Annotated in this window: 55 protein-coding genes and 2 pseudogenes; 27 read left to right on the top strand and 30 right to left on the bottom strand. The window is 60.8% G+C overall.

What is annotated here, in order from left to right; genetic code table 11:
- The 8 genes and pseudogenes from P0D80_RS38710 to P0D80_RS38675 all read right to left on the bottom strand — a co-directional run.
- The coding region (locus tag P0D80_RS38710; protein WP_408291680.1) for a sensor histidine kinase at nt 1-1,204 on the bottom strand (1,204 nt) is incomplete at its 3' end.
- Between the two features lie 452 nt (nt 1,205-1,656).
- A complete protein-coding gene (locus P0D80_RS38705; RefSeq protein ID WP_408291682.1) occupies nt 1,657-2,709 on the bottom strand; it encodes a hypothetical protein in 1,053 nt (350 codons plus the stop codon).
- A gap of 25 nt (nt 2,710-2,734) precedes the next feature.
- Nucleotides 2,735-3,187 carry a chromate resistance protein ChrB domain-containing protein gene (locus P0D80_RS38700; RefSeq protein ID WP_408179946.1) on the bottom strand — a complete coding sequence of 151 codons (453 nt, stop codon included), beginning with the start codon at nt 3,185-3,187 and terminating at the stop codon, nt 2,735-2,737.
- Nucleotides 3,184-3,918 (bottom strand): superoxide dismutase, encoded by a 735-nt coding sequence (locus P0D80_RS38695; protein ID WP_408291678.1) that lies wholly within the window; start codon nt 3,916-3,918, stop codon nt 3,184-3,186. Before P0D80_RS38695 ends, P0D80_RS38700 begins: the two co-directional genes overlap by 4 nt.
- A gap of 37 nt (nt 3,919-3,955) precedes the next feature.
- The gene (locus P0D80_RS38690; RefSeq protein ID WP_408179948.1) at nt 3,956-5,140 is read right to left on the bottom strand and encodes a chromate transporter; all 1,185 of its coding nucleotides are present in this window, start codon (nt 5,138-5,140) and stop codon (nt 3,956-3,958) included.
- A complete protein-coding gene (locus P0D80_RS38685; protein WP_408179949.1) occupies nt 5,137-6,114 on the bottom strand; it encodes a chromate resistance protein ChrB domain-containing protein in 978 nt (325 codons plus the stop codon). The genes P0D80_RS38690 and P0D80_RS38685 overlap by 4 nt, the downstream gene beginning before the upstream one ends.
- 213 nt (nt 6,115-6,327) lie before the next feature.
- Nucleotides 6,328-6,474, bottom strand: a pseudogene (locus P0D80_RS38680) (EamA family transporter); the annotation flags it as partial.
- Nucleotides 6,434-8,374 carry a sensor domain-containing diguanylate cyclase gene (locus tag P0D80_RS38675; protein WP_408179950.1) on the bottom strand — a complete coding sequence of 647 codons (1,941 nt, stop codon included), beginning with the start codon at nt 8,372-8,374 and terminating at the stop codon, nt 6,434-6,436. The pseudogene P0D80_RS38680 and the gene P0D80_RS38675, both read right to left, overlap by 41 nt.
- Nucleotides 8,375-8,636: 262 nt before the next feature.
- Between P0D80_RS38675 and P0D80_RS38670 the strand changes: the two genes are divergently transcribed.
- Nucleotides 8,637-8,921: an asparaginase domain-containing protein gene (locus tag P0D80_RS38670; RefSeq protein WP_408179951.1), complete on the top strand. Its 285-nt coding sequence runs from the start codon at nt 8,637-8,639 to the stop codon at nt 8,919-8,921.
- Nucleotides 8,922-9,028: 107 nt separating this feature from the next.
- Here P0D80_RS38670 and P0D80_RS38665 read toward each other — a convergent pair whose 3' ends face one another.
- The 5 genes from P0D80_RS38665 to P0D80_RS38645 all read right to left on the bottom strand — a co-directional run bounded on the left by P0D80_RS38665 (nt 9,029) and on the right by P0D80_RS38645 (nt 11,067).
- Nucleotides 9,029-9,238 (bottom strand): hypothetical protein, encoded by a 210-nt coding sequence (locus P0D80_RS38665; protein ID WP_408179952.1) that lies wholly within the window; start codon nt 9,236-9,238, stop codon nt 9,029-9,031.
- 241 nt (nt 9,239-9,479) lie between these two features.
- Nucleotides 9,480-9,974: a hypothetical protein gene (locus P0D80_RS38660; RefSeq protein ID WP_408291674.1), complete on the bottom strand. Its 495-nt coding sequence runs from the start codon at nt 9,972-9,974 to the stop codon at nt 9,480-9,482.
- Between the two features lie 128 nt (nt 9,975-10,102).
- Nucleotides 10,103-10,375 carry a hypothetical protein gene (locus P0D80_RS38655; protein ID WP_408179954.1) on the bottom strand — a complete coding sequence of 91 codons (273 nt, stop codon included), beginning with the start codon at nt 10,373-10,375 and terminating at the stop codon, nt 10,103-10,105.
- A gap of 190 nt (nt 10,376-10,565) precedes the next feature.
- Nucleotides 10,566-10,784, bottom strand: coding sequence for a hypothetical protein (locus P0D80_RS38650; RefSeq protein ID WP_408291672.1), 219 nt, complete (start codon nt 10,782-10,784; stop codon nt 10,566-10,568).
- A gap of 73 nt (nt 10,785-10,857) precedes the next feature.
- On the bottom strand, nt 10,858-11,067 hold the full coding sequence (locus P0D80_RS38645) for a hypothetical protein (RefSeq protein WP_408291670.1): 210 nt from the start codon (nt 11,065-11,067) through the stop codon (nt 10,858-10,860).
- Between the two features lie 188 nt (nt 11,068-11,255).
- Between P0D80_RS38645 and P0D80_RS38640 the strand changes: the two genes are divergently transcribed.
- On the top strand, nt 11,256-11,741 hold the full coding sequence (locus P0D80_RS38640) for a hypothetical protein (RefSeq protein ID WP_408291668.1): 486 nt from the start codon (nt 11,256-11,258) through the stop codon (nt 11,739-11,741).
- Nucleotides 11,742-12,288: 547 nt separating this feature from the next.
- Complete coding sequence (locus P0D80_RS38635; protein WP_408179958.1) at nt 12,289-12,561, top strand: hypothetical protein; 273 nt, start codon at nt 12,289-12,291, stop codon at nt 12,559-12,561.
- Nucleotides 12,562-12,761: 200 nt separating this feature from the next.
- On the opposite strand, the gene P0D80_RS38630 is transcribed toward P0D80_RS38635, so the two are convergent.
- From P0D80_RS38630 to P0D80_RS38605, 6 genes are all read right to left on the bottom strand, one after another.
- A complete protein-coding gene (locus P0D80_RS38630; protein WP_408179959.1) occupies nt 12,762-13,751 on the bottom strand; it encodes a D-2-hydroxyacid dehydrogenase in 990 nt (329 codons plus the stop codon).
- 292 nt (nt 13,752-14,043) lie between these two features.
- The gene (locus P0D80_RS38625) at nt 14,044-15,357 is read right to left on the bottom strand and encodes a dicarboxylate/amino acid:cation symporter (RefSeq protein WP_408179960.1); all 1,314 of its coding nucleotides are present in this window, start codon (nt 15,355-15,357) and stop codon (nt 14,044-14,046) included.
- 201 nt (nt 15,358-15,558) lie between these two features.
- Nucleotides 15,559-15,945, bottom strand: a complete 387-nt coding sequence (locus P0D80_RS38620; protein ID WP_408179961.1) for a VOC family protein — start codon at nt 15,943-15,945, stop codon at nt 15,559-15,561.
- Nucleotide 15,946: 1 nt separating this feature from the next.
- Complete coding sequence (locus P0D80_RS38615) at nt 15,947-16,912, bottom strand: hydroxymethylglutaryl-CoA lyase (protein ID WP_408291665.1); 966 nt, start codon at nt 16,910-16,912, stop codon at nt 15,947-15,949.
- Nucleotides 16,913-16,925: 13 nt separating this feature from the next.
- Entirely contained in the window at nt 16,926-18,116 is a 1,191-nt protein-coding gene (locus P0D80_RS38610) for a CaiB/BaiF CoA transferase family protein (RefSeq protein ID WP_408291663.1), read from the bottom strand.
- A 111-nt stretch (nt 18,117-18,227) separates the two neighbouring features.
- Nucleotides 18,228-19,133 carry a LysR substrate-binding domain-containing protein gene (locus P0D80_RS38605; RefSeq protein ID WP_408291661.1) on the bottom strand — a complete coding sequence of 302 codons (906 nt, stop codon included), beginning with the start codon at nt 19,131-19,133 and terminating at the stop codon, nt 18,228-18,230.
- A 427-nt stretch (nt 19,134-19,560) separates the two neighbouring features.
- Here P0D80_RS38605 and P0D80_RS38600 point away from each other — a divergent pair, with 427 nt between their 5' ends.
- Entirely contained in the window at nt 19,561-20,370 is an 810-nt protein-coding gene (locus P0D80_RS38600) for an alpha/beta fold hydrolase (protein WP_408179965.1), read from the top strand.
- A gap of 65 nt (nt 20,371-20,435) precedes the next feature.
- On the opposite strand, the gene P0D80_RS38595 is transcribed toward P0D80_RS38600, so the two are convergent.
- Entirely contained in the window at nt 20,436-21,356 is a 921-nt protein-coding gene (locus tag P0D80_RS38595; RefSeq protein WP_408179966.1) for a LysR substrate-binding domain-containing protein, read from the bottom strand.
- A 174-nt stretch (nt 21,357-21,530) separates the two neighbouring features.
- Between P0D80_RS38595 and P0D80_RS38590 the strand changes: the two genes are divergently transcribed.
- The 11 genes and pseudogenes from P0D80_RS38590 (at nt 21,531) to P0D80_RS38540 (ending at nt 30,904) form a co-directional block, all read left to right on the top strand.
- On the top strand, nt 21,531-22,190 hold the full coding sequence (locus P0D80_RS38590; protein ID WP_408291658.1) for an RraA family protein: 660 nt from the start codon (nt 21,531-21,533) through the stop codon (nt 22,188-22,190).
- Nucleotides 22,191-22,210: 20 nt separating this feature from the next.
- Nucleotides 22,211-22,894: an RraA family protein gene (locus P0D80_RS38585; RefSeq protein ID WP_408291656.1), complete on the top strand. Its 684-nt coding sequence runs from the start codon at nt 22,211-22,213 to the stop codon at nt 22,892-22,894.
- Nucleotides 22,895-23,043: 149 nt separating this feature from the next.
- Nucleotides 23,044-23,535, top strand: a pseudogene (locus P0D80_RS38580) (RraA family protein); the annotation flags it as partial.
- Nucleotides 23,535-24,752 (top strand): pyridoxal phosphate-dependent aminotransferase, encoded by a 1,218-nt coding sequence (locus P0D80_RS38575; protein ID WP_408291654.1) that lies wholly within the window; start codon nt 23,535-23,537, stop codon nt 24,750-24,752. The pseudogene P0D80_RS38580 and the gene P0D80_RS38575, both read left to right, overlap by 1 nt.
- Before the next feature lie 48 nt (nt 24,753-24,800).
- Nucleotides 24,801-25,376 (top strand): hypothetical protein, encoded by a 576-nt coding sequence (locus tag P0D80_RS38570; RefSeq protein WP_408179971.1) that lies wholly within the window; start codon nt 24,801-24,803, stop codon nt 25,374-25,376.
- Nucleotides 25,373-25,606 carry a hypothetical protein gene (locus P0D80_RS38565; protein WP_408179972.1) on the top strand — a complete coding sequence of 78 codons (234 nt, stop codon included), beginning with the start codon at nt 25,373-25,375 and terminating at the stop codon, nt 25,604-25,606. The genes P0D80_RS38570 and P0D80_RS38565 overlap by 4 nt, the downstream gene beginning before the upstream one ends.
- Before the next feature lie 368 nt (nt 25,607-25,974).
- A complete protein-coding gene (locus P0D80_RS38560; RefSeq protein WP_408179973.1) occupies nt 25,975-26,481 on the top strand; it encodes a gamma-glutamylcyclotransferase family protein in 507 nt (168 codons plus the stop codon).
- Nucleotides 26,482-26,905: 424 nt separating this feature from the next.
- Nucleotides 26,906-27,760 (top strand): MurR/RpiR family transcriptional regulator, encoded by an 855-nt coding sequence (locus P0D80_RS38555; protein ID WP_012427335.1) that lies wholly within the window; start codon nt 26,906-26,908, stop codon nt 27,758-27,760.
- Between the two features lie 129 nt (nt 27,761-27,889).
- Nucleotides 27,890-28,951, top strand: coding sequence for a C45 family autoproteolytic acyltransferase/hydrolase (locus tag P0D80_RS38550; protein ID WP_408291650.1), 1,062 nt, complete (start codon nt 27,890-27,892; stop codon nt 28,949-28,951).
- Between the two features lie 31 nt (nt 28,952-28,982).
- Nucleotides 28,983-30,314, top strand: coding sequence for an aspartate aminotransferase family protein (locus P0D80_RS38545; protein WP_408291648.1), 1,332 nt, complete (start codon nt 28,983-28,985; stop codon nt 30,312-30,314).
- Between the two features lie 35 nt (nt 30,315-30,349).
- Complete coding sequence (locus P0D80_RS38540; RefSeq protein WP_408291646.1) at nt 30,350-30,904, top strand: carboxymuconolactone decarboxylase family protein; 555 nt, start codon at nt 30,350-30,352, stop codon at nt 30,902-30,904.
- Nucleotides 30,905-31,194: 290 nt separating this feature from the next.
- Here P0D80_RS38540 and P0D80_RS38535 read toward each other — a convergent pair whose 3' ends face one another.
- Complete coding sequence (locus P0D80_RS38535) at nt 31,195-31,503, bottom strand: DUF4148 domain-containing protein (RefSeq protein ID WP_132377423.1); 309 nt, start codon at nt 31,501-31,503, stop codon at nt 31,195-31,197.
- A 348-nt stretch (nt 31,504-31,851) separates the two neighbouring features.
- Between P0D80_RS38535 and P0D80_RS38530 the strand changes: the two genes are divergently transcribed.
- Nucleotides 31,852-32,277: an OsmC family protein gene (locus P0D80_RS38530; protein WP_011492126.1), complete on the top strand. Its 426-nt coding sequence runs from the start codon at nt 31,852-31,854 to the stop codon at nt 32,275-32,277.
- Nucleotides 32,278-32,463: 186 nt separating this feature from the next.
- Here P0D80_RS38530 and P0D80_RS38525 read toward each other — a convergent pair whose 3' ends face one another.
- Nucleotides 32,464-33,579, bottom strand: coding sequence for a patatin-like phospholipase family protein (locus tag P0D80_RS38525; protein ID WP_408291643.1), 1,116 nt, complete (start codon nt 33,577-33,579; stop codon nt 32,464-32,466).
- Nucleotides 33,580-33,777: 198 nt separating this feature from the next.
- Here P0D80_RS38525 and P0D80_RS38520 point away from each other — a divergent pair, with 198 nt between their 5' ends.
- From P0D80_RS38520 to P0D80_RS38510, 3 genes are all read left to right on the top strand, one after another.
- Nucleotides 33,778-34,416 (top strand): TetR/AcrR family transcriptional regulator, encoded by a 639-nt coding sequence (locus P0D80_RS38520; protein ID WP_408291641.1) that lies wholly within the window; start codon nt 33,778-33,780, stop codon nt 34,414-34,416.
- 31 nt (nt 34,417-34,447) lie between these two features.
- Nucleotides 34,448-36,016, top strand: a complete 1,569-nt coding sequence (locus tag P0D80_RS38515) for an MFS transporter (protein ID WP_408291639.1) — start codon at nt 34,448-34,450, stop codon at nt 36,014-36,016.
- Between the two features lie 487 nt (nt 36,017-36,503).
- Nucleotides 36,504-36,776, top strand: a complete 273-nt coding sequence (locus P0D80_RS38510; RefSeq protein ID WP_132377418.1) for a YodC family protein — start codon at nt 36,504-36,506, stop codon at nt 36,774-36,776.
- A 70-nt stretch (nt 36,777-36,846) separates the two neighbouring features.
- On the opposite strand, the gene P0D80_RS38505 is transcribed toward P0D80_RS38510, so the two are convergent.
- Nucleotides 36,847-37,158 carry a superinfection immunity protein gene (locus P0D80_RS38505; protein WP_408179982.1) on the bottom strand — a complete coding sequence of 104 codons (312 nt, stop codon included), beginning with the start codon at nt 37,156-37,158 and terminating at the stop codon, nt 36,847-36,849.
- A 216-nt stretch (nt 37,159-37,374) separates the two neighbouring features.
- Between P0D80_RS38505 and P0D80_RS38500 the strand changes: the two genes are divergently transcribed.
- From P0D80_RS38500 to P0D80_RS38485, 4 genes are all read left to right on the top strand, one after another.
- A complete protein-coding gene (locus P0D80_RS38500; RefSeq protein ID WP_408179983.1) occupies nt 37,375-38,835 on the top strand; it encodes a M20 family metallopeptidase in 1,461 nt (486 codons plus the stop codon).
- Nucleotides 38,836-38,890: 55 nt separating this feature from the next.
- The gene (locus tag P0D80_RS38495; RefSeq protein ID WP_408291636.1) at nt 38,891-39,994 is read left to right on the top strand and encodes a malate/lactate/ureidoglycolate dehydrogenase; all 1,104 of its coding nucleotides are present in this window, start codon (nt 38,891-38,893) and stop codon (nt 39,992-39,994) included.
- A 119-nt stretch (nt 39,995-40,113) separates the two neighbouring features.
- Entirely contained in the window at nt 40,114-40,314 is a 201-nt protein-coding gene (locus tag P0D80_RS38490; protein WP_408179985.1) for a hypothetical protein, read from the top strand.
- Between the two features lie 105 nt (nt 40,315-40,419).
- Entirely contained in the window at nt 40,420-41,304 is an 885-nt protein-coding gene (locus tag P0D80_RS38485; protein WP_132377413.1) for a crotonase/enoyl-CoA hydratase family protein, read from the top strand.
- A 50-nt stretch (nt 41,305-41,354) separates the two neighbouring features.
- Here P0D80_RS38485 and pdeR read toward each other — a convergent pair whose 3' ends face one another.
- Nucleotides 41,355-43,358 (bottom strand): cyclic di-GMP phosphodiesterase, encoded by a 2,004-nt coding sequence (gene pdeR, locus P0D80_RS38480; RefSeq protein ID WP_408179986.1) that lies wholly within the window; start codon nt 43,356-43,358, stop codon nt 41,355-41,357.
- Nucleotides 43,359-43,597: 239 nt separating this feature from the next.
- A complete protein-coding gene (locus P0D80_RS38475; RefSeq protein ID WP_408291633.1) occupies nt 43,598-48,100 on the bottom strand; it encodes a DEAD/DEAH box helicase in 4,503 nt (1,500 codons plus the stop codon).
- A gap of 226 nt (nt 48,101-48,326) precedes the next feature.
- Here P0D80_RS38475 and P0D80_RS38470 point away from each other — a divergent pair, with 226 nt between their 5' ends.
- Complete coding sequence (locus tag P0D80_RS38470; RefSeq protein WP_408291631.1) at nt 48,327-49,379, top strand: aldo/keto reductase; 1,053 nt, start codon at nt 48,327-48,329, stop codon at nt 49,377-49,379.
- Between the two features lie 196 nt (nt 49,380-49,575).
- Here the strand turns inward: P0D80_RS38470 and P0D80_RS38465 are convergent, their stop codons facing one another.
- Entirely contained in the window at nt 49,576-49,947 is a 372-nt protein-coding gene (locus P0D80_RS38465; protein ID WP_408179989.1) for a carboxymuconolactone decarboxylase family protein, read from the bottom strand.
- Between the two features lie 116 nt (nt 49,948-50,063).
- Here P0D80_RS38465 and P0D80_RS38460 point away from each other — a divergent pair, with 116 nt between their 5' ends.
- Complete coding sequence (locus P0D80_RS38460; RefSeq protein WP_408179990.1) at nt 50,064-51,023, top strand: cupin domain-containing protein; 960 nt, start codon at nt 50,064-50,066, stop codon at nt 51,021-51,023.
- Here P0D80_RS38460 and P0D80_RS38455 read toward each other — a convergent pair whose 3' ends face one another.
- From P0D80_RS38455 to P0D80_RS38440, 4 genes are all read right to left on the bottom strand, one after another.
- Complete coding sequence (locus P0D80_RS38455) at nt 51,024-51,602, bottom strand: FUSC family protein (protein ID WP_408179991.1); 579 nt, start codon at nt 51,600-51,602, stop codon at nt 51,024-51,026. It lies immediately after the preceding gene.
- 228 nt (nt 51,603-51,830) lie between these two features.
- Nucleotides 51,831-53,150: a cation:proton antiporter gene (locus P0D80_RS38450; RefSeq protein WP_408179992.1), complete on the bottom strand. Its 1,320-nt coding sequence runs from the start codon at nt 53,148-53,150 to the stop codon at nt 51,831-51,833.
- Between the two features lie 91 nt (nt 53,151-53,241).
- Nucleotides 53,242-53,628, bottom strand: coding sequence for a DUF3175 domain-containing protein (locus tag P0D80_RS38445; RefSeq protein ID WP_132377406.1), 387 nt, complete (start codon nt 53,626-53,628; stop codon nt 53,242-53,244).
- A gap of 150 nt (nt 53,629-53,778) precedes the next feature.
- Nucleotides 53,779-54,306, bottom strand: a complete 528-nt coding sequence (locus tag P0D80_RS38440) for a PRC-barrel domain-containing protein (RefSeq protein ID WP_408179993.1) — start codon at nt 54,304-54,306, stop codon at nt 53,779-53,781.
- Between the two features lie 367 nt (nt 54,307-54,673).
- Between P0D80_RS38440 and P0D80_RS38435 the strand changes: the two genes are divergently transcribed.
- Nucleotides 54,674-54,967: a hypothetical protein gene (locus P0D80_RS38435; protein WP_408179994.1), complete on the top strand. Its 294-nt coding sequence runs from the start codon at nt 54,674-54,676 to the stop codon at nt 54,965-54,967.
- Between the two features lie 283 nt (nt 54,968-55,250).
- Nucleotides 55,251-55,547 (top strand): hypothetical protein, encoded by a 297-nt coding sequence (locus tag P0D80_RS38430; protein ID WP_408291627.1) that lies wholly within the window; start codon nt 55,251-55,253, stop codon nt 55,545-55,547.
- Nucleotides 55,548-55,740 lie beyond the last annotated feature (193 nt).

The following is a 55,740-nucleotide window of genomic DNA, read 5'->3' as shown; positions in this document are numbered from 1 at the left end:
TGAGCGCATCCTGATTGTCGTCAACAAGCAGGAGACGCGCCGGTTCGGGAGCCGCAGCGGTCGCTCCGGGGGCGCCTGCGTCTGTATTTGCTATGGTCCTGGCTATCGGCAAACGGAGTGTCACAACCGTGCCTTTGCCCACGCCTTCGCTCCTAATTGAGATTGTTCCATGGTGAAGTTCGACCATCCGCTTTGCCACCGCGAGCCCGATTCCCAAGCCTCCTTCGGAACGCGCCTGGCCACGGGCAGACTGCGCGAATAACTCGAAGACGTGCGGCAGGACGGCGCTATCGATGCCAATTCCGTTGTCAGTGACGTCAATAACAATCAGCCCGGGTGTCTCCTCGCTCGAGTTGTTTGGCTCGACACGAACATCGAGCTCGATGGTGCCTCCGACAGGTGTGTATTTCGCTGCGTTCGAAAGGAGATTGCCCAGCACCTGGCTCAGGCGGACGTGGTCAGCACGCACGGGGACGGGCTCGTCCAGCCCCGTGATTTTGAGTGTGTGCCTGCGGGATGCGATGTGATGTCTGATGGCTGTCACAGCATCAGACACAATGTCGCTGAGTGATGTGTCGCTGTGCTTGATAGCGAGCTTGCCATGTTTCAGACGGGCGGCGTCGAGCAGGTCATCGACCAGAGTCCGCAGATGCCTCATCTGGCGTTGCGCAATAGTCAGGACTTCGACGGCTCTTTCGTTTTCGGCGCAAAGTCGTTTTGCTGCACTTATGGCGCCATCGATTGGCGCCATTGGATTTCGCAACTCGTGGCTGAGCATGGCGATAAACTCGTTGTGTCGTCGGTCGCTCTCTTCACCGCTGTCGCGGGCATTGACGATGGTCAACGCCGAGCCGGCGAAAACGGCGAGGTTTGAGAGGAGTCTGACGTCTTCGAGGTCAAATCTGCATTCCTGTGTGTGTGACATCACCCATATCGCCCCCAGCTCCGCATTCTCAGCCTTGATTGGAACGACTATGCCTTCCGGTACTTCGACTCCCGGAAACGCGAGGCAATGGAACTGAGCCTGCGGATTGACGAATAGTTGTGGTGTCCCCGCCTCCAGGGTCACAGCGCACGGGCACTCGTCCCATGCTGTCGTATGGCCACGCAGGCCAGCGCAGAGCCCGGCGACCGCGAGCCACCTGAAGACCCGATTGTCATCCGGTCCTTCGGCAAGACTGATGCCTGCGCTCCCGCACGGCACAGTGTCAGAGCCGTGTCCGCGATGGCTTGCAGAAATGCGGAGCGCGGGCCGGCCTGAGTCCGGGCGAGCGCCACAAGCGCTCGGTTCTCGGCCGCGTAATCTGCGGTGCGGACCGGCCTGCGGGCAAGCTCATCCGTTTGACTGGGCGCGCGACTGCTTTGCATGGCTGACAGAGCGACTGGAAAAATAGAGGGGGCTCGGAGGTCGGGATGCCAGGATGCTGCAAGCTCGACCGACGGGCGCCAGAGCGACCTTGTTCACAGCGGCGAATTTCACATGACGGGAGGGGCGGCACAAAGTCAACGAGGGTTCGTACCTGCTTGCTTGCAAGGGCGGCCTCGCTCCACAAACGGTAGCATCTCGAAATTGCTTGTGGCGCATCGTCCTCGAACTGCAAGCGGTAGCTGAATTCAGAAGGCATATAACGCACAAAGCCATTCGCTACATATGTCTCAGCGCATCCCTTGGCTCCTAGGCTCCAGAATGCGAAGCATCGGCCGTCCACCCAAGTTCTTGAGCGGGAAGTAGGAGCGGTGTGTCTCGAGGTCTACCGCTACAACGTGCGCGTTTGGGCCGATATGACCGTCACCCAGTTTTGAGAGCGCACCTGTTTCCACACGAAACATTGAGACAACTCCTGCTTCGCCGGCGACGTACAACAAATGCAGTGGAGGGTCATACGCGAGGACATCCGGGTCCTTTCCGACTTCGAACGATGATGTCGCGCGCATGGTGCGCATGTCGAGAACGATGAGTCGGTCGTTCCCCTCGCACGCGATGATTGCGAGCCGCTGGTTAGCATCTATTAGCAGCCCGTGGTTTCCCTTCGCGCCGGGCACGTCAATCCGCGCAACAATCTGGTCACTGGCCGGGTCGATTTCAATCAGCTGATTGCGCGTTTGTACGTTGACAAAAATGTGCTTTGAGCTTGGGTCATACTGGGTGTTGCCCGCCTCACCGCCAAGCGAGATGGTTGCGACTCGCCGGTTTGATGTCACGTCAATGACCGTCTCCGAGCCACCGGTTTCATCCGAAACATAGAGCTTGTGCGCCTCTGGGGCATAGGCCATCCCGTCCGGGTAGGCGCCGGTCGGGATGCGAGCGGATATTCCAAGAGTCGTCATGTCGATGGCGACCGCTTCGTCTTCTCCGGTAGCCGACGCATATACGCGCCCCAGCTCAGGAATTGCCAGCACTCCATGAACCGAACTGACGCCGGCGATGCGTCCAACCACGCGAGACATATTAGTATTAAAGACGACGATTTCACTATCGCCCAGGTGTGCGATAAATAGCAGGTGTCGGGTTGGGTCGAAGCTTTCGTAATCGAAGCGTGTGGTCTTACCGCCAAGCGGAACGTCGGCGACTTTCCGCAGAGGTAGATTGGAGGCTTCGAACGCCTCCTCGGTGTTCGTCGGACCACTTGAAGCAGAGGCAAGTGTGGCAATCGCCAGAGCTGCAACAGCGAAGGTTCGAAGCGTCGATGACCGGCCAGACGGGACCATGTCTTTGTACCAATGCTCTCGCTTTCTACGCTGCGGGCGGCCAATCGTGTTTTTCACTTTGGAAATCGCGACACCACGCATAGAGCGCGTCATACATCACCATGCCATGCGAAAGCATCTCATGGTCGTTCTCAAATATCCGGGAGAGGCCCAAAGACAAGGCAAGCAGTCCCGCAGCCTGAGGGGCCAGGTCGAGGCGCGCCGTATCCGCGCCTCGTACGATTACTGCAAGCGCGGCCAAGGCTGGGTCCGACAATTGATATTCCGCCAGGAAAGTGTCGAAACTGCAGAGCTCGCCAACGTGAGTCAGCTTCACGCCAGGGATATCAAACGGTATCGCACCTTCGAGCTCGGCGACGGCCAGCACCTGGTCCGCCGGTACAAAGAGAAATTCCGGCGACTTATCGATGAACCGTTGGACCAGCCAGGGGCAGGCAATGCGGTCAATTTTCGGGCGCTCGCGAGTAATCCATTTCATGTCATCCTCCGCGCAGGTAGTGCGGCTTGCATTCTCTGGGCCGCATTATCCCAGTTGATGAGGCTAAACAGCTGATTGACGTAGTCGCCGCGCTTGTTCTGATACTTCAGGTAGTACGCGTGCTCAAACACGTCTAGCACGAGGACGGGCTGAATGCCCCAGGCTGTGAGCTTTTGATGGTTCTCACACTGCAGGACCATGAGCTTTGAGGTCGCTGCATGGTAGCCAACGATGCCCCAGCCAGACGCTTCCACAGCAACGGTTGCCGCAACTAGTTGCGCCTTGAACTTCGCGTAGGAGCCGAAATTTTTGTCTATTGCCTTTGCCAAGTCACCCTTCGGCTCGCCACCTTTGCCCGAGACACTGGTCCAATAAATGGTATGCAGGATGTGACTGGACAACTGAAACGCGAGTTCTTTCTCGTAGAATTTCACCAGCGAGAAGTCATTCGACTCGCGAGCTTTTGCCAATCCATCTTCAGCTTTGTTCGCTGCGACTGCCGCCGGCTTATGGTGAAAGTTGTAGTGCAGTTCAACGGTGCGCGCGTCGATGACTGGCTCAAGCGCATCGTAGGCGAATGGCAATGGCGCTGCGACGTATTTGCCGTCCGCGTCCGTGAGCTTGTCTGTGTAACCGGGCTCTTCTGCGGCACGTACAGTTTGTGCCTGGGCCAGCATGATTCCTGCACCAACAGCAGCCGAGTTATGCAGGAAGGTACGACGTGTTGCCATGATTGCTTTCCTTGCAGACTGCGCAAAACGCGCGTTGTTAGATACCGTGAGAATGAATGAGCGGATAAACGACAAGACCAAACAGGGCTGCCGCGACTACGATGAACGGCTCCTGCAATTTCTTGAAGCGCCACAAAAGCAGCACGGTCGCAACGGCCAGCGCCACAGTGGGAATGTCAATGAGCGAACGCTTTGCGATAACCAGTACGGAACCCGTGATGGCGCCGACGGCGGCGGCCGTGATGCCGTCAACGAATGCCTTTACGGCCGGCAACTTTCCGTATTTTTTGAAGTACGGCGCCGGCAGAACCGTGAACAGATAGCAGGGCAGGAAAGTCCCTAGCGCAGCGACACAAGCGCCCGAAAAACCCGCCACCAGAAATCCAATGAAGCCGACCGTGATGACGACTGGGCCAGGCGTAATCATCGCGACCGCAACAGCATCGACAAACTGACGGTCATTCAGCCAGTGATGTTCTGTGACCACGCCTCCGTACAGGAACGGCACGATGGCGAGACCGGAGCCGAACACGAACGCGCCGGCCTTGGCGAAGAACAGTCCTATCTGGCCAAGCAGCGGGAGGTCCAGCCCGCTGAGCACGCCGCTCATCGTCGGCAGGTACCCCACAGCAAGTCCATGCACGGAACCTTTGGTGAGCCACTTTGGCGGAGCACGTCTTAGCCACCCGATAACCCCTGCTGCAATGAAGAGCCACGCAATCTCGGACTCCGTGATGAACGTCACGGCGGCCAGCGTCAGGAAAATCGCCCACAGGAGCTTGTCCGCGCCGACTGTCTTTGTTGTCAGCTTGTAGGCGCTCATCGCGATGATGCCGACAACAGCCGCTCCCACGCCGTAGAACACCGCCTGCATCCACGACAGGCCACCAAAGCGTGCATACGCCCAGCCGAGCGCCACCACCATCAGAAACGAAGGGATGACGAAGGCAATTCCCACGAGGGTGGCACCCAGCACCCGAAAGTGCACATATCCAAGATAGATGGCCAGTTGCGCGGCCATCGGTCCCGGCGCCAGTTGCGCCAGTGCTATCCCTTCCTTGTAGTCTTCTTCGCTAATCCAGCCCAGCCGTTCAACGAGGTCGCGGCGCATATAGCCGGCCAGGGCGACCGGGCCACCGAAGCCAATGGTGCCGAGCCGCAGCATGTAGCGGACGAGCTGGCCCAGTGTATAAGTGGGCGCGGCGTGCGTGACTGTGCTCATGGACGTTTCCCGGCGTCAGTATTCCCAGATGCGGCAAAGTGCGCGAGCAGGGAATCGAGGACGTTGCTCATCTCTGCGAGCATTTCGTCGTCGCTCAACGCGCGTGCTTTTGCCCCGGCCATTACCGCTTCGAAGCCGACGGCTTCCGGTACAACCGGGCCACCGATATCGAGCGCGTGCACCAACGCGCCCAGCTTGAGCAGCCCCGGCTCGTCTTCAAGTCCGAAGCTGGCCACCAGCACCTCAAAGGTCACGCGGTCGCCCACGTGCGTAAATGCAGCGCCGTCGAAGTCAAATCCCAGCGCATCTTCCGGGCACTCGCCCGGCGACGCGAGCCACAGAAAGCGTGCCCGCGAATCGATAAAGCGCCGGATGAGCCACGCGCTGGCAACGCGGTCGACCCACAGGCGTTGACGGGTTGCCCAGGTCCGGCCCTGATGGTCTTCGCGACGCAGTACGACAATCGCACCCTCGGCCTGATGAGGTTCCCCCGGCGACAGGACGGTGTTCGCCAACGCAACGAAGTCCTGCCAGGCGGCCTCGGCCCGCGTAGATGCCTCGTTCCGAAAAAAGTCGATGCCTGAAATGGCCTCGAAGTCCTTGCCAACACGGCGCAATAAGCGGGTGATTTCGGCCGGGGAGAGGTCCGACAGGGTTTTTCTTGCATCCGCCAGCAACCGCGCGAAGGCTGCGTACTCGTCGGTTCTATCGAACAGGCACCGAAATTCGGCCTCCTGGTCCGCTCCCCGGCTAGAAGTACGCACGACATGGGCCGCTCCGCCTGCGTCGCCGATGCTTGTTCCGAGCTCCAACAGTTCGGCTTCTGCGGCATCGGTCGCGGGAAGCAGGTAGACGCCGTCCCGTAAGACAGCACAGCCTTTGGCCTTGAGGGCACGCCAGAAGCGCATCCGGGCAGTGGCGTTATCAGTCGGCAGCGTCAGTACGAGGAGGAGCCAATCGTTTAGCGAATTCATGTTGTATACGTTACAACACGGTAGATTACTCTACAAGAACGAATTTCGAGCAAGGGTTGAGACTGGCGGGACTGGAGCGGTGCCGACCTGGAGCCTTTGAAACTGGCTGGAAGAGAATTGGGGGCCAACGGTCCCGATGACGAACCGATGTCCGACGGCCGGCGCAGAATGCACCGGTCGTCGACCTTTCAAAGCGAAGATTCGCTTCCGGTGTCAGTGGATGCGGCGGTGGTGAATATCGGGTAAATGTGCGTGCGTGTGGGTGATAGGCGCGTGTTGATGGAGGTGCGTATGGGGTTCCTCGCCCTCCCACTCAAAATCATACGTGTGCTGATGGTGTTCGTCGTGCCGGTGCCGATGGAGTGCGCCGATGGAAAACCCGGTTTCGTCCAAGACGTTTTGCTTCATACAGCGCTGAGTCAGCTAGCTCCAGCAATTCGCCTGGGTTGATAGCGTCGGCTTCGCTCATGTGTGCGACGCCTATGCTTAACGTAAGAGCGCCAAGAGGACTTCCTTCGTGTGCGACAGCAAGGCCCTCGATATTGGCTCGAATCCGTTCGGCTGCTTCGACTGCTTCGGCATACGAACAGCCACTAAGCGCGACAACGAACTCTTCGCCGCCATATCGAGCAAGCAGGTCGCCGTCTCGTATCGCTGCCTTGATGCATTTGCCAACAGTCTTTAGACACTCGTCGCCAGCCGAATGTCCATACCTGTCGTTGTACTTCTTAAAGAAATCTACGTCGATAAATAGTACCGCCGTCTCCGGAACGGCCGCAGTTCCCGGTGCAAAATATGAATTGAACTCGGCATCAAAGAAGCGTCTGTTCCCAAGCCCGGTGAGACTATCGACGTAGGCCAACTGCTTCAACTTCTCTTCTTCCGCATTTCGACGTTGTTCGGACAATACGCGGGTATTAATGTCCCTGACGGTAAACGCCATCGCTGCGTGTCCGTCAGTCGGTTCGGCGGGCATCGCGGCAATGAAGCTCCGGACCCATATGAAAGACTGGTCTCTGCGCCGTAACCGGTATTCGACAGACGCCTCCATGTGCTCTGTGCTCGCAGCTGTCATCGCCTGCTTGAGGCGGTGCCAGTCATCCTGATGGACCATCCGTTCTATTTTGCATCCAACCAGGTCGTGGGGCTCGTATCCAAGGGTATGTCTTACGCGGGGAGATACATACTGGAACTCGCCGTTCGAAGCGAGTTGAATAATGACCTCGTCGGAGTGTTCAGCTAACTGGCGAAATCTGCGATGACCGTCGATGACCAGAGAAACGAGACGATTGCGTTGAACTTGCAACACAGTGATGGGGAGCGCGATAGACAGGGCGGCTACCGTGAAGACCTGAAGCGCAAGGATGCGTTCCTGCATGTTGCTGAAAGTGGTCAACCAGAGCGGCCCCATTCCGCGCACCGTCAGTGGCACAGCAATGCTGATGAAAAGTAGGATGCCGAGAAGAACGGTTGAAAGCTCGGCGTGGAACGCAAGGAGGGCGAGCGGAGGCAGAGCCCAGTAAAGCACCGACTGGCTCGTCTGGACGAATATCAAGGTTGTGACGCATCCGACAAGCGCCAGTAACGCCAGCGACTTCATCCGATTCCCGGGTTCCAACAGGCTCCGCCATTCACCTGAGACGATATTCAAAGTCACGGGCGTGAATATCACAAAACCGAGCGACGCGGATATCACCCAGTTAGAAAAGGAAGAAAAAGGATGGGTGGTGAAGACACCCTGCAATAGTAAAACCGCAGCCAAACCAGAAACTAGCGGAGCGAGAGCACCTGCTACGAGCACAAATCGAAGAAACGTTCTCGGGTTTATCAGTTCCTTTGAAGAACTAACCCACGGCAGAAGCAAAGCAGCCGTACACACTTCGACCATACCGCCCGCGGTGAAGGAAAGAGATACGTAGAGGCTTTCGCCGCCCATCAGGTTTGCTACAAGGTTCCCGATTACCCCGCCTATAAGGATAGACGGCTTGCTGCGGCGTGGAACCGCCATCAGGTGTCCGAGCAGGTAGCCGTCGGCTATCCAGACAGCGACGATTTCGCCGGCCATGGTTTTAAGCTGACCACTGACAACAACGAGGCAAAAAGATGCAATCGTCGCCACGACCACGTGATAGAGGCGACGGTCTGCTTCTCTTGAGCGCGTAGTTGTTTCTTGGTCCGCTGCTGGCAAACGTGTTGAAGCCGAAAATCGTCCTTCACCCATCTTCCACCTATCTTGTGTTTCAAGGTTGTCAGGCGACACGGTCCCCGCGACCCTCGTTCAACAGTTCTGTGCAAATCGTTTATCGGCGCTTACGTCTCAAACTTTAGGAAGAGTCGTAAATCCTCTCGACAAGTTATTGACGCCCCGTTCGCGACGAGTGCGCTAAATGTGCGGTGCCTCACGTTACCGTACTGCCGACGGGTGGCACTATCGCTGGAACTGGCGCGAGCGAAACGGAAAACCACCGGCTACAAGTCCGAAGTCCTCACTGCGGACGTTCTATTGAAGTCGGTTTCGTCGCTTGGAAAAGGCGCAGGTGTCTGGCGAGCAGGCGCTGAACCTCGGAAGCGAGAACATCACTAATGAAATTTTGCTGAAGCTGGCCAGGCGGGTAAATACACTTCTGGCTCAACCTGACATCGCTGGTGTGGTCATCACGCATGGAACAGAGACGCTCGAAGAAACGGCCTACTTCCTCAACCTCGTGGTGAAAAGCGACAAGCCCGTGCGCCGGCCCGAATCCTCGCCCGACCGCCAACTCAGGTTGAACGGTTGTCGAGCTGACTGGCAAAGCAAGTTCGCTTGACCGTCGTTATTCGTGCCGCGCACGCTGCCTCGTGCTCAGGTGCAAAGGAGCTCACGCCTGCTGATTCCGGTGTCGATTTACGGGTCTTGCAACCAGGACGGCGTGTGCTATTGGGACTCGATTGCGTCGAGCCGCGCCTGCGCCGTCTCATCAGGATGCTGACGCTGATACGCCTCGAACACATGTGAGCAAAGTTGCGCCAATGCAGCAAGATGTACCGCCTGGTCGGGATGCTCTACCTCACCCGCGTTCAGCAAGTCGTCGAGTACAGGAGCAAGACGGCGCAGTTGCCGGAAAGTGGCGTCGTCAAGTTTCATGTTGGGTTTCCTATCTTCGGCCGATATCGCACAGGCGGTACGAAACTGGCTCACACCTATTCTTAAGCCCCCTATCACCGGAGGGAGCCGGCGGCCCACCGGCTTTTTTAAGTCTCTGCTTGGAAGGCATGCATCAAGGCTCTGCGCCAGATTTTGCACGGCCAACCGCGGTCGGCACGCCCGGGTCGGATGCGTGCTCTTTCAGGGCGGTGCCCCGTTGGGTCCGCCCGGTCCCGTGTTGTTATTTGGCGAGCTGGCAGGTCTTGGAATCAAAGCCAAGCGTCATGCTCTTCGTCACCTTGGGTATGACAGCCATGGGTTCGTCCGGTTTTCGGTCTAGATAGGTGACGACGATGGAGCTGCCATGGAACACAATCGACCGCGGCATGATGCGGTCGCCAAGGAAGATAGCGTTGGTCTTACTGCAGTCACTGAATGCCACCGCTACGTACTTGAAAATGCCGCTACCGCCTGGTTCGTCCGCCAGGAATAACGCGGCAGCAGGCTTCGAGTCAAGCCGGCCACCGACGGGCTTGCCGAACACACGCGTCACGTGTTGCGTCGCCGAGCCAGGCGCGGCCGGTATCGCTCGCTTGCCATTCGACAACTTCACGTCTTCGTTGTTGATGCGGAAGGTCGCATTCTCGTAGTCGACATCGACAGTTCCAGCCTGGGCCCGGACGGCTACCAGCACGAGGCAGGTCGCGATTGCGGCGGTGGTCAACTGCTTCCTCATGATTCATGCGCTCCGTCAGGAAACGTCTGCCGCGTAGTCGCGAAGTGAACGTTCCGAAGTTGTTGTTCTTCGGGCCGCTCTCGCCCGGCCTAACGCAGGGTGAGGTGCGTTGTGCGCGGCGACTGGAATCACGTCACGACGACGTGGTCGCAGAACCACTCGTTGAATGTGTCAAAGCCCTGCATGGTCAGCCCGAGCCGGTGCGCATTCTCGCAGGCCCGCACCAGCATCCAGCACGCGGCTTCCTCGAGGTCGGCTTCGAAGTCCGGCGCATTGGTTTTGTCAAAGTGCCGCAGCGCTGTGGCCACACAGCTCTCCGCGGCATTGAAGGCCAGGCGGCCCACCGGCCGGCCGTGCAGCTTCGTGTGCGCCAGGTCGGCCGCATCGAACTGCCAGTCCACGCCCGCCGGCGTGCCACAGCGTCTCGCCCAGTATACGTTCGGCCGCGCTGGTCAGGGTGATAGCTGAAGCGAAGCGATGGCGCTCTAGAGCGACGGGTTTCGACGCGAGATGTGATAGAGCTGTCGCGCAGAGCAGCATCACATCGGATGTCGCCTGTGACTGAGTGGTTTCACATCAGTCTCCTCCGCGCTAGCCGTGGCTATCGACCCACGCACGACACCATGAAAGGCCTGCTGATTCTGCCTCTTCATTAGTATCGAAGGCGCCAAGCACTCCAGACGCCTCTACAACCTTCGAGTCGCGCATGATTGTGCCGCTTCCGGCGAATCGTTCCGGTCGCATGATATCTTCCTGCTGCAGGATGGCATGGCCCCACAGCGTGTACCCACGATATTTCTCAGTTTGCATCTGTTGACCTCTAAAGGTCGTCCGTACCGCTTCTTATCAGTGATTGCCTCAACTCTAGCGGCTCGACAAGTATCTACTGCTTGAGCCGTTGGGTGTCGATTCCGGCCATCTTCAACGTAGCGTCAATCATCTTCAGTTCCTGGACGAAATCGAGTGCCCATTCTTCGCCGTCGCAGCGCACGGTCATGCCGTTGTGCATCGAAATCAGATAACGCGCCTTGAACAAGGCATCGACAAGCTTCGATTCTCGTTCGGCTTCCCGAACCCACTCGTCCGCTCTCATGATGGAATCTCCTCTGAACAAAAGGAAGCTGGATGTTGAGCCGAGCGCGCGATGTCGCGAAGCCAGTTCCCCAAATAAAAGTGACAGTTCACCGCAATGAAATTGCGTGTACGATACTGTATAAATATACAGGTTTTTGATGCAACATGCCCAGCGCTTTAGCTACCGCCGAAGAGATACATCCGTCCTTGTGGCGTGCGTCGCAGCTCGCGCGTGGCCGTGGGCGGGTCATTGAGACCGGCTATCCCGCGCTGTCTGCCGAACTTCCCGGCGGGGGCTGGCCGCTCGGAGCGCTCGTCGACCTGATGGTGCAGCAAGCGGGTGTGGGCGAATTGCGGCTGTCGCGCCCCGCGCTGAGTGCCGCAGGCAATCGACCCGTTGCATTCGTTCAGCCGCCGCATACCCCGGACGGACTTGGACTTAGCTACATCGGACTTTCCATTGAGCAGGTCCTGCGGGTCAAGGCGCAGAAAACCGCGGATGCGCTCTGGTCAGCCCAAAAGGAACTCGGAGACATACGCCGCAGTATTTGCCAGCAACTCCACAACGAAGCGTTTATCGCGGCTGCCTCGCACGGGTTGTTCTTTCGAGTCGAATCATTGAGGGCTGGGAACAGGCAACCGTCATTGCCTTCTTTCGACAGAGCACCGTTGACCTACTGGTTGCTGGATTGAATCAGCAAGGCTGCTATGCGTCACGTAGTTGAAACGCTCTCTGCGACTACGGTACCGATGAATTGTCCTCATTACTGGATAGTCGGTGACTCTACGACCCCTCACTTTCATACGCGTGTACGAGTCCCTTCGGTCAGGCCAAAGCCGACAAACTACGATAGCGTGAAGCACTCGCGCAATTACATCTTTATGTAACCCGTCACGCAAAGCCGCCGCGGTGGATTGGAAATGTGAAGGAACCGCTGAAAGTTTCCGATTGCAGACGCGATTGATGGTGGTCCTGCTGGCAATGGTGCGTCGACGCCTGCAGGAATAGTCGCTGGTATAAAGCTGTTCGCCAGACTAGCCATAAAAAGAGCAATCGATGCGCGCATCGGTGGTCGTGGCATTTGCGGCAGCGGCGTAGTGATTGTCGCGTACTGACTTACAGACGCACCCCGACGAACCAAGGCGCCTGCTCTCTCTCAGGCACTTTGCTGTTCAGCGCCCGGCCGCGGAACGCCTCATTTGCGCTAGACTGGCTTTGAGCAACCGGAGGGAGACCTAGATGATACGCAAGACGCTCAATGCCTCGCAGCTTCAGCAGGAGGTCAACCGGCGAATCCATCGACTGCGGGAAATAGTCGAGGATGGCGTGAAGATTCGTGTGCCGCGGCCACAGTTGCAAGAAGCTGACAAGACAGGCTGCAACTGGAACATGACCCACTTCGGCAACGCAGTCGGCTTCGAGCGCGACATCGAGGGCGTGCTCAAGGCCGTGCGTGCGGAATACAACCTTAGTACCGAAGTGAAAGACACCGGCAACCCGTTTGGGGACTAGCCGCAGAAGATATCGGAGTAGGAAGAATAGTAGCCGGCTTCTTGTGATAGAGCTGCTTGACAGCGAGCTTGCCGCAATAAGTGACAGCGGCACTCCCCAGTGGTTGCGCCAACTGCGAGTGCTGGTTTCCTTTTTCTTGCGCATGCACCGGTGCGCTATCGTTCCTGAATGACGAACCTGGCACATGGGAACGATATGTATTATCGCTGGATAGGCGTATTCACGATGTTTCGCGGTTCGCCTGCCACGTAGGCTGAAATGTTGTCCAGGAGCTGGTCGGCAAGCGCTTGAATCGCCTCTTCGCTCGCCCAAGCCACATGAGGCGTCAGGATGAACGCTGGATGATTCAGAATTTCATTCAGTGGATTGTCTTCCGACAAGGGCTCCCGGGTAACAACGTCAAATCCGGCGCCAGAAATCAGGTTGCGGTTCATGGCCCTAACTAGCGCTGCCTCGTTCACTAGCCCACCACGTGCTGTGTTGATGAGCAGTGGCCGTCGCTTCATCGTAGCAAACTCGGCGTCGTCGATGAGGTCTCGAGTCTGTTCGTTCAGCGGGCAATGAAGAGTAATGATGTCAGACTCTTCAAGGACTTTTTCAAACGGGGTGTATAGCATCCCCATGTCGTCGCGCCCTTTGAAAGCTGAGAATAGGACTTTTAGCCCCAACGCTCTGCCGATTTCTGCCGTCGCTTTCCCTAACGCACCGTCGCCGATGATGCCAAGCGTGGAACCCGCCAAGTCTTTGATGGGATAGTCGAAGAAACAGAATTGGCCGGACTCTTGCCAGCGGCCGGCTTGTACCGCCGAGCAGTATGCAGTCAGGCTTCGCCGCAGGGCAAAAATCAGTGCGAACGTGTGCTCGGGTACCGTGTGCACCGCATAGTTCCTCACGTTGCAGACTGAAACACCCATCTGATTGCATACACCCGTGTCGACGTTATCGGCGCCGGTTGCGGCAATAGCGATGAGCTTAAGCTTTTTCGCTTGGGTAATCACATCAGCACCGAGCTTTACCTTGTTGGTAATTACGATGTCAGCGTCGCGAACTCGGTCAAGAACCTGGTCAGACGTCGTAGTTTCGTGGAGCTCGAGCTCGTGATTGAAAGGAAGTTCTTTAAGTTTTGTGGTCGGCGGAATGGTCGAGCGGTCGAGGAAGACGACTCGCAAAGGAGAGGATGATGGATTCATTTGTATTGGGCCTGTTAGCTAACAAAAAGGGGCGGCTCCCGCCAATCGCGCGCTACGGAGGCGGTAAGGCGGCAGCTTCGGGAGTTCGTGGCGGACCCCAGCGATGCTGAAGGTAAGACTTGACCCTAGAGTGCCTCAACCTCGAGTGTTGACCGGAGAATCGTCCGAAGAGGGGTGTCGATAGGGAAAAGCAAAGGGTTCGGGACGCAACGACCGCTCCGGACCCTTGCTCACTTCTCGGTGACCTCAACGCGACTTTGAGGGCGCTTTACGGTGTCAATGAAAACCCGTTTCAATCGTCTTGTGGTCCTTGCGAGAGTTGAGTTTTGAAAGTTTCGCGGTTGAGGGCCTTTTCCCATTTTGCAACGACTATCGTCGCAATGCCGTTGCCGATGACGTTAATGATGGCTCCCCCCTCCGAAATGAACCGGTACACCCCCAGTACCAACACCAAGCCCGCTACCGGGATGCCGGGTACCGAACTCAGTGTAGCTGCCAGAACAATGAATGCACCTCCGCTGACGCTCGCGGCGCCCTTCGACGTGAGCAACAGAACTAGCATAAGAGTAAGTTGATGTCCGAGGCTAAGTGTACTGTCGGTAGCTTGCGCGATAAAGATTGCCAGAACCGTCATGTTGATACAACTTCCGTCGAGGTTGAACGAGTATCCAGCAGGAACTACCAGTCCGACGACAGACTTGTCACAGCCCAGTTTTTCGAGCTTTGCCATGAGCCGAGGCAGAGCGGACTCCGACGAGGACGTGCCAAGGACAAGAAGCAGCTCGTCCCGGATATAGCGCAGAAACGCTATCAGACTAAATCCAGCGAGGCGGCAGACTGCCCCCAGAACAACAAACACAAAGACAAGGCCGGTGAGGTAGTAGGTGAGTAGCAACTGACCATAGGAACCCAGCGACACAACACCGTATTTGCCGATGGTGAAGGCAATTGCACCAAACGCACCGATCGGCGAGACATACATCACGATGCGGACCATGTTGAAGAAGGTGTTCGCGCCGGCGTCAATTACTGAAAGCAAAGGCTTGCCGCGTTCACCGAGCATCTGGAGTGCGAAGGCGAAGATAATAGACACGAACAGCACCTGCAAAATGTCGCCCTCTGCAAATGCCCCAAACACCGTTGTTGGGATAATGTGGGATATAAAGCCGACAACGCTTTGGTCGTGAGCAGCCTTTGTGTAGGCGGCAATAGCTGAAACATCGAGTGTGCGCGGGTCCACATGCATTCCGCTGCCAGGCTTCAATATGTTGACTGCTATCAGGCCGATGGCAAGGGCCAGCGTCGTCATTACCTCAAAATAGATGAGTGATTTGACGCCGACGCGACCAACCGACTTTATGTCGTTCATGCTCGCGATGCCGTGGACCACGGTACAGAAAATCAATGGAGCAATCATGAGCTTGATGAGCTTCAGGAAGTTGTCTCCTAAAGGCTTCATTGCTTCGCCGACGGACGGATAGAAGTGTCCGAGAATAATGCCCAGGACCACCGCTATCAAGACTTGAATGTACAGGTGGTGGAACCACCGCTTTCGGGTGCGAGGGGCGGGCTGCGGGTGGACTGATGCCTCCGTTGCAATGCTCATGATGTGTCTCCTACATCGTTACTGGATTCGGGTCGGCTTATGCGCCGTTCACCGGGTTTGAACCAATACTGAAAATGCTTCCTGACTCTGGTTAGCGTCTTGTTTGTTCGAACCGTACGACGCGAACCGGCATAAAGTTCGCAAGACGAGGAGCCTGTCAGTCGAGATTACGTGTACCAAGCGACGCCTCCCTTTACTGCGTTATTCCTGGAGGTCTGCGATTTCAATCAAGTTGAAGTCGGGGTCGCGGATATAGACAGAGCGGATTTTCTGGGTGGCACCGGTGCGTTCAACTGGTCCTTCGATGATTGGGCAGTTGCATCGCTCAAGGTGTGTGACAACGTCGTCTAACCGAACACCTGCGATAAAGCACAGGTCGAGCGCACCGGGAACAGGTAGATGCGCATTTGGCTCAAACTCAGAACCTCTCACGTGTACGTTTATTTTCTGATTGCCAAACCGGAAAGCAATGCGTCCTTCACCGAATGTTTCGAGTTGCATCTGCATGACTTCCGTGTAAAAGCGCTTCGTGACTTCGAAATCAACGCACGTTAAGACCAGATGGTCCAGATGGTCAATGAACCCCACGTCAGACCCCCGTTTCAAATGCGCGTTGCTCAGGACGACCATCACTGGCGAGAGATGGCATAGGGTGCAGGTCCATGCGCCGACCCGCCTTAAGCAATTGACTTGGCACATCGTGCCCAATAAGTCTTGGAAGCAGAGCCGAGGCAGCAAGCAGGTCCGGAAGGTTCACGCTGGTGTTGTAGCCGTCGAGTTCCAGCATATGCACAAGCTCTTCCGTGCAAACGTTGCCAGTTGCCCCTGGCGCATACGGGCAGCCGCCGAGGCCGCCAAGCGAAGCGTCGAAACGGTCGATGCCTGCTTTGAGCGCGGCGAGTGTGTTGGCGAGAGCCATACCGCGCGTGTTGTGGAAGTGCAGGGTCAACTCGAGCGCAGGGAATCGCGCGCACGCGGCTTGGCACAAGGCGCGAACTTGTGAGGGAAACGCCATACCGGTAGTGTCGCAGAGCGTGACCCCGTGCACACCGAGGTCCGCGAAACGCTGCATCCAGGCGAGGACTTCCTGTTTAGCAATGTCGCCCTCCATCGGGCATCCCATTGCAGTGGAGAGGGAGACGTTTATCGCGACCTCGGTTTGGTTCACGACGCTAATAACGTCACGAAGTTGCGCGAAGGATTGTTCGCGGCTCATGCGCAAGTTGGTGCGGTTGTGGCTTTCGCTGACCGACATCACAAGATTCACTTCATCCACGCCGCAGGACAATGCGCGCTCGGCACCGCGAATGTTGGGAACAAGGACCGTGTAAATTACGCCTTCGTGCCGCTTGATTTGGTGCATAACCGCTTCAGCATCACGTAGGGCTGGTATCGCCTTCGGAGATGTAAACGACGTTACTTCGATTTTCGCGTATCCGCACTTGCTTAGCCGGTCGACCAGGGCAATCTTATCGTCGGTATCGACGAATTGGGCTTCATTCTGGAAACCATCGCGAGTGGCGACTTCGTGGATAAAAATGGGTTGACCTTTCATCATCACGCTCCTTTCAGATAATGCCGTGAGAACGCCATGATTCGCGCGTCGCGGCGTCTATGCCGAGCCTTTCAAGTACAGCGTCCGTATGCTGACCGAGTGTCGGCGCAGATGAATTAACAGTGCCTGGGGTTGCGCTGAGTTTTGGCACAATCCCCGGTACTTTTACTGGAGTTCCGTCGGGCAGTTGTGTGTCGAGAATCATGTCTCGGGCAAGGTAGTGCGGGTCGCTTGCGATCTCTTCTACGTCGTAGATTTTCCCAGCGGGGATTCGAGCTTCATTGAGCGCGGCCAGAACGTCGTCGAGCGACTGACTCGCCGTCCATTCAGCGATGGCTGCATCGATGCGCTCGACATTCTTTACCCGGCCGTCGTTTTGTGCGAGCGCTGGGTCTTCCGCGAGGTCACGACGACCGATAAGGTCCATCAGGCGGCGGAAGATGCTATCGCCGTTGCCCGCAATCAGAGCGTACTTTCCGTCGATGCAACGATAAGCGTTCGAAGGTGCGATGCCGGGCAAGCTGCTGCCCGCAGGCTGGCGCACGGCGCCGAAGACAGAATATTCGGGCAGCAGGCTCTCCATCATATTGAAGACCGACTCGTAGAGCGCAACGTCTATAAGTTGCCCCTGGCCGCCATTCTGGTCGCGATGACGCAGCGCCAGGAGAATGCCGATTACGCCGTGCAGTGCGGAGAGCGAATCGCCGATGGAAACGCCGACGCGTACTGGCGTGCGCCCAGGTTCACCGCTGAGGTGTCGAAGGCCGCCCATCGCCTCGGCTACGACTCCAAACCCGGGGCGGTCGCGGTATGGCCCCGTCTGCCCGTAGCCCGATACGCGCAGCATGACAAGACGTGGATTGAGCGCATGCAGTTCGTCCCAGCTGAGTCCCCAGGCTTCGAGCGTGCCGGGACGAAAGTTCTCAATCAGAACGTCGCTTTCCGCGATGAGCTTGCGAGCTACGTCTTGACCTTCAGGCGAACGGAGGTCGAGTGTGACCGATTCCTTGTTGCGCGATTGCGTGGCCCACCACACCGAGGTGCCGCCATGCAATAGACGCCATTTGCGCAGCGGGTCGCCGGCGCCGGGAGGTTCGATTTTGGTTACGTGCGCTCCGAATTCAGCGAGCATTTTCCCGGCGAAGGGGCCGGCAATGAGCTGCCCCATCTCGAGCACGCGTATACCTGCGAGCGGTTTTGTCACGGCTGTCTCCTGTGAAGCTTCGTTTTACCGATGCTTCACTGTGCGACAAGCCGACGCCCGTGAAAATCGAAGAATTTTCCAGCACCCTTTCCATTTTGGAAAGGGTTGGAATTACGCTTCTTTCCGACCCGACATGAAGTTGAACAGGCGGACTGCCTCAGGCGACAGCGCTTCGAGAGACCGGGTGCCAATCCAGAGTGTCCTGATTGCCCGGTCGTCGACAAGCTGAACGGGCCGCAGGCCCGCGGCGAGAATCTCGTTTCGAACCGCGGCTTCAGGCAAGACGCCGATACCCAAGCCTTGCTCAATCATTCGGCAGATACCATCGAAACTGCTTACCTGGATGCGAACCTTGAGCGTCTGCTCAGCGGTGATTGCCGCGGCGAGTAAACGGGCGAGTAGTGAGCTTCCCTCGTTCAAGCCGACGTACTCGAAGTCGAGTGTGTCGACAAATGCGACCTGTTGAAGGGTCGCGAGCGGGTGGCCATTCGGCACGAGCAAGACAAGCTTGTCCTGCCTATAGACGGCCTTCTCAATATTTGGGGCTGGAACATTGTCCGCGAAGATGCCAATGTCGGCATCACCGCTTGTCACTGCGGCCACTATTTCTCCACTGAGCCGTTCCTCCAGCGAGATTTTGACGGTGGGGTTGTCGGAAAGGAAGATACGTACATCGCGCGGCAAAAATTGGACGATGGCGGAGGTGTTTGCCCACATCCGCACGTGCCCACGAACCCCCGTTGAATAGTCACTCATTTCGTTGGCCATGCGGTTTACGCGCTCAACCACCTGCCGTGCGTGGGCGAGCAACCCTTTGCCTGCAGCGGTCAGTTCGACGCCGCGCGGTTGCCGGAGGAGGAGCGTGCACTCGGTGCTTCGTTCGAGCTCAGCGATTCGCTTGCTGGCTGCAGACAGGGTCATGTTCGTGCGCTCAGCAGCTCTAGTCAGGCTACCGAGTTCGGCAACGACGATAAAGAGTCTGAGCGACTGCAGGTCGTAGTGAAAAAAGCTCGACATAGGGTGACCAATGGGAAGTTACATACATACTAGCTCAGCCGCTAGTTTTGAAACCGGAGCCTCAAGTTCGACGACTCGAAAGCAGAAGATATGGGCAGCAGAAAAGCGCTGCAGCGTTGCTATTCGATAGCAACATAAGCCACACATTCGCGACTGGACAGCTTGCGCTACATTTCCTTGGCAGTGCGCCTTGGACGGTTGCCACCGGCTCTCGTATTCTCAGGCCTTGAAAGCCCGCGCTTTCTTTGCGCGCAGTTCGCCTCCCGTTGGCAGCACCGCGTAACAGCTGGTGGAAATAGCGAATTCGTATCACAGAGATACCGAATCCGGACTGTACATATCAGATTCGAAACCTGAGGATATGCCGGGTAGGGTAAGCGGGACCATCAGATGACCGCACCATCAACTGACTGTATTGGGAGCATCCATGGTCGACGTCAAGCGGGAAAAGCTCGAACTGCTCGTTCACGGTGTGTCTTTGAGTATCGCGGCGATACATAGGCCCGGTGTAGGCGAGCCTGTAATTTTTCTCCATGGGTTCGGTTCTACCAAGGAAGACTACGCCGACATGGCGAGACTGCCAGCGTTTTCCGGACGCCCGTTCATTGCCTACGACGCGCCAGGCTGCGGCGAGAGCGAATGTAGCAATCTTTCGGCAGTATCTATGCCATTTCTCGTCGATACCGCACGAGGAGTGCTGACGCGTCTGGAGGTAGAGCAATTTCATCTGGTTGGGCACTCGATGGGCGGCCTTACGTCGCTAATGCTCGCTCACGAGGAAGGCGAACGCGTCCTAAGCTTCATCGACATCGAGGGCAACGTCGCACCTGAAGACTGCTTCTTGAGCAGGCAAATCACGAGCCATCCGTCCGACAACCCTTACCAGTTCTTTGCCGACTTCATCGACCGGAACTGGAAAGCCAACGACTTCTCGAGCTCTTTGTACGCGGCAAGCCTCCAACACAAGGTCCGTGCAGAAGCCGTTCACGGAATCTTTACGTCGATGGTTGAGCTTTCCGACCATGGCGACCTCCTTACGAAGTTCGTCGAACTGCCGTGTCGAAAGATGTTTATGTATGGCGAGCAGAATGCCGGCCTGTCCTACCTTTCGTGCTTGGAAGAATCGGGTGTGACGCTAGCATGCATTTCGGACTCCGGCCATTTTCCGATGTACTCCAACCCCGTCGAGATGTGGAAAAGAATCGCGTTCTTCCTTGGGTATGTCGTTCCCCAGTAACCATCAGGCCGAGACTCGACACGCCAAACTTTCCCGCTGCGTCGCCGTAAGGCAGTCATAGGCGCCTAAACACTCGAGGCGGGTCTGGTACGTGCGCGTTTTGCGTGCGAAACTACTGCATCGACCATCGGATGGTGGCGGTTCGGATTCCATGCAAGCGCAGCGGTCACGACCATGACGCGCTCCTTCAGCGGGCGGAAGACAACATTCTCGGAAGCAAGCTTGCGCGTTGACGCCGGCACGAGCGCGACTCCTTGCCCGCAGCCGACGTAAGCGATTTGTGACGTCACTGAGCGAACCTCGTGCAAGACCCGGGGTGCGAAGCCATGGGACTGGCAGACCGCCGTCAGAAAATCAAAGTAAGCCGGGCTCACCTGTCGCGAGGACATGACAAGTGATTCGTCGGCCAGTGACCGCAACCGGACCCGGGAGAGCTTTGCAAAGGGATGGTCCCGCGGCACCGCGACTGCAAGTCTGTCCTCGGCCAGTGGCATCGTTGCGATTCCATGGCCGACATTCCCATCCAGCCTCACAAACGCCACATCGAGTTCGCCTGCCTCCAGGGCCGGTACTGCCTCGACGCTGTCAATCTCCCGAATGAAGACCGTCAGGTCTGGGTATTCGTGCTTCAACGCATTCAAAACCTCAGGCACCGTTTCGAGCATGGCCGAAGTGATTGCGCCGACCTGCAGCACACCGGTCTGCCCAGCAGCGACCTCTCGCACTACTCGCTCAAGGCGCTCCACCTGGTCGGCGAACTGGCGAACGGCCGGCAGAATCGCGGCGCCGGCTGCGCTCAGTTGCGTGCCGCGGCGGGAGCGCTCGAACAGGTTTAATTTCAGCGACTGTTCGAGCACTTTTATCTGCTCCGTCAGCGGCGGCTGTGACATGTTTAAGCGCTGCGCGGCCCGCCCGAAGTGTTTCTCCTCGGCGACTGCAAGAAACATCCAAAGTTGGCGGATTAGACGGAAATCAATGGTTGCCATTTCAATGGACCTTATTGTCAAACCAATACCGGGTCTCGGACGGCCGGGGAATATTGGCTCCGTGCGGACGTGCTGAGTCATCCGTGAATCGTATCAGACAGATACCTGATTGCGAATTTACATATCAGGGCAATGAGCCGACGATTGGGTATCGTTCACTCGGACCATCGCCAAATGACCCATACTTCAACGCTTGACCGGCTGGCGTCACTCGACACCAACACAGTTTCTGATGCACTCGACTTCCTTGGTCTTCCAGGTGCGACCTATGGCTTGCGTCCACTCTGGGATTGCCCGAAGGTTGTCGGCCGGGCGAGCACCATCCTCCTTGGCCCCAAGACCGATGCGACTCCGACAGTTCACCTCATCTCGCCTGTTATCGACGCTGTAACAACGGATGACCGCGTTCTGGTTATCGGCGGTGGCCTGGAGGGAATCTCCTGCTGGGGAGACATCCTTGCTAATGCCGCAGTTGCGAAGAAAATTCGCGGCTCAATCATCGATGGCGTAAGCAGGGACATCGAGGGTAGCGAGTCCATCGGCTATCCGGTCTTCGGCCGCGGCGTCACGATGATAAGCGCCAGAAATCGCGTCGTTCAGATTGACTCCGGGAAGCCCGTCCAGATTGACGGGGTAACCGTGCACGAGGACGACTATGTGGTCGCCGACCGTTGCGGCACGGTATTTGTGCCTGCTTCTCGAATCGAAGAAATACTCGACTTGGGCGAGCGAATCACACGTCGGCAGGATGGCATGGTGGCCGCGGTTCGTGCGGGACGCTCCGTCGCCGAAGTGATGCACGACAAAGAATTCGAAGCAATTCGCACACAATAATCTTCCTCGGAGTGATGCACATGACGAACCCTCAGAAGGCGAGCGCAGAAGACAAAGAGTTGGTTGCGCTCTTCGATGGCCTCGACACCCCAGGCGTGTCGGACGCATTGGACCAGCTTGGTCTACATGGCCAGGCATTCAACATCGCGCCACTAGCCGACTATGCGTACCCCATCGTTGGACCGGCGTTCACGGTCAAGTACATACCCGCATCTGTTCCGCCGGGCACCGTCGGAGACTTCATCGACGACGTTGCAGAAGGTGATGTGGTCGTAATTGATAACGATGGCCGGACCGACTGCACGGTATGGGGTGACATCATGACCCAGTACGCTGGGTTGCGAGGAGTTGCTGGCACCGTCATTGACGGAGTCTGCCGTGATGTTAGTAAGGCGTTGGGCGACGGCTATCCGCTCTTCACGGCCGGTAGATTTATGCGTACAGGCAAAGACCGCGTGCAGGTCGAATCTGTCAACACGACAATCGCGGTCGGAACGGTACGAGTCGCTACTCGGGACATCGTGGTCGCTGACGCCAACGGGGTAGTCATTGTGCCGCGCGCCCGCGCTCGAGAAGTCGCCGAGGAGGCACGACAAATTGAATCTGTCGAAAGCTCCATCCGCGAACGTATCGCAAACGGCGCGACGATTCGCGAGGCGCGGACCGCACTCGGCTATCACACACTGCAACGGAAAGCATCATGACGAACACGACTATTGCTTACGATGAGGCGTCCCTTGCGCAAGCCCGGCGCCTTGGCACGTCCACCCTATATGAGGCGTCCGGAATTTCGACGGCCTCGGTGGACCCCGCGATTCGAACAGTTTAGCCCGGCGCATCGGTTGCTGGCGCGGCCTATCCTGTCGAGTGCGCGCCGGGTGACAACCTTGCGATTCACATCGCTATGGAACGTGTGCCACTTGGCAGCGTTCTCGTCGTATCGGCGTCCGGTTTCATAGCCGGCTACTGGGGGGAGGTGCTCACTGTCGCTGCTGAAGCAGCGGGCGTGGTGGGTTTGGTCATCGATGGTGGTGTACGAGACATTGCGGCGCTTACGGCGCGCAAATTCCCGGTGTTCGCGCGTGGCGTCTCTGAGCGCGGAACGCTAAAAGACAGCGTGCCGTCGGTTGGGCGCAGATTAAACTTTGCCGGTACGCCAGTAGCTCTTGGAGACCTGGTGGTGGCCGATGACGACGGCGTTATTGTTATCCCGGCGGAACGCGTCCAGTCGACTCTGTCAGACGGGCAGGCACGAGCCGATAAGGAGGTGAAAATGATGGACGCACTAGCTAGCGGTCGCTCCACTCTCGACCTGCTCGGCCTGTCAAATTGGAGGCAAGCCTGATGGCAGCGTCCGCTCACGAACTGAACCGTTTCCTTGCAGCAGCGAAGCCCTCGGCCACCTATGGTGTAATCGACCGGGTTGCGGCCAGGCGCGCACAAGGAGTCGATATCATATCCTTGAGCGCCGGCGAGCCGGACTTCGATACGCCTGAACACGTAAGAGAGGCGGGCATCGATGCAATTCGACGCGGCCACACCCGATATACGCAGGTCGCAGGCTTACGAGCGCTGCGCGAGACGGTGGCCGAAAAATTTCGTCGCGAAAACGACCTTGATGTCGACTGGCGGCAAACCATCGTTTGCACGGGCGGGAAGCAGGTCATCTTCAACGCGCTCGCCGCCACGCTCAATGAAGGCGACGAAGTCATCATTCCTGCACCGTACTGGGTGAGCTATCCGGAAATAGTTCAGCTATGTGGCGCAACGTCGATACTCGTCGAGTGCGGAGTACAAAGCGGTTTTAAGCTCACGTCGGAACTGCTTGAGGGAGCAATCACTTCTCGCACCCGATGGCTCATTCTCAATTCGCCCTCTAACCCGACCGGGGCTGTGTATAGCCGGTCGGAGTTGCTGGCATTAGCGCAGGTGCTCCTTGCTCACCCGCTGGTCATGGTTCTTTCGGACGACATTTACGAGCATCTCGTGTTCGATGACTTGGGGTTCTCTACTATCGCTCAGGTAGAGCCACGGTTACGCGACCGCGTTCTCACGATGAATGGAGTATCGAAGGCGTATGCAATGACCGGATGGCGAAATGGTTTCGGGACCGGTCCGACATGGCTTATTGATGCCATGGAGAAGCTCCAGGGGCAGCAAACGTCAGGTGCCTCCTCCATCTCGCAATATGCCGCCATGGCCGCGCTCAGCGGCCCACAGGACTTCGTTCGTGAATCGCGCTTAGCCTTCCAACACCGGCGCGACTATTTGGTGGCACAGCTCAATGCAGCGGAAGGCCTGCGATGCGAGATACCCCAGGGTGCGTTCTACGCGTTTGCCTCGTGCGAAGGACTTATTGGCAAGGTCACTCCGGCAGGCCTACGGCTGACGTCAGACGAAGACGTGGTCAATGGGCTGCTGGACCATGCGGGCGTCGCGACCGTTCACGGGAGTGCCTTCGGCCTTGGGCCATACATTCGTATCGCCTACGCGCTTGATGACGCGGCTTTGCACCGGGCGTGCGAATCAATCAAGCGATTCTGCGAAACCCTTTCGAACTGAGCTGCGCAGAAGGCTAACCGCCCGTCTGCATCGTCGAGTCCGGGTGTCGTGAACGCGAAGCTCGCGGTGGCCGACATCACAACCGGAATCACCGGCATCCTCGGCGAGCACATCGCCGACTATTATTGCTATGAGACGCTCGGTTGGGGAAAAGGATGGGAAGCGCACGACCAGGGGCTGCTCGGCAAATGGTCGCATGAGCCGGGCGCTGAGATGCCAGGGAAGCTGAATGACCACGGTAAGCTGAACAAGCTCTTCGATTTGCGGCCGCGAGGTCACGGCATTGATGGCGTCTGGCGCGCGAACCCGGGAACGAACGAAGGGAAGCCGTTTGCTATCGTGGAGGCGAAGTCGTCGAAGGTCGACAAGCCGATGAAGGACCCGGAAGGAAAGCGGAATATGTCGCCGAAGCTTGGCGTGGCATCACGCATCAAGGACGCAGTGCGCCCTAGAGCAGACGAGTTGCTTGAGCCTCCGGTGGATGCTGCTGGTGTTGCGCCGCCCCCTTGTTTCAGGGGGAAAAAGAGGGGCGGCAACGGACCAGTCAAGACTGGAGCCCCTTCGCCGGGCAACGCGCCGGCGGGCACAGCAAGTAGGCCTGCAGGTAAAAGGTTGCCCAGATGAGTGAGGATTGGATTTCACAGAACCTGGAAGGAGCGGTTGGTACGGGCCTGGCAATACATATTCTGAAAGGCGGATATGTCCGACATATCGTCTATGTTCCGTTTTACCTGCCCTGTGCGGTGAAGCACGAAGCAGCGTTGCTTGCCGGCAAGGAGCAGGACCATGGCGAACACGATATTCCGCCAACGCATCACTATCGTGAAGTGGAAGTGGCGGAAGCAGTGAGCTAAACAAAACATACGCATTGCCAACATGGCTTACGCTCGGACTGATTCATCAAGCGTTAGCTGTCGACGGTTTCGGGAGCGTAGTGCTTGACGACAAAAAGCCAAGGCGAATTCTCTCGAACCGGTTCACGGAGTCAGCGCGCGGTAGTTCGCTTTCATTATTCCTTGCAGCGGCCACACGAGCAAATTGGAGTACGCAGGAGCTACGAGCCGCCATCACGGCAGCCCGCGAAGTCGCTCGGATGGCGATTGTCCCCGAGGAGCGCACCCTCTACGCGGAATTGTTTGCAGCGACGACGGCCGGTTAAGCTGACTAGCGAATTTGCGCTCAGAATTGGTTTGACACCGGCCGTTCAATTGAGGGGGCGAACATGCTCACAACCGACGAATTCGCGTATTTCGCGTATGGCTCGAACATGTCGGCACGCCGATTGGTCGCAAGGGTGCCGTCTGCGAGGGTCGTCGCGTCAGGGTTCGTAAGCGGATGCAGACTCGCGTTCGACAAGGTTAGTATGGGCGGGTCGGGCAAATGCGATTGCGAGAACAGTGGGGTTGCTGGCGACAGAGTGTACGGTGTCATTTTCGGAGTGGCCTTGCGAGACCATCCGGTGCTCGACAGATTCGAGGGGGCAGGCGCGGGTTATGAATCTAAGACAGTACAGATTGAAACCGCTGCTGGCGGCTTGGCCGCGCTCACATACATCGCGACGAGCAAACGGTTGGGCCTAACGCCGTATCACTGGTACAAACAGCATGTATTCATTGGCGCCCGTGAGGCTGGCCTTCCAGCCAGCTATATTCGTGCCGTCGAAGCCGTCGCATCCGTTGACGACCCCCAGCACTCAAGGGCCGAGAAGGAGGCTCGTCTGTACGACTGATTGGGCAAGGGCGCTAGGCCAGATGTTGTTTGCAACTGGCTTTTTTTAGGCCAGCTTTGTTTGCGATGCCGGCAGCTAAGTCTTTGATTTTGCAACGGGTAGATTTGACGCAGATACAACTCTCTTGTATCCAATTGCCATTGTAATTGTTGCAACGCCCTAGAAGACGCCATTCGCCCGGATGTTTGTTGTTGCGCTTGCGTGGCCATTGCGCAATCAAATCAGCCGGTTAGCGAGATTGGGACGAGAAGCCCCTCCAAGTTGGGCCAGTTTGTTTTGTGAAAAGCTAGCTGGGACAGGTTTGATTGCGATAGGACAGGTATTGTTTGCGTGCCACCAGCACGCTGGAACTGCTGTTGGATGCGAGGTGCCGGGTGGTAACATTTGTTGTCATCCTTATCGACCGTTCGCCCGGTACATCCGCATGCCAGACAGTTTCGACCAGCTCGCCGCCCTGATCCGGGCGCGCTTTTCCGAACTGAGTCCGCAGTTTCAGATGGGAGCGGGTTTCCTGCTCGACCATCCCGACGAGGTTGCGGTCTCGTCCATGCGCAAAGTGGCGGAACGGGCGCAGGTGCAACCGGCTTCGCTGGTGCGCCTGTCGCAGCAACTCGGTTTCCCAGGTTGGAACGAATTGCGCAACCTGTTCGTCGCGCGCGTGCGCACGCGGCCCGAGCCGCTTACGAGCCGCGCGCGTTCGCTCGTCAAATCGAAAGACGCGCTGGCGAACGATCTGCTGGTCGCTCAACAACACAATCTCGAGGTCACCGCCGCGCATAACGGCCGTGTAATCGTGGAAGCCGCGCGTCTGCTGCGGCGCGCGCCGCATGTGCACGTGGCCGGCTTCCGCTCCTGTTACGCCGTCGCATTCGGCCTCGTGTACGGTTACCGGCTGTTCCGTTCCTCGGTGTCCCTGCTCAACGGCGAGGCCGGCACGCTGGAAATGCAGTTGCGCACGATCGAGCGCGACAGCGCGACCATCGTGATCAGCTTCGCGCCGTATTCGGTGGAAGCCGCGCGCGTAGCTGAAGCCGCGCTGGAAAAGGGCAGCAAGCTGATTGCCATCACCGACAGCGCCGTATCGCCGATCGCCTTGAACGCCGACAAGGTGCTGATCTTTTCACACGAGAGTCCTTCGTTCTTTCCATCGCTGGTGGCGGCTACGGCGTTGGCCGAATCGCTGGTCGCGCATCTGCTTGCGCTGGAAGGCGCGGATGCGGTCGAACAACTCGCCATCGCCGAGCAGTCGCTGCACGCGAAGGGCGCGTACGTGCCTTGAACATTCCCGTCTGGATCGAGCGGAGATCGTGCGCGACGCAGCTCCGCTCTATCTGGTTCGGCGTCGCGGCGTTTGACAACAAATGTTGTTTTAACGTATAAATACGTACCGATTGTTGAATGGGTGCGAATGGTGGCGTCGAAGCAGGGTTTGAGTCTTTTGCTGGTGAGCGGCGAGCCGTATGACATCGGCTACCAGTTAGGTGAGTTCGCGCGTCCGGTTTTCGGCGACTACATGAAACAGAGCGGCGCATGGCAGGCGGTTCGGCGCTGGCGCGGCACTCCGTTCGTGCGGGAACTGCGCGACGCGGCGCAGGCGCATTTCCCGGCGCTGCTCGCTGAACTCGACGGCATGGCGGCGGGCCTCGGCTGGCCGGCGGAAGACGTGTTTCTCTGGAACTGCCGCGGCGAACTGATTCACAACGCGCCGGACGGTTGCACCACGTTGGCGGCGGTCGTTGGCGACACGCGCTTCATCGCGCATAACGAAGACGGCGATCCGTTTCTGCGCGAGCGTTGCGCGCTGGTCGAGGTTCGGCCGGCCGGCAAGCCTGGCTTCGTGAGTTTCTATTACCCCGGATCGCTGCCGGGACACACCTTTGCCGTGAGCCGCGCCGGCGTCGTCCAGGCGATCAACAATTTGCGCATTCGCACGCCCGTTGCCGGCGTGCCGCGCATGATCCTCGCGCGTGCCGTACTCGATGCGGCTTCGCTCGACGAAGCGTTGCACATTCTGCGCGACACGCCGGCCGCGAGCGGCTTTCATCACACGCTCGGCTGTGCGGGCGACGCGCGCATCTTCAGCGTCGAAGCAAGCGCGCAGCGATGTTCCGTGCAAACCGTGCCGCACCGCTACGGCCACGCGAACCACATGATTCATCGCGGCTGCGAAGCCGAAGCGCAAATCGTCACGGATTCCTCGCGAGACCGTCAATTGCGTGTGGAGGCCTTGTTGCCCGCGATCGCCCACCCGTTGCAACCCGCCGCCTTGCTCGACGTCTTACACGATCGCGCGCCCTCGGGTTTGCCGATCTACCGCGACGATCCGCTCGATCCGGACGACGAAAACACGCTCGCCACCGCGCTCTTCGACATCGGCATTGCCGGTGTGTCGATGAAAGTTTACCGGCAAGGGCAGTGCGCATTCGACACCTTCATCGCCCGCACGGCATCTGAACAAGCCGGCGCCTAAGCGCTTGCGGAAACCACAGGAACCGAACACCATGACCACCGTTTTTCATCGCTCGCCGAAACAGTCGCTGCCGGTCGCCGTCGCGGGCGACGGCATCGAGATCATCGATTCCACCGGCAAGCGCTATATCGACGCGTCCGGCGGCGCCGCCGTCTCGTGTCTCGGCCATAGCAACCAGCGCGTGATCGACGCGATCAAACGGCAGTCGCAGCAGTTGCCGTACGCGCACACGTCGTTCTTCACCACCGCGCCCGCCGAAGAACTCGCCGACCGCCTGGTGGCGAGCGCGCCGCAAGGGCTCGAGCATGTGTACTTCGTGTCCGGCGGATCGGAGGCGATCGAGGCGGCGCTGAAACTCGCGCGCCAGTATTTCGTGGAGAAGGGCGAGCCGCAGCGCCGCCATTTCATCGCGCGTCGCCAGAGCTATCACGGCAATACGCTGGGCGCGCTGGCGATCGGCGGCAATGCGTGGCGCCGCGAGCCGTTCCTGCCGATCCTGATCGAAGCGCATCACGTGAGTCCGTGTTACGCGTACCGCGAGCAACGTGCCGACGAAACCGAAGAGGGCTTCGCGCAGCGTCTCGCCGACGAACTGGAGCAGAAGATTCTCGAACTCGGCGCGGACACGGTCGCCGCCTTCGTCGCGGAAACGGTGGTCGGCGCGACGGCCGGCGCCGTGCCGCCGGTGCGCGAGTACTTCCGCAAGATTCGCGCGGTCTGCGATCGCTACGGCGTCCTGCTGATTCTCGACGAGATCATGTCGGGCATGGGCCGCACCGGCTACCTGTATGCCTGTGAGGAAGACGGCGTCGCGCCGGATATCCTGACCATCGCCAAAGGGCTCGGCGCCGGCTATCAACCGATCGGCGCGACGCTGGTGAGCGAGCGGATTTATCAGGCGATCGTCGGCGGCTCGGGGTTCTTTCAGCATGGCCATACCTACATCGGCCACGCTACGGCCTGCGCCGCGGCGCTCGAAGTGCAACGCGTGATCGAGGAAGACAAGCTGCTGCCCAATGTGCTGGCGCGCGGCGAACAATTGCGTGGCCGGCTGCGCGAGCACTACGCGCAGCATGCGCATATCGGCGACGTGCGCGGACGGGGGCTGTTCGTCGGCGTCGAGCTGGTCAAGGACCGCGCCAGCAAAACGCCGTTCGACGCCGGCCTCAAGCTGCACGCGGCAATCCGGCGCGAGACGTTCGCGCGTGGTTTGATGGTGTATCCGATGGGCGGCACGGTCGACGGCCAGATCGGCGATCATGTGCTGCTGGCGCCGCCGTTCATCTGCACCGAGCGCGACATCGACGAAATCGTCAGCCGGTTCACGGATTCGGTCAGCGGCGCGCTGTTGTCCGCCATCTGAGAACTACGACACCACCACGACTTGCGAGAACGATGATGACCGAGCGTTTGCCTCACTTCGACCTGTCCGACGCCACGCCCGAACAGAAAACGGTGCTCGACGAAATTCTGTCCGGCCCGCGCGGCAATCTGAACGGGCCGTTCCTTGGCTGGATTCATAGCCCGGAACTGGCTCAGCAGGCGCAGCGCCTGGGCGCGTTCTGCCGCTATCGGACGGGTTTGCCGCTCCGCCTGTCGGAGCTGGCGATTCTGGTGACCGCGGCGCGCTGGCAGGCGCAGGCGGAGTGGTACATCCACTATCCGATCGCGCTGCAAGCCGGCGTGTCCGAAGCGGATGCCGAGACGATTCGCCAGGGAGAGCACCCGGATTTCGCGGACGCCGACGACGCGTTGATTCACGACTTCGCGAGCGAGCTTTATGACACGAAGCGCGTTTCGGACGCGATCTATGCGAAGGCGGTCGAACGCTTCGGGCATCAGGTGGTGATCAATCTGGTGGGCCTGCTCGGCTATTACGCGTTGGTGGCAATGACGCTGAACGTGTTCGGCATGCGCGCGGTGGGGCAGGAGAGCTTGCCGTTCGCTGAGTAGTGCGGGCGGCATGGCGGCGCCGTTATGCAATTGCTCGGGCGGCGTAGCAGGAGCGAACTTCGACACAGCAGGCTAAGGCGTGGTTAGTAGCGAGGCGCGGCCAGCTTTGGCATCGAACGCCGCCTCTTTTACAGCGCATTCGCCCAACTTTTCCGCCACGCAACACAAAGCAAAGCGCCCCGATTGCGAACTTCGCAACCGGGGCGCTTTTTTACTGCGACTACACCTTCACCTTCCATGCACTGACTATACCGGCGAGAACCGCGCCGCCAACCGGGCGGCTTACCGGCTTACTGACCGCGATACGTCGAGAACAGGCGTTGCTGCACGGAGTCCCGCGCGCCGGCATCCGACGAAGCTGCCTTCACGCCGCCGACGTCCTGCGAACCCTGCGCCTCGGCGGCCACTGTCGTAGCGTTTTGCGGCACGGCCTTCGGATAGTCGGTGTCGTTCTGATTCAGAAGGCCCGCTTTTTGCGCGGCAACCAGCTCAGCGCGCACTTGTGCGCGGGTCACCGGACCATTGGCCTGCTGGGCGAACGAAACAGCCGGGACGATAAGCGCGGATGCAATAACGACTGCGGAAATAAGCGATTTCATGATGACCTCCTGGATTCGATTGTTGATGTGATCGGTTCAATGCTGCGGTGCCGATCCGTTGAAGCCAGTCTATTTCCTACGAGATCAGTGAAAAAGCGGCTTTCGGAGGAAAGATTATTACTGTTATCGAAATAATTGCTGGGATGGCTTCTCTTTTGATCGATTGCCGGCGTCGTCACGACGCTGGCACACGGAAGCGCCTATGATGAAGTTCGGTCCAGCCCGCGCCCGCAGTGGTGCGCGACACTCGCGACCGATGCCGAAACCGCAAATCCTGGGCTGGACCGTTGCGGTGGGCATCAGATTCGGTCGTATTGCGCGCGAAGCAGGCACAAACAGGAGAGAGCGATGAAGCGCAAGGCATCAGCAGTCTGGCAAGGCGGCCTGCAAGACGGCAAGGGCTCGATTTCCACCGACAGCGGCGTCCTCAAGGAGACCCAATACTCGTTTTCGACACGCTTCGCGGACGGCATCGGCACGAACCCGGAAGAGCTGATTGCGGCTGCGCATGCGGGATGTTTCTCGATGGCGCTGTCGGCGGAACTGGGCAAGGCCGGCATCACGCCCGAGCGCATCGGCACGACGGCCACCGTCACGCTTGATAAGGACGGCGGCGGTTTCGCGATCACCGCGGTGCATCTCGACGTGGCCGTGAAAATCCCCGGCGGTGACAAAGCCGCCTTCGAGAAGGCGACCGCCGACGCCAAGGCCGGTTGCCCGGTGTCGAAAGTGCTGAACGCCACGATCACGATGGACGCGAAGCTCGAAACCTGAGTCGAGTTTTTGCTGGTGATCTAGCAGCGATTAAACCGGCGCACGGGTCAAGCCCGGCGCCGGTTTTTGTCTACTCGCCTTGGTTAGAGATGCCGATGCCGCTACAACTGCGCCTTCTTGCAGCGCGACGAAACCGGCTTGGCGCGAAGACGAGGCCACTCCATTCGGCCCGGTCTTAGACAAGGCTCATCTAAGCGTTTTCCCCTCGGCCTGCTGAACGGTATGAATTGCGGCAGGCGTCCCTTTGACCCGGCTTCTCACGAGCTTGTCGAGGTCGAAAGTGGAAGTCTTGCCGACGCTCGGCAGACAATCGCGCACCCATGTGTCCGCCGTGGCATGGCCCGCGTGTCGCAAGGCTCGGAAGAATTCGATGGAGGGCGTGTTCTTCGATGCCGCGCCGATCTCGTCCATGAAGCGGTCGGCGCGAATCACGTGAAAGCGCTTGGGCGTGTAGGCCTTTCCGCGATGAACGAGGCCGGGGTTTTCAGCGGCGAGTTCGTTGATCAACTGGATCTGACGGACTTCCGTGACCCACGACGCGCCGAAGCTGACTTCGTTGATCCGGTTGTTGATCTCGCTGGGGCGCTCAGGCGGGCCATGTTTCGTACAGAGCGGATCGATGAGAACGCTCAGAATGTCGTCGACACACTCGACGAGCGGCGCGAGCGCCGGATTGGCCATGTACCCGCCGTCCCAATAGAATTCGCCGCCTATTTGCACCGCCTCGAAGAGCGTGGGAAAGCATGCGGAGGCCATCAGCGCCTTCGCCGAAATTTCGCCGGGTTCGAAGATGCGCAATGCGGTCAGGTTGACGTTGGTCGCCGCCACGTAGAGCCTGGGCACGGCGCCCTTCGGGTCATTGACGACCTCGAAATCCGGAATCACGGTTTCCATGATCGAGCCAAGGGAATTGGTCAGCCATGGCATCGCATACGGAGAGGCAAACGGCTGGAGCATGCTTTGCGCGAGTATCGCGGGATTGAGATCGACATTCCAGCGCGCGGGAGACTTCAGCAGATCCTTGGGGAAGTTATAGAACGGCTGCCACTTCGAACTGGCGCCGACCAGCGTCCAGAGTTGTTCGAGCGACCGTTTGGCATCGGTCGGACTTCTGCTTAGGCCGTATGTGCAGGCCGCGGCGTTGAGCGCTCCGCCGCTCGCGCCGCTGATCGCGAGAATCGAAAGTGTCCCGCGCTCGACTTCGTCCAGCAGCCGGTCGAGTACACCCCACGTGAACGCCGCGTGCGCGCCGCCGCCCTGGAGGGCAAGACCGATCGTGGGAATGTCTTTTGTCGTTGCCATTCTGACCTCCGTTGTGCGGTCGCCCAGCAGTCGTCGAACTCATAGGGGAAAACGAAAGTGCCGACGCGGTTTTAACCGTTGTACTGCACTGCACGATTTTCCGCCATGCCGCCGGCGCTCCGCGCCTTCGTGCTTTCGTGCCGTGCCCTACGGAAACTCGTCTTGCTTTCTTGAACGGTTAGTCATAATATCCGCTGAATGAAGCAATCAGGCGATTCGAAACAGTCCGCGAAAAAAGCCGGCGAGGTCTGCTCTCGGGGCCGGCCGCGCGAGTTCGACACGGACACGGTATTGGCGAGCGCGAGCCAGGTGTTCTGGAACCACGGCTACCACGCCACCTCGATCGACGACCTGTGCAAAGCCACCGGCCTGTTGCGCGGCAGTCTTTACGGCGTATTCGGCGACAAGCACGGCATCATGCTGGCCGCGCTGGATCACTACGCGGAAGGTTCGGTCGCGCGGCTCGCCGAGCGGCTGAATGCGCCGGTGCCGCCGGAAGAGGCGCTGCGCAACGCTTTGCTGCATTACGCGCGGGTCGCGTGCGCGCTGACCGGCGAACGCAGCTGCCTCATCACCAACACCACGCTGGAAATGCAGCCCGGCGACGAACAACTGCGCACGCGCGTCGCCGCGATTCAGCGCCGCATGGCCACGCTGCTGGCGGCGTCGGTGATTCGCGGCCAGGCGAGCGGCGCGTTCAACTCCACACTCGACGAAAAAGCCGTCGGCGATTTCCTCCTCTGCGTGATGCAAGGTCTGCGCGTGCTGGGGCGGGTCGCTCATAAGGAAGATGCGCTGATAGGAATCGTGGACGTCGCCATGCGCGCGCTCGTCTAAATTTTTTTGTCGAATTTTTGAACGATCAGTCATGAACAGCGAAGCGATCAAGTCCGCTCCGGCGGCATTCGTTGGACCCCAAGGCGCCGCAGCTTCAGCGGTGACCTGTCCTGGCGCCCCGGCCGCGAGCATGGCAACGGGCGTGACAACGGGCGTGGTAGCAGCGGTCGACAAGGCTCAGCCGCGTTTCGAACGGCAGGGCCTTGCGCTGGCGGTGCTGTTCGTCGGCGCCTTCCTCGCACCGCTCGATTACTTCATCGTCAATCTCGCGCTGCCCTCGATTCACACCGGCCTGAACGCCAGCGACGCGCAATTGCAACTCGTCGTTTCCGCCTATGCGTCGGCGTACGCGGTGCTGCTGATCACGGGCGGGCGGCTCGGCGACCTGTTCGGCCGCCGCCGCATGTTCATGACGGGCATGGCGGCGTTCGCGGTCGCCTCGGCGCTATGCGGCTTCGCGACCAGCGGACACATGCTGGTGATCTCGCGGATCGTGCAGGGTATCGCCGCCGCCGTGATGGCGCCGCAGGTGCTCGCGACGATTCGCGCGGTCGTGCCGCTGCATCAGCAGACCAAGGTGATGAGCCTGTATGGCTTCGTGTTCGGCTTGTCGTCGATCGTCGGCCAATTGGGCGGTGGTGCGCTGATCACGTATCACCCGTTCGGGCTCGACTGGCGCATCATCTTTCTGATCAACATTCCGATCGGCATTGCCGCGTTTGTCGGCACGTGGAAGTTCGTGCCGGAGAATCAGCCGGCCACCCGCACCGGCATCGACGTGAAGGGCGTGGCGCTGCTGTCCGCCGTACTGCTGCTGGTCATCTACCCGATGACGCACGGCCGCGAAGCCGGCTGGCCGGCGTGGACCTTCGTGATGTTCGCGCTTGCCGTCCCGGCATTCGCGCTCTTCGTGATGACCGAGCAGCGCGTCGAGCGCCGCGGCGGCCATCCGCTGGTGGACCTGCAATTGTTCCGCAACCGGGCCTTCGCGTTAGGGCTTGTGCTCGCGTTCCTGTTTTACTGCAATAGCGCGTTTTTCCTCACCTACGGGATCTTCCTGCAAACCGGCTTGCACTGGACGCCGCTCGCATCCGGCATGGCGATCATGCCGTTCGCGATCGGTTTCGTGGTCGGGCCGCTGACCTCGCCGGCGGTGGTCAAGCGCATCGGCGGCCATGTGCTCACGCTCGGTTTTTCGATGATGACGGTCGGCTTCACGGTTACGGGCTGGTCCGCCAGCCAGTCGGCCACGCCGGATCTGCTGTTCTATTGCGGCCTGGTGTGCGCGGGCGTCGGACATGGTTTGCTGCTGCCGTCGATCATGCGCATCGTGTTGCTGGAGGTCGTGCCGGAGAAGGCCGGGCTTGCTTCAGGCGTGGTGTCGTCGACGCTGCAGATCGGCTCCGCATTCGGCACGGCGGCCATCAGCGGCGCGTTCTTCGGCGCGATCGGCGGCCGCGCGGCACCGGGCGATTACGCGCACGCGTTCCAGGTCAGCCTCGCAATCAATGCACTGCTGATGTTCGTGTGCATTGGCCTGAGCGTGCTGCTCGTGCGGCATCAGCAAATCGCGCTGCGCCGCTCGGCGCAGCCGGTTTGAAAATCCGGAAGCGGGAATCGTTTTCAACAAAGGCTATCGGAAATTATTAGGCGTTTTTTTAAACAAGGCCGATTTTAAGCATGGCGCATTTACCGGTGAGTTAGTCATTCACAGGTAATTTCGCTTGTGGCGACTCAGAATAAACCCTGAATGGCTCTGGCCGGGGCATTAGATATGACGAAAGACGTTCGTATTTTCTGCTGTCCGGCGGCAGTTCGTCGCTGTAAGTTTTGCGATCGTGCACTGCCGCATGAAGGGGCGGCCTGGCGGGGCATTGAAGGGTTTTCCCGGTTTTGCCCATCGATAGCCCGAGGGTGGAAGCAATTCCACTGTCGATGAAAACGGTATCAATAAAAAGCACTTGCGGCGATTAATTTCGATTGTTAATCTTGGCAAACTTTTTAGCGTTTTCCTTCAGCAGGTCTAAAGTCGAAAAACCCGGCGCAATGACTTAAATACCGCACAACGGTTCCGTAGGGGGATGAATATGCTGACCGCTACCATTGACGCATTCCAGACACCACCAGCCGCCCAGTTCAATGTCGGCGACGTCGTCACATTGAAGGAAGGGGGCTCGCGCATGACGGTAACGTATGCAGGCCCAGTGGCGCTCAACCCCGGCGACTGGCTGATTTGCGAATGGTTCGACGAACACGGCGAATTGCGCCGCGAGATGTTTTCACCCGCGAGCGTGCGTACCGAGCCGCGCTCGATTCCCGCCGGTTCCGTTCTGTGGAACCGCATGAGCCGCGCGGCCTGAACAGCCCGCATGGTCGGCCGGTGCTTCGGCCGGCCAGTCCGTTTTCTGCTTCATCCACGCCACGCCAGATTCACTTCTCCGAGCGATCCCGCGTGCTTGCGCGTCGTTGCACGCGCACCAGCAGCGCGGACGAAAATGCTCGCATCCTCACGAGCTTGCGCGTCTCCACGATCTCGCCCGCGATGTTCTTCGGCGGGTTTGGTTGCAACGCCCAATAGAGCGCAAGCAGCCAGCCGAACACGGTCCAGCCGAGGCATGCATTGAAGAGCGCGAGCGTCAGAACGTCATGACGCTTGCGCCGGTCCGCCACCAGGGCCGGCAGAAAATACAGCGCCAGTGCCAGCACCGCGGCGATGGCCTGCACGACGACGTTGCCCTCCATGAAGTGGCTCCCGATACGCGACCTATGCCGCAATTGTCGCGCGATTGTTTTGTTTGCGTAAGCTCGCCGCAAAGGTTGCATGCCGTTCGTGAGACGGCTGCGACGGCCAGTCGACCTGGTCGTTCACCAAGCCGATGCGCGGCGAGGGGTTCAGCCAATCCCGCATCGGGTCTATCATGATCGTTTCGACAGAACAGATCCCCACGGACCGCCATCATGATCTCCGACGATACCCAGCAGGCTCAACGCATCAACCCCGAGACGCTACGCGAATTCGTGGACCGCAAGTGGAACGACGAGATCGTGCCCGCGCTGACGGACTACATCGCCGTGCCGGCCAAGAGTCCGGCGTTCGATCCCGAGTGGGTCAAGCACGGCTATCTGGAGCGCGTGATCACCGACGCGGCGCAATGGGCCGAACAGCAGCCGGTGCGCGGCCTGAAACTCGAAATCATTCGCTTGCCGGGCCGCACGCCGGTGATCTTCTTCGAGTCGGCGGCGACCCGTTCGGGCAGCGACGAAACCATCGTGCTGTACGGCCACCTCGACAAGCAGCCCGAGTTCGACGGCTGGCGCAACGACCTCGGGCCGTGGACGCCCAAGCTCGAGAACGACAAGCTCTACGGCCGCGGCGGCGCCGACGACGGCTACGCGATCTACGCGAGCATCACCGCACTTGCCGCGCTGGACGCGCAAGGCATCGAGCGTCCGCGTTGCGTCGGTCTGATCGAAACCTGCGAGGAGTCGGGCAGCTACGATCTGCTGCCGTACGTCGATGCGCTGCGCGAGCGGCTCGGCAAAGTGGGTCTGGTCGTGTGCCTGGATTCGGGCGCGGGCAACTACGATCAACTGTGGCTCACCACGTCGTTGCGTGGACTGGTCGCCGGCGACCTCGAGGTGCAGGTGCTCGACGAAGGCATTCACTCGGGCGGCTATGGCGGCATCGCGCCGTCGAGCTTCCGCATCATGCGGCAACTGTTCGACCGTCTCGAAGACTCCGCCAACGGCACGCTATTGCCGAAGGGTTTTCACGTCGATATCCCGGCGGACCGTCTGCGCGAAGCGGAAGCCACCGCCCAGATTCTCGGCGACGACGTCTGGAAGAAGCTGCCGTGGGCCTGCGGCCAGGACGGCCGTCAGGTGCTGCCCACCACCACCGATCCGAAGGAGGCCTTGCTCAATTCGACGTGGCGTCCGTCGCTGTCGGTAACCGGCGCGGCCGGCTTGCCCGCGTTGGCCGATGCCGGCAACGTGCTGCGTCCGCGCACGGCGTTCAAGCTGTCGCTGCGTCTGCCGCCGATGATCGAGGCGGAGAAGGCCGTCGCCGAACTGAAGGCGCTGCTCGAACTGGATCCGCCGTACAACGCCAAGGTGACGTTCAAGCCTGACGCCGGCGCGGCAAGCGGCTGGAGCGCGCCCGACCTCGCCCCGTGGCTTGCCACGGCGCTCAACGACGCGTCGCGTCAGCACTACGGCGCCGACGTCGCCTACATGGGGCAGGGCGGCACCATCCCGCTCATGAACGTGCTGAAGGCGGGCTTCCCGAAATCGCAGTTCATGGTGTGCGGCGTGCTCGGACCGAAGTCGAATGCGCACGGGCCGAACGAGTTCCTGCACGTGCCGTACGGCAAGAAGCTCACGGCCGCGGTCGCCGAGGTGATCGCCGCCGCGCCTTGAGCAATCTCTTCGACCGTCGTTTGCCCTGAACCCGTCACGTCCGCCGACACTGTGAATGACCGATAACTCGACCGCTCAACCCGCCACGCCCCGGATTCCGGCCGATCAATTGCATGCCTATGTGAGGGCGATCTGGGAAAAGGCGGGCAGCACGCCACGCGAAGCGGAGCTGGTCGCCGATCATCTGGTGGCGGCGAATCTGACCGGTCACGACTCGCATGGCGTGGGGATGATTCCGCGCTATGTGGCGTCGCTCGCCGACGGCGAGCTGCAGCTGAACCTGCATGCCGACGTGGTGAAAGACGCGGGCGCCGTGCTTACGGTCGAAGGCGGCCGAGGCTTCGGCCAGGTGGTGGCGTTCGAGGCCATGGAGCAGGGCATCGAACGCGCCAAACGCATCGGCATCTGCGCGGTCGGTTTGCGCGGCGCGCATCACATCGGGCGCATCGGTCATTGGGCCGAACAGTGCGCGCGTGCCGGTCTCGTGTCGTTCCATTTCGTCAACGTGGCGGGCGATCCGCTCGTCGCGCCGTTCGGCGGCGCCGACCGGCGCATTGGCACGAACCCGTTTTGCGCCGCTTATCCGCGGCCCGGCAAGCCGCCGCTCGTGCTCGACTTCGCGACCAGCACGGTCGCGTATGGCAAGACGCGCGTCGCCTATAACCAGGGCAAGCAGGTGCAACCCGGCGCGCTGATCGATCACGAGGGCCGCGCCACGCTTGAACCCAAAGTCATGCACGAAGCGCCGTTCGGTTCGCTGACCCCGTTCGGCGGGCACAAGGGCTTCGGGCTCGCGGCCCTGTGCGAGATTTTCGGCGGCGCGCTGTCGGGCGGCTTTACCACGCACTCGACCACGCTCGGCACGACCAACGCGATCATCAACTGCATGCTGTCGGTGATCATCGATCCGGCCGCGTTCGACGCGCCCGATGCGCAAGCCGAAGCCGACGCGTTCATCGACTGGGTGAAGGCCTCGCCGCTCGCATCGGGCGTCGACCGTATCTATGAGCCCGGCGAACCCGAGCGCGTGACGCGCGCGCAACGTGAGGCCGAGGGTATTCCCGTGGACGCGGCCACGTGGGCGCAGATTCTCGCCGCGGCGCTGGCCGTCGGGATGAGCGCGGAAGCAGCCGGCCACTGGTCCGCGCGTTTGCAATAAGACGCTGATGCAAAGGCGCGGCGCGCGGTGGGCCGCCCACGTTTGATCATGCGAAGTGGATACACCGTCTGTTAGCCCACCAATCAGAGAAAAAACCATTCGTCGCTGATCATTTTCGATTGCATTTTCTAATCGGCGACTATTTCTTTCTTTTTTCGATCCGGCAAGAAATTCAATCCTGGCGCGGGCGCATATTGATTGCCGCCGCGTGCCTTTTTGTGGGTCAATTTCGCCCATCTTCGGTGCGCAAGCGTTTGCGTGCGCGCCACATGCCATCGACCTTCCTCTTTCCCGCAGAACGCCTGCTGGCGGGCTTTTGAACGCGGCTTGCATTCATCTGTTGGTTACCACGCTCCCATCCGATTCCGGTCTGCTTTAGGCTCGCATTGCAATACCAGTGTTTAACCTTAAAAGGACCGTTCAAAATGAATCTGCATAACCACCACGCCTGCCGCCCGTTCCTCGAAGCCGGCAATCTTTCGCAAATTTCGGCTTACTACGAAGAAGGCCGCAACGTCATGTGGATGATGTTGCGGGCGCAGCCGCGTCCCTGTTTCAATCTCGATCTGGTCCATGACATCCTGGAACTCGCGCAGGCAGCACGAGAGTCGGGATTGCCGATCGATTTCTGGGTCACCGGTTCGTTGATTCCGACCATGTACAACGTCGGCGGCGATCTGGATTTCTTCGCGGATGCGATCCGCGCCGGCAAGCGTCAGGCGCTCATGGCTTATGCACGGGCCTGTGTGGATTGCGTGCATGCGGCGTCACGGGGATTCGACACGGGGGCGATTTCGATCGCGATGGTGGAAGGCACGGCACTCGGCGGGGGCTTCGAGGCCGCGCTCGCGCATCATTTCCTGCTCGCGCAGAACGACGCACGCATGGGCTTCCCGGAGATCGCGTTCAATCTGTTCCCGGGCATGGGCGGTTATTCGCTGGTGGCGCGCAAGGCCGGCATGCGGCTCGCGGAGGAGCTGATCGGCGTCGGCGAATCGCACACGGCCGAATGGCACTACGGCAAAGGTCTGGTCGATCAGCTGTTCGAACCGGGCGAAGCCTATATGGCGACCCGTACTTTCATCGACACGCTCAAGCCGAAAATGAACGGCATCCGGGCGATGCTGCGGGCGCGCCAGCGCGTGCTGCAACTCTCGCGCGCCGAGCTGATGGAAATCACCGAGGATTGGGTCGACGCCGCCTTCACGATCGAGGAGAAGGATCTCGCCTTCATGGAGCGGCTGGTGATGCTGCAGAACCGCCGCACCTCGAACCTGCGCCAGACGGCCAGCGCGGCCAATTTCGGCTGAATTGACCTGGGTTCGAACACAATAAGCCGTAAGGGGGGCGGTCCGGAAGCTCAGGCGATCAGCCTGAGCTTCTGTCTATCCTGCAACCAGCGTTCGAATTCAGCCGTCGGCATGGCCTGGCCGTACAGGAAGCCCTGCACGTAATCCACGCCCAAGCCCTTCATGAACACTTCTTCCGATTCGGTCTCGATCCCTTCGGCGACCACCTTGAAATTCAACTCCTGCGCGACGGCCACCATGGAGCGCACCAGTGCCTGCGCTTTGGTGTCGGCGTTGATCGAGCGCACGAAGCTGCGGTCGAGCTTGATGACGTCGAGCGGAATCCGGCCGAGCTGCGACAGCGACGAATAACCCGTGCCGAAATCGTCCAGATGAACCTGCGCGCCGAGCTGGCGGAACTGCTTGATCAGATCGATCGCGGCTGTTTCGTCTTCGATCAGGCAGCTCTCGGTCAGTTCGAGATCGATCAGGCAGGGATCGAGATTGGCGGCCTGCAGCGCCTCGCTGAAATGGCGGACCACGGCCGTATCGACCAGTTGCCGCGCCGACACGTTGATCGCGATGCGCAGGTTGTAGCCGTCCGCCTTCCATTTGGCGGCCTGTTTCGCGGCCGTTACCATGACCCAGCGACCGAGTACGCCGATCAGCCCGGACTCTTCCGCGTAACGGATGAACTCGGCGGGCATGATCTGCCCGCGCTCCGGCGAATTCCAGCGCACCAGCGCTTCGACGCCTTGCACCACGCCGGTGGCGAGCGACAGTTTCGGCTGGTAGTGCAGCGTCAGCTGGCCCTCTTCGAGGCCGCGCCGCAGGTTGGTGTCGAGCCACATGTACTCGGCGACCCGGCGGTTCATTTCCGGCGAGAACACGCGGTGCGTGCGCTTGCCTTCGTCCTTGGCGACGTACATGGCCGTGTCGGCCGAACGGATCAGTGACTCGAGGCTGTCGCCGTGTTCCGGATACAGCGCGATGCCGATCGAGCAGCCCGTGTAGACCTCCACGAGCCCGAGGGCGAACGGCGTGCGCATGCGCTCGAGAATGCGCTGCGCGGTGGTTTCGAGTTGGTGCGCCGTACCCTTGGTCGCGAGCACGATAAATTCATCACCGCCCAGGCGCGCGAGCGTATCGCCTTCATTCAGACACTCGCTGATGGCCGACGACACGTCGCGGATCAGGCGGTCGCCGAATACGTGGCCGTAGTGGTCGTTGACCTTCTTGAAGTTGTCCAGGTCGAGGAACAGCACGCCGACCGCTTCGCCCGGCGCGGCGTCTTCGATGGCGGTGCGGATTTTGTCCTGGATCGCGTTGCGGTTCGCGAGCCCGGTGAGCGAGTCGGTGTTCGCCAGTTCGGTGAGGCGTTCCTGCGCGAGCCGTTCCTCGGTGATGTCGGTGCCTGAGCAGATCAGGAATTGCTCCTCGACGCCGCTGCCGCTGTGGACGAACTTGTTGCGGAACAGAAAGAGCCGTTCGCCATGCACCGTCTTGACGCGCCGCTCGACTTCGTACGACACGCCGCGATTGAAGAAGCCTGCAATGTTCTGGCTGGAGGCCGCGCCGTCTTCGGTGGACATGAACAACGCCCATACATTGCGGCCGATGATGTTCTCTTCCTTGACGCCCGTGAGTTCTTCGGCAAGACGGTTGAAGCGTTGTATTCGGCCATGCCGGTCGACGATCACGACGACCGAATTCACTTCGGACACGACCTGCTCGGCGAACGAGAGGCCGTGGACCAGATCGCGGGCGACGGATTCGGTGTCGTCATAAGCCGAGGCGGTGCCGGCCCAGCTGTTGCTGCTGAGCTTTTTGCCGACCAGATGCAAACGCAGCGGTTCGCCGAACAGCCGCACGTCGAGGACGAGATGCGAGGTCACGCCGGTGAGGCAGCGGATTTGCGAGGCCTGCTGAGGATTCAGCGGAATGGCGACATTGGCCGGCATGTCGCCGGTGACGGGCGTGAGTTCTAGCGCGTTGCTGTCGTTCGACAGACGCCAGCATGGGCTGCTTGTGCCGAACTGGGCATAAAGCACCTGCTCGTGTTGGTCGTCGTTCATGAGATCCCCGGGCGGTGTGTGCCGGTGGCCGCCGTGAAGGCGGAGTCGGCAAACAGTCTTCATCATACTTAAGACTGTCCCCATTGTAGCGAAGCGATTGGAATTAGGGCTTATAAAGATTAACGGTCAGTAAGACTTCCATCTTTAGGGCTTTTTCAGGTGCTTTTTTACGTGCTCTTTCCCGCGCTCTTCCCGTCAGGCACAGGTGATTTACGGCAACCCGCGCACATTCTAAACAACTAAAACCGTCGCGCCAGCCACGCGCGAGCCTTTTCCCTTTCGACGGGAACCGCTTCCAGCGACGGTTCGAACCAGAAAGCCCCTGACACGAGCGTGGCCACTACAACGCCGTCGCGATACAGAATCCGGTTTCCCGTCACAGCGGGCACACGTTCGCCGACCAGCAAAGTGCCCGCGAGATTCAACGGATCGGTCCCGGCGACACACACAAAAGCACCGTCGTTCGCATGCCGCCGCACTTCTCGCAGCACGGGAATCGCTTCGGGCAGAGCAAATTGTTCGCCGGCGAGACCATTCACGAAGCGCCCGCCGCGAATCACGCCGCGCGCTTCGAGCCGCTGAAAAACGCGCAGCAGGTCTCGCCACGGCGGCAGCCATTCGGCCTCGCGTTCGAGCAGACGCCAGAACACCACGCCATAACGGCGCAACAGCGTCAGCGCGACATGTTCCAGCACTTCGGGTGGGAACTGCCGGCGGCGCTCCGGCACGGTCTCTGACGCCGCAACGGCGCTGGGCCGGCTGACCAGCGCCCAGCGTCCGGCGTCGTCCATGCCGCCGATCAGCGCACTCGAGCGCGCGCGCCGGTTGCTGGAAAACGCGTTGCGTTTGGCCACGGGCTTCAGCAAGGCGCGCAAGCCGGCAAAACTGTCCGAATTCACGAGCCCCGCGGCCACCAACTCGCCCAGCGCGCTCTCCAATTCCATACGCAATACGCGAACTTCGGCGAGCAATTCATCGAAGAACATTGCGCCGTGTTGCACGAGCGTGTCATACACGCTTTGCGCGCGCGCCGACAACTCCGGTTGCTTCGACGGATCGAGCAACGCGCTCCACACGCGGACCTGCGCGCGTGGCAACAGCACGATCGGCGTACTGCGGACCGGCCCGGTGGCGCCGCGCGCGCGTTCCGTCAGGCGGGTCCAGACTATTTTGCCGGCGCGGCATAGTTCGTCGAGCGAAGTATTCGCGTAGGCCTTCACGCGCGTGGGCAGAATGTCTTCCTCCCATGCGCCCGCCGCGGCCTGGTAGCCTTCGAGCTGTTCGAGGACCGCGGCCAGCGCGTCGCGCCCCTCGCTGCGCGTGTCCGGCGTCAGATGCTGCCACTCGAACAGAAAGCGCATGAAATCGTGCCGTTCCACCGGCTCGATTTCGCGCCTCAGGCGTTTCACCGTGTAGCGGTGTATCCGCGCGAGCAGGTGCCGTTCGCACCATTCTTCCTCGGCGGCTTGCGGCGTGAAGCGGCCGCGCATCACGTAGCCTTCGGCTTCGAGGCGCGTGAGGCTCTGTTCGACCGATGCCGCCGGCAACTTCAGCGCTTCAGCGATCGCGCCGACCGGCAACGGCCCAAAACCGGTCAGGCGCGCACGGAGCACGTCGATCAGGGCATCGTCGGCGTTCCAGGTCTCCGTGTAGCCTTTCGGCGCGGCAACGGGCGGCGCCAAGCGGGCGTCGGGATAGAGCGATTGAAAACAGGTCAGGCGTTCGGCAGGCAGCCACACGGCCGAGTCGCCGGCCAGTTGCAGGCGAGTGGCGCGGCCGGATTCGGCCAGCGACGCGAGCCATGCCGGCCAGCCTTCGTTGCGCCGCGCTTCGGTCTCGGTGATGCAGGCGAGGCCGGTCAACGCTTCGTGCATCTCGTCGGCGTTGCGCGCCTGCGGCCATGCTTCGTCGCGCACGCTGTCGATGGCTTCGGCATCGAGCGCGCCGAGATCGTCGGCGCTCGACGGGTCGGTCCAGCGGCGGTTCAGCACGGCTTGCGTGCGGCGCTCCTCGATTGGCGCGTCGTCGAGATAGGCGTACGGTTTGGCGTTGAGGATTTCGGCGGCGAGCGGCGAGGGCGCCGGCAAATCGCGTGCGACCAGTTGCACGTCGCCCTGTTCGATACGGCGCAGCAGCGCAAGCCAGCGTTCGCTGTCCATCGCGTCGTGCAAACAGTCGTCGACGGTTTGGTCCACTAACGGATGATGCGGCAGCTCGCGTTCGCCGACGACGTTCTCCAGACACGCAGCCTGCTCGGGAAACACGTTCGCCAGCAAATCTTCGCTGCGCATGCGCTGCAATTGCGGTGCGGTTTTGCGCCCGCCGGTGTAACGTGGCAGACCGAGCGCGGTAGTCGCGTTCCAGCGCCAGCGCACGCCGAACAGCGGCGCATCGAGCAGCGCCTGAATCAGCAGATGCTCGGCGCTGTTCGAATGCAGATAGCGCCACACGTCGTCGAGCACGAAGGAATGGCTGCCGGTCAGCGACAGCACGATCGCGTCCTCGGTGGCGGCGGCTTGCAGCTCGAAGTTGAAGGTCCGGCAAAAGCGCTTGCGCAGCGCGAGGCCCCACGCGCGGTTGACCCGGCTGCCGAACGGCGCATGAATGACGAGCTGGGTGCCGCCGGATTCGTCGAAGAAACGCTCCATGACCAGCGTGTTCTGCGTGGGCAGCACGCTGAGCGCGGCGCGCGCGCGGGCAAGATAGTCGACGATCTGGCGGGCGGCGGCTTCGTCGAGATGGAGGTTGTCGACGAGCCAGTCGATCGCGTGGTCGATGCGGGCGGGGAGCGTTTCGACCTCGGTGCCGGTCGTGTCCGTCAAACCGGCCGCCGTTCCCACGCCATCGAGAAGACGCCCAATCTGTTCGCGCAATCGCGCGACGCCGAACGACAGTTCGTCGCTGCGCCCCGGCGCCTCGCCGAGCCAGAAAGGAATATTCGGCGGTTGGCCTTGCGCGTCTTCGACGCGCACGCGCCCGCTTTCGATCCGCAGAATCCGGTACGACGCGTTGCCGAGTTGAAACACGTCGCCAGCCAGACTTTCGACGGCGAAATCCTCGTTGACGGTGCCGATATTGATCGCCTGCGGTTCGAGCACGACGGCATAGTCGGCGTTCTCGGGAATCGTGCCGCCCGACGTGACGGCGACCAGCTTGCCGCCGCGCCGGCCGCGCAGCGTGCCGCTCACGACGTCGCGATGAACATAGGCGCCGCGCGGACCGTTGCGGCTCGTGTAGCCTTCGGCGAGCATGCGCAGCACGGCGTCGTATTGTTCGCGTTCGAGGTCCGCGTACGGCGCCGCGCGCCGCATCAGCTCGAACAGCGCGTCCTCGCTCCATTCCGCGTTCGACACTTCCGCGACGATCTGCTGGGCGAGCACATCGAGCGGCGCGCGCGGAATCCCTAGCGCGTCGAGTTCGCCGCGTCGCACGCAATCAAGCAGCGCGGCGCATTCGATCAGATCGTCGCGCGAATTCGGAAACAGCCTGCCTTTCGGCATGCCGCCCACGTGATGGCCCGAGCGTCCGACGCGTTGCAGGAACGGTGCGATCGCGCGCGGCGAACCCATCTGGCAGACCAGGTCGACGTCGCCGATATCGATGCCGAGTTCCAGCGAAGCGGTGGCGATCAGCACCCGCAAATCGCCGCGTTTCAGGCGCTGCTCGGCGTCGAAACGATGTTCCTTGGCGAGACTGCCGTGATGCGCGGCGACCACGTCCTTGCCCAGCCGCTCGGTCAGATGACGCGCGGCGCGCTCGGCCATGCGGCGCGTGTTGACGAAAATCAGCGTGGTCCGGTGCATCGCCACCAGTTCGGCGAGACGGTCGTAGACGCGCTCCCATACCTCGTTGGGCATCACCGCTTCGAGCGGCACGGGCGGGATTTCGAGCGCGAGGTCCCGTTCGCGGATATGACCCACGTCGATGATTGCGCAATCGGCGGGAATGCCGCTGTCGATGCTGCCGCCGCCCACCAGAAAGCGCGCGACCGCGCTTACCGGCTTTTGTGTCGCCGACAGGCCGATACGCGGCAAGCGCCGCTGGCATAGCGCGTCGAGCCGCTCGAGGCTGAGTGCGAGATGGCTGCCGCGCTTGCTGCCGGCGAGCGCGTGAATTTCGTCGACGATCACCGTGCGCACGGTCGAAAGCATGCGGCGGCCGGAGTCCGAACCGAGCAGCACGTAAAGCGATTCCGGTGTCGTCACGAGAATATGCGGCGCGCGCTTCTTCAACGCGTTGCGTTCCTGCTGCGTGGTGTCGCCGGTGCGCACGGCGGTGCGGATATCCAGCGGCGGCAAGCCGCTCGCGTCGAGTTCCGCGGCGATGCCTTGCAGCGGCAGTTGCAGATTGAGGCGGATGTCGTTGGAGAGCGCCTTCAGCGGCGACACGTAGACCACCAGCGTTTCGTCCGGCAATGCGCCGCCGTTGGCGAGGCCTTGCTGGACCAGATCGTCGAGCGCGGACAGGAAGGCGGTGAGCGTCTTGCCCGAACCCGTCGGCGCGGCCACCAGCGTGGAGCGGCCACGGCGAATCTGCGGCCACGCGGCGGCTTGCGCGTCGGTCGGCGCGGGGAAGGTCTTGAGGAACCAGCTCGCGACAGCCGGATGGAAATCGGCGAGCGCGCCGGCCGTCGGGAGCCCGATGGCGGGTGTCGCGACGGATGCATTGGCGGACGCCGCGCCCAAGGCGGCGGTAGTGGAAGCCGAAGTCATGCTCGCGTAGATGGGGGCGGGGCGTGCCATATCCAGAGGGCGCCGAAGGGAACCGGTAGCAAGGATCAGGAACCAGTCTGGCAGGTTTCCACGCGTTTTGCCGAGCGCTACAGATCGGCATTTATGTCGCAATGGAGAGCCCGCGCTACGGCAATTTTTGCCGCGGGGCACAGCTTGCCGCTCGCTCTGCCGGATTTTGCCAATTGCAGTACTCTCTACGCCTCACCCATCCACGAACCACGTTGGAGTCTCGACGATGCGATACAACCAGTTGGGCCGTACCGGTGTGTTTGTTTCAGAATTATGTTTGGGCACGATGACCTTCGGCGGCGGCGGGGGCATCTGGAAGCAGATCGGCGATCTGCAGCAGGGGGACGCGGAGCGGCTGGTCGGCCGGGCGCTCGACGCGGGCATCAATTTCATCGACACAGCCGACGTCTACTCGGAGGGCCTGTCCGAACAAATCACGGGCCAGGCGCTGAAGAATCTCAAGGTGCCGCGCGACAAAGTGGTGGTGGCCACCAAGGTCTTCGGCCAGACGGGCGAGTTTCCCAATGCGCGCGGCGCCTCGCGTTATCACATCATCGACGGTGTGAAGGCGAGCTTGAAGCGTCTGCAACTCGATCACGTCGACCTGTATCAGATCCACGGTTTCGATCCGGCCACGCCGATCGAGGAAACCATGCGCGCACTCGACACGCTGGTGCAGCACGGCCATGTGCGCTATGTGGGCGTGTCGAACTGGGCCGCGTGGCAGATCGTGAAAGCGCTCGGCATTTCCGAGCGCCTTGGGCTCGCGCGTTTCGAAACGCTGCAGGCGTATTACACGCTGGCGGGCCGCGACCTCGAACGGGAACTCGCGCCGATGCTGCACAGCGAAGGCCTCGGCCTGATGGTGTGGAGTCCGCTTGCGGGCGGCTTACTGAGCGGCAAGTATGGACGTGAGCAGCAGGGCGAAACGGGCAGCCGCCGCACGACGTTCGATTTTCCGCCGGTCAATCGCGAGCGCGCTTATAACTGTATCGACGTGATGCGCGACATCGCCGAGGCAAAGCGAGTGTCGGTCGCGCAGATCGCGCTAGCGTGGCTGCTGCATCAACGGGTGGTGACCACGGTGATCGTCGGCGCGAAGAAGGTCGAGCAGCTCGACGACAATATCGCCGCGACGGGCGTTTCGCTCACCGCGGATGAGCTTGCGAAGCTCGATCAGGTCAGCACGCTGCCCGCGGAATATCCGGGCTGGATGCTGGAGCGGCAAGGTGAGCCACGCCGCAAGCAGCTTGAAGAGGCGCGGCATCCGGCGGCGTAGCGGCAGCCGTCAGCGAAGCCAGCCGCAGCCAACCGCAGCAAGCCGACGCCGGCTGGACACCACGTGAGAACAGCACGGACTGTGAACGCGGTGCCTGGTCGTGGCATCCCCCGGGCGCGATTGGCGGAGCGGGCGCCTATGCGGCTGCGGCCGCATCCGCTGCGTCGGCTACTTAAGCGGCTCGCAGTGCGGCCGCTTATTCCGCCGCGCCTTGGGCTGCTTCAGCTGCCTGCGCCGTATAAGCCGCGGCAGCATCCATCGTGCGAGCCGAGTACACCATCGCGGCGCCCGCATTGATCGCGACCGCCACGCCCAGCGCTTCGGCGATTTCCTCGCGCGTCGCGCCATGCTTGAGCGCTTCGGCGGTGTGCACGGTAATACAGCCGTCACAACGCAGGCTGACCGCCGCCGCAAGCGCAATCAGTTCGCGCGTCTTGGCGCCGAGCAGGTCCTTCTTCTGGCCGGCGCTCGACAACGCCTGATAGCCCCTGACGGTATCCGGCGACAGTTTGGCGATCTCGCCGATCCGGCCGAACAGTTCTTGACGGTAATCGATCCAGTTCAACATGGCAGTGCTCCTTGGTCTGTTGCGCGTCGGCGAGTGCCGGCGTCGTGAGACAAGTATTGCGCTGCGCCGCGATATCCTGAATACTCGATTCGCTCAACTTTTAGCGCGATCGTCTCATGGATACGCTCAGCCGACTGATCGACCTCGCCCGCCCCCAAGCCAGCCTCGATCTGCGTTGCCTGCTCTCGGGCGCTTTCGATATCGATCATGGCCGGGAGGAAGCGGGCATTGCGCCGTTCCACCTGGTGCTGGACGGCGCATGCGTCGTCGAAACCGCGGACGGCGCGCAGCGTGCATTGCACGCGGGCGACTTCATGCTGTTTCCGCGCGGCGCGGCGCATCGTGTGCGCGATGTGCAGCGCTCGGCCGCCACTGCGCCGGTGACGCAAGGCCATGACGGCATGCTGCCTTTGCGGCGCAACGACGGCCACGATGACCACGACGGCGCCCACGTCCCCGCCGACCTTGATCTTCTGTGTGGCCGCTTTGTCTACTCGCCCGGTTCGTCGGCCTTGCTGCTGAACGCGTTGCCCGATCCGTTCCATGTCTCGCTCGGCGGGACGGAAACGCTGGACTCGTTGCAAACGGTGATTGCGCTGATGCGCAGCGAGGCCGAAGGACGGCAGGCGGGCGCCCTCGCGATCGTCACCGCGTTGAGCAACGCGCTGCTCGCCATGGCGCTACGCGTGCACGGCGAGCAGAACGCATCGGCTTCGGGCGTGCTCGCGCTGCTGGCCGACGCGCGCCTTGGCGCTTCCGTGCAAGGCATGTTGAGCGCTCCCGAACGGGCGTGGACCATCGCCGAACTCGGCGAACTCGCCGCCATGTCGCGCGCGACTTACGCACGCCATTTCAACGAGCGCGCGGGCATGACGGTGATGGACTTTCTCACGCAGATCCGTATGACCATCGCGTGCGATCTGCTGCGCCGCACGCAGCGCAGCGCGGCCGAGATCGGCGAGGCGGTGGGCTATCAATCGGAGGCCGCCTTCGGCAAGGCATTTCAGCAAAGCGTCGGCATGCCGCCGGGACGCTACCGGCGTCGGCCGCAAGAGAACGATGGGGCGGAGAACTAGCTACGGTTTGCCCGGCTTGCCCGGTTTGCCGAACCAGCGCCGTTCGATCCACGACATCAGGAAGGCCACCAGCAATGCGCAGATCGTGCCGAGCGTCACTTCGCCGAGACGCATGAGGGCTTTGTCCCACGCGGGACCCATGCCCGGCACCAACAGCATGATTGTCGCCGTAATGCCGCCCAGACGCGCCGCGCTGCCGACGTTCAGGACCCAGCACAGGGCGATCGCGACACCCACCGTGGCGGCATAGGCCGCGAAATAGCCCTCGCCGAACGTGGCGCCCACGAGTCCGCACAAGCCGCCGACCATCGCGCCGATGAATTGATCGCGCGACAGGTTGCGGGTGTCGACATAGCTATGCTGGCTGACCGCGATGGCCGTGATGGCGGCCCAGAAGGTCTGCTCGGTATGCAGCAAGCGGCCGATGGCGACGGCGAGACTCGCGCCGGCGACCGCCTGCACGGCCATGAAGCCGCCTTCGATCAGGCGCTCGCCGAGCGGCAACGACTTGAGAAAGGCAAACAGCGAGTTGGCGGCGCTCGCCCGTGCCGTGCGTCGGGAATCGTCGGGTGGGGTCATCGAAGGTGAGAAGGTCTATTGCAGCATGAAGGTCCCGTATTCTAGCGACTCCCATTGGCGGTCGAGCAGAGACCAGCGCGCCGGCAGCGAACGGGCCAAGCCGTGGCGATGGAGCGCGGGATCGAGTGGGAGCGTGATTGCCGTGAAGAACACGCGGAGTCCGGCGAAGGCGGCCACCACGCATACGGACTACATGCCTCGGGCATTCACGTGTTTGAGTAACCGTGACTAACCTTCATGACTGCGCAGCCGGCGATACCAGTTCATCAACGGTGTAGCCGAGACGCCGTGAATCACCACCGACGCCGCGATCACAGCCAGCGTGAGCGGCACGAGCGGAGCCACGTCGGCAGCGGCGCCGTTCTCGAGCGCGTACGCCAGGTAGTAAAACGAACCGATGCCGCGTATCCCGAACCAGCTCATCAAACGCCGTTGCGTCGGCGTCGCGCTCGATCCCACCAGCGACAACTCCACCGATATCGGCCGCACGAGCACGAACAGCGCGGCGGTCAGCGCGATGGTCTGCCAGGTGAAGAGCGGCGTGTGCATCGTGGCGAGCACGTTGCCGACCATCGCCATGACGGCGACCTCCGCGATGCGTTCGAGTTCGATCGTGAAGCCGAGCACCGACTCCGTCATATACGCGTGCGCTTTGCTAGGATTCGCCGCGGTCGCTTCGACGTCTTCGGAATCGACGGTGCCGATGGTTTCGCGAGGCGACTGGCCGCCGCTCGCGCGATGTTCGACACGGCGCATCGCGACACCGGCCGCGAACACGGCCAGAAAACCGTAGGTATGCGCGAGTTGCGCGGTGCCGAACGACAGTTCGATCAAACCGAGCGCGAAGAAACCCTCGAGCCCGAGCGCCTGCGCGTGGCGCGTGCGCAGCCACGCCACCGCGTGCGTCGTGGCCCAGCCGAGCACGCCGCCTATCGCGATCGCGCCCGCCACGCCCCACACGATGCTGCCCGCGAGTTCCAGGTTCAACAGGTCGCCCGCTTCGGCGGCGGGCGCCGCGCATAACGCCAGGCCGAGCATCGCGAAGGGCAGCGCGATGCCGTCGTTCAGTCCGCCTTCGCCGGACAGCGCGAAGCGCAGCAGGTCGTGGTCGCCGGGGTTGTGCACTTGCACGTCGTGCGCCAGCACCGGATCGGTCGGCGCGAGAATCGCCGCCAGCAGCAAGGCCGGCCCCCAGCCGAGATGCAGGACGTACACGCCGAACAGCATCAGCAGCGGAATGGTCGCGAGCATCGCAAGGAAGCCGAGACGCAGCGGCACGGTCCAGAGTTTTTCGAGCATGCCGAGCCGCAGCCGCAGGCCGATGGCAAACAGCGAGACGAGCAGCGCGACTTCGGTGATGGTACGCAGCAGATGCGCGTCGGCGATCATATCGAGGCGCAACAGGCCGATACCGGGCGGCCCCAGGAAGTAGCCGATCGCGAGATAAAACATGGCGGCGCTGATGGGTAGCCGCCGCAGCGCCGTTGCCGCCAGGCCCATAAAAACGAGCACGGCGCCAACGATGAGAAACCACAAAGTTTCGTGCATGAGCATCCGGTGAGGGCCCGCATGCGCGTACCGTATGCGTGGCCGGTTGAAGAAAGGTGCGCCGGGACGCGTCAGTCGCTGACGCGTCATTTCAAGGCGCGCGTCCGAATGCTTCGCGCAGTTTGCGCTTGGCTTGCTGCAAGGTGTCGCGGCGCGTTTTCGGCAGGTTCCTGCCGGCGCGATTGATATAGAAGTTCAGCATCGACATCGCCGACTGGAACGGTGTGCCTTTGCGGCGGCGGCTTTTGGTGGACGACTGCTTGAGCGATTGCGCAATCGACTCCGCGCTGCCGGTTTTGAAAATATCGTGCTGGATATCCATCGCGTCACTGGTTTCCATCACGTGATGCGACCATTTCTTCGGGCTTTTTGCGCGATGCGCCGCGTGTGCCTGGGCGTGCCGCTGGCGTGGCGGCCGGCCCGACTTGCCGCGCGCGACGGGGCGTTTGGACTTGCTGGTGGATTTCCGGGTGGCCATGATGGCGCCTCCTCAACGGGTCGTGCGCGCTGATCGAGCTTATTGTGCGCTCAAACTGAAACGCGCCGGCTGCCGCGAGGCGGCATGCCGGCGCATCGGCGCGGACGCGGGTGACCGGTTGCGCTCGCGCGCGTCCACCGCGAGCCTGCGTTACAACTTCAGCCCGCCAGCCTCCGGCGCGTCCGACGACGCGGGCGGAACGTCGCCGACACCGTGGTCGTCGCGACGCGCATACGAGTCGCGACCCCAATAGGGTTCGCTGCCGTAGTACTGATGCACGGACGTGGCCCACGTCTGGTCCGCCATGGATGGCCAGTGGTCCTTGTCGAAGCCCGGTGCGTTCTTCACGCGCTCAGCGGTCATGTTCAGCACGAAACACTTGCGCCCGGTATCGAGCGTCAATGCATGCCAGGGGATGGCGAGCAGCTTGTCGCCGATGCCGAGAAAGCCGCCGCTCGAGAGCACGGCATACGCAACGCGGCCCGAGCCGACGTCGAGCATGATGTCCTTGATCTTGCCGATGTCCTCGCCGTCGCTGCTGAGCACCTTGTTGCCGTCGAGCGTGGCCGCGGCCATCACGTCCGGGCCGGGGCCGTCCGCGGTCGCGCTTCCCTTGCCGACGATTCGGGCGCCTTGGTCTTGCCGCATGCCGGCTTGTGTCTGTGTCTGGTTCAGCATGATGAGCCTCCTCTACAGGTAAGTGTGTGCAAGGCTGAGCAACCGGCGTTCCTTCCAATTCCGGAGGGGGTGCAGCGGCGCAGTGGTGGTGATCCTTGCTGGAGCTCGTCTGCGTTTGCAAAGAGCGCGTGTGGAGCGTCACGCTGAACGCGTAAAGCGTGCTGACGCGTTTGAAAATATTTCGTCGGGATAGAAAGACGAGGAGAACTGAGAAAGTGCGTTCACGGGTTGGCGGCAACATGGCCTGCCACCAGGATACCGGTACGGCGCCGCTATGAGGCATAGCCCTTGCTGACTGTTTAGGCAGCAGCGCGATCAATCACGTACGAACGCTGTCTATCTGGTCCATCTATCCTCGGAGACTTCAATGAAATATTCAAAAGCACTGCTGGTATCGGCACTTTTCGCCATGTCGGGGGCGGCGTTCGCGCAAGCGGGCGGTGGCAACGGTAACGGCGGCAATGGTGGCTCCGGCGGCTCGGGCAACGCGCACGGCGCGGCGACCGCAGCGCCGACCACGGATGGACAAGCCGCATCGGGCGCGATGAGTTCCACCGGCTCGAAATCCCATCACATGTCGAAGACGAAAGCCAAGAAGGCGAAGACCGATTCCACCAATATGCCGGGTGCGGATGCGAGCAGCGATACGAAAGGCCAGTGAGAGCGCTCTATTGAGCGGCGGGGCCAAGACGAAAGGTCGGGCAGCTTTCTGACCAGTGAGGTGCAATCGGCGCGAGCCCAGCGCCGGTTCTTTCGGAATCCCAATGGGCGGGGAAAAGTCAACGCCTAAGAACGGGTAGTATCGGAGCAGAGGGCAATATCGGCAACTACGGAGACACTGCTCCGCCTGTATCGATGCGACAGAAGCGTGCGGTTCGACTCTCTTGTTTCAAGGACACCAGGAAGCAGAGGCGCATGCCCAGTGCATCGCGGGAGATACGATCATGACGCAAACGATCCACTATCAAATGAACATTTGCGGCGGGGATTTCGCGCACGTCAGGGAATGCTTTCGCCACTGGAAGTCGCAGACCCTCGTGTATCGAAGGAATCAGCAGATGTTCGAAGGAAAACAGGAAGTGCGGCCGTTGTCGGCCCATGTATTCGACAGCGGCGAGGTCGCGCATGAAGCGCTCGAGCGCGTCTGTTCGCCCGGCGATCCGTATGCGCTCGCTGCCGAGGTACACGACGGCGAGCGCGACATGTGGCTCGTGATGGCCGCATTCGCGGAAGAGGTGTGACGAGCCTTGAGTGGCGGCTCTTTTAAGGCGCCGCCTGTTTTGCTGCGCGCGATGCACCCGTCGCGGGGGGGGCGGGCCCCCCCCCGGGCCGCGCCCCGCGGGGGGGGGGGGGGGGCGCGCGGGCGCTGGGGGCGCTTTTGTTGGGGGCGCCCCCGCGCCGCCGGGGGGGGGGGGGGTTTTTTTTTGGGGGGCC

The organism is Paraburkholderia sp. RL17-373-BIF-A (assembly GCF_046030175.1).
Classification (GTDB): Bacteria; Pseudomonadota; Gammaproteobacteria; order Burkholderiales; family Burkholderiaceae; genus Paraburkholderia.
Note: the sequence above shows the minus strand (reverse complement) of the source record. Positions and strands in the feature narration are given on the sequence as shown.

What these genes read in the sequence shown, in the direction of transcription:
- P0D80_RS38475 (WP_408291633.1), bottom strand. Translation starts at nt 48,100, where the DNA reads ATGGCACGCCCCGCCCCCATCTACGCGAGCATGACTTCGGCTTCCACT.
- P0D80_RS38545 (WP_408291648.1), top strand. Translation starts at nt 28,983, where the DNA reads ATGACCACCGTTTTTCATCGCTCGCCGAAACAGTCGCTGCCGGTCGCC.
- P0D80_RS38535 (WP_132377423.1), bottom strand. Translation starts at nt 31,503, where the DNA reads ATGAAATCGCTTATTTCCGCAGTCGTTATTGCATCCGCGCTTATCGTC.
- P0D80_RS38645 (WP_408291670.1), bottom strand. Translation starts at nt 11,067, where the DNA reads ATGAGAGCGGACGAGTGGGTTCGGGAAGCCGAACGAGAATCGAAGCTT.
- P0D80_RS38520 (WP_408291641.1), top strand. Translation starts at nt 33,778, where the DNA reads ATGAAGCAATCAGGCGATTCGAAACAGTCCGCGAAAAAAGCCGGCGAG.
- P0D80_RS38565 (WP_408179972.1), top strand. Translation starts at nt 25,373, where the DNA reads ATGAGTGAGGATTGGATTTCACAGAACCTGGAAGGAGCGGTTGGTACG.
- P0D80_RS38590 (WP_408291658.1), top strand. Translation starts at nt 21,531, where the DNA reads ATGACCCATACTTCAACGCTTGACCGGCTGGCGTCACTCGACACCAAC.
- P0D80_RS38700 (WP_408179946.1), bottom strand. Translation starts at nt 3,187, where the DNA reads ATGAAATGGATTACTCGCGAGCGCCCGAAAATTGACCGCATTGCCTGC.
- pdeR (WP_408179986.1), bottom strand. Translation starts at nt 43,358, where the DNA reads ATGAACGACGACCAACACGAGCAGGTGCTTTATGCCCAGTTCGGCACA.
- P0D80_RS38495 (WP_408291636.1), top strand. Translation starts at nt 38,891, where the DNA reads ATGACCGATAACTCGACCGCTCAACCCGCCACGCCCCGGATTCCGGCC.
- P0D80_RS38465 (WP_408179989.1), bottom strand. Translation starts at nt 49,947, where the DNA reads ATGTTGAACTGGATCGATTACCGTCAAGAACTGTTCGGCCGGATCGGC.
- P0D80_RS38510 (WP_132377418.1), top strand. Translation starts at nt 36,504, where the DNA reads ATGCTGACCGCTACCATTGACGCATTCCAGACACCACCAGCCGCCCAG.
- P0D80_RS38575 (WP_408291654.1), top strand. Translation starts at nt 23,535, where the DNA reads ATGGCAGCGTCCGCTCACGAACTGAACCGTTTCCTTGCAGCAGCGAAG.
- P0D80_RS38515 (WP_408291639.1), top strand. Translation starts at nt 34,448, where the DNA reads ATGAACAGCGAAGCGATCAAGTCCGCTCCGGCGGCATTCGTTGGACCC.
- P0D80_RS38635 (WP_408179958.1), top strand. Translation starts at nt 12,289, where the DNA reads ATGATACGCAAGACGCTCAATGCCTCGCAGCTTCAGCAGGAGGTCAAC.
- P0D80_RS38440 (WP_408179993.1), bottom strand. Translation starts at nt 54,306, where the DNA reads ATGCTGAACCAGACACAGACACAAGCCGGCATGCGGCAAGACCAAGGC.
- P0D80_RS38500 (WP_408179983.1), top strand. Translation starts at nt 37,375, where the DNA reads ATGATCTCCGACGATACCCAGCAGGCTCAACGCATCAACCCCGAGACG.
- P0D80_RS38695 (WP_408291678.1), bottom strand. Translation starts at nt 3,918, where the DNA reads ATGGCAACACGTCGTACCTTCCTGCATAACTCGGCTGCTGTTGGTGCA.
- P0D80_RS38525 (WP_408291643.1), bottom strand. Translation starts at nt 33,579, where the DNA reads ATGGCAACGACAAAAGACATTCCCACGATCGGTCTTGCCCTCCAGGGC.
- P0D80_RS38450 (WP_408179992.1), bottom strand. Translation starts at nt 53,150, where the DNA reads ATGCACGAAACTTTGTGGTTTCTCATCGTTGGCGCCGTGCTCGTTTTT.
- P0D80_RS38665 (WP_408179952.1), bottom strand. Translation starts at nt 9,238, where the DNA reads ATGAAACTTGACGACGCCACTTTCCGGCAACTGCGCCGTCTTGCTCCT.
- P0D80_RS38560 (WP_408179973.1), top strand. Translation starts at nt 25,975, where the DNA reads ATGCTCACAACCGACGAATTCGCGTATTTCGCGTATGGCTCGAACATG.
- P0D80_RS38615 (WP_408291665.1), bottom strand. Translation starts at nt 16,912, where the DNA reads ATGAAAGGTCAACCCATTTTTATCCACGAAGTCGCCACTCGCGATGGT.
- P0D80_RS38650 (WP_408291672.1), bottom strand. Translation starts at nt 10,784, where the DNA reads ATGCAAACTGAGAAATATCGTGGGTACACGCTGTGGGGCCATGCCATC.
- P0D80_RS38460 (WP_408179990.1), top strand. Translation starts at nt 50,064, where the DNA reads ATGGATACGCTCAGCCGACTGATCGACCTCGCCCGCCCCCAAGCCAGC.
- P0D80_RS38435 (WP_408179994.1), top strand. Translation starts at nt 54,674, where the DNA reads ATGAAATATTCAAAAGCACTGCTGGTATCGGCACTTTTCGCCATGTCG.
- P0D80_RS38485 (WP_132377413.1), top strand. Translation starts at nt 40,420, where the DNA reads ATGAATCTGCATAACCACCACGCCTGCCGCCCGTTCCTCGAAGCCGGC.
- P0D80_RS38470 (WP_408291631.1), top strand. Translation starts at nt 48,327, where the DNA reads ATGCGATACAACCAGTTGGGCCGTACCGGTGTGTTTGTTTCAGAATTA.
- P0D80_RS38690 (WP_408179948.1), bottom strand. Translation starts at nt 5,140, where the DNA reads ATGAGCACAGTCACGCACGCCGCGCCCACTTATACACTGGGCCAGCTC.
- P0D80_RS38585 (WP_408291656.1), top strand. Translation starts at nt 22,211, where the DNA reads ATGACGAACCCTCAGAAGGCGAGCGCAGAAGACAAAGAGTTGGTTGCG.
- P0D80_RS38540 (WP_408291646.1), top strand. Translation starts at nt 30,350, where the DNA reads ATGACCGAGCGTTTGCCTCACTTCGACCTGTCCGACGCCACGCCCGAA.
- P0D80_RS38660 (WP_408291674.1), bottom strand. Translation starts at nt 9,974, where the DNA reads ATGAGGAAGCAGTTGACCACCGCCGCAATCGCGACCTGCCTCGTGCTG.
- P0D80_RS38430 (WP_408291627.1), top strand. Translation starts at nt 55,251, where the DNA reads ATGACGCAAACGATCCACTATCAAATGAACATTTGCGGCGGGGATTTC.
- P0D80_RS38630 (WP_408179959.1), bottom strand. Translation starts at nt 13,751, where the DNA reads ATGAATCCATCATCCTCTCCTTTGCGAGTCGTCTTCCTCGACCGCTCG.
- P0D80_RS38530 (WP_011492126.1), top strand. Translation starts at nt 31,852, where the DNA reads ATGAAGCGCAAGGCATCAGCAGTCTGGCAAGGCGGCCTGCAAGACGGC.
- P0D80_RS38505 (WP_408179982.1), bottom strand. Translation starts at nt 37,158, where the DNA reads ATGGAGGGCAACGTCGTCGTGCAGGCCATCGCCGCGGTGCTGGCACTG.
- P0D80_RS38605 (WP_408291661.1), bottom strand. Translation starts at nt 19,133, where the DNA reads ATGTCGAGCTTTTTTCACTACGACCTGCAGTCGCTCAGACTCTTTATC.
- P0D80_RS38685 (WP_408179949.1), bottom strand. Translation starts at nt 6,114, where the DNA reads ATGAATTCGCTAAACGATTGGCTCCTCCTCGTACTGACGCTGCCGACT.
- P0D80_RS38445 (WP_132377406.1), bottom strand. Translation starts at nt 53,628, where the DNA reads ATGGCCACCCGGAAATCCACCAGCAAGTCCAAACGCCCCGTCGCGCGC.
- P0D80_RS38705 (WP_408291682.1), bottom strand. Translation starts at nt 2,709, where the DNA reads ATGGTCCCGTCTGGCCGGTCATCGACGCTTCGAACCTTCGCTGTTGCA.
- P0D80_RS38550 (WP_408291650.1), top strand. Translation starts at nt 27,890, where the DNA reads ATGGTGGCGTCGAAGCAGGGTTTGAGTCTTTTGCTGGTGAGCGGCGAG.
- P0D80_RS38555 (WP_012427335.1), top strand. Translation starts at nt 26,906, where the DNA reads ATGCCAGACAGTTTCGACCAGCTCGCCGCCCTGATCCGGGCGCGCTTT.
- P0D80_RS38625 (WP_408179960.1), bottom strand. Translation starts at nt 15,357, where the DNA reads ATGAGCATTGCAACGGAGGCATCAGTCCACCCGCAGCCCGCCCCTCGC.
- P0D80_RS38600 (WP_408179965.1), top strand. Translation starts at nt 19,561, where the DNA reads ATGGTCGACGTCAAGCGGGAAAAGCTCGAACTGCTCGTTCACGGTGTG.
- P0D80_RS38595 (WP_408179966.1), bottom strand. Translation starts at nt 21,356, where the DNA reads ATGGCAACCATTGATTTCCGTCTAATCCGCCAACTTTGGATGTTTCTT.
- P0D80_RS38455 (WP_408179991.1), bottom strand. Translation starts at nt 51,602, where the DNA reads ATGACCCCACCCGACGATTCCCGACGCACGGCACGGGCGAGCGCCGCC.